The organism is Streptomyces atroolivaceus (assembly GCF_000717025.1).
Lineage (GTDB): Bacteria > Actinomycetota > Actinomycetes > Streptomycetales > Streptomycetaceae > Streptomyces > Streptomyces atroolivaceus.
On the sequence record NZ_JNXG01000016.1, the window covers coordinates 113,540 to 171,210 of the forward strand.

Annotated in this window: 48 protein-coding genes (2 of these 48 running past the window's edge); 33 read left to right on the forward strand and 15 right to left on the reverse strand. The window is 70.8% G+C overall.

The window, feature by feature from the left end:
* From OO67_RS26745 to OO67_RS26790, 10 genes are all read left to right on the forward strand, one after another.
* Positions 1-168, forward strand: the 3' portion of a protein-coding gene (locus tag OO67_RS26745; protein WP_033304121.1) for an acyl-CoA dehydrogenase family protein. Its footprint begins 1,779 nt before the window's first position; 168 of the gene's 1,947 nt are visible here — the last part of the coding sequence; its start codon lies beyond the left edge, outside the window; its stop codon occupies positions 166-168.
* 81 nt (positions 169-249) lie between these two features.
* Positions 250-1,494: a 3-phosphoshikimate 1-carboxyvinyltransferase gene (gene aroA / locus OO67_RS26750; RefSeq protein ID WP_033304123.1), complete on the forward strand. Its 1,245-nt coding sequence runs from the start codon at positions 250-252 to the stop codon at positions 1,492-1,494.
* 38 nt (positions 1,495-1,532) lie between these two features.
* On the forward strand, positions 1,533-1,709 hold the full coding sequence (locus OO67_RS26755; protein WP_157841743.1) for a hypothetical protein: 177 nt from the start codon (positions 1,533-1,535) through the stop codon (positions 1,707-1,709).
* 79 nt (positions 1,710-1,788) lie between these two features.
* The gene (locus OO67_RS38305) at positions 1,789-2,553 is read left to right on the forward strand and encodes a hypothetical protein (RefSeq protein ID WP_033304127.1); all 765 of its coding nucleotides are present in this window, start codon (positions 1,789-1,791) and stop codon (positions 2,551-2,553) included.
* Positions 2,554-2,605: 52 nt separating this feature from the next.
* The gene (dxr, locus tag OO67_RS26765) at positions 2,606-3,868 is read left to right on the forward strand and encodes a 1-deoxy-D-xylulose-5-phosphate reductoisomerase (protein WP_208861088.1); all 1,263 of its coding nucleotides are present in this window, start codon (positions 2,606-2,608) and stop codon (positions 3,866-3,868) included.
* A complete protein-coding gene (locus OO67_RS26770; protein WP_033304131.1) occupies positions 3,865-5,175 on the forward strand; it encodes a M50 family metallopeptidase in 1,311 nt (436 codons plus the stop codon). Before dxr ends, OO67_RS26770 begins: the two co-directional genes overlap by 4 nt.
* Positions 5,176-5,357: 182 nt before the next feature.
* Positions 5,358-6,515, forward strand: coding sequence for a flavodoxin-dependent (E)-4-hydroxy-3-methylbut-2-enyl-diphosphate synthase (gene ispG, locus OO67_RS26775; protein WP_033304132.1), 1,158 nt, complete (start codon positions 5,358-5,360; stop codon positions 6,513-6,515).
* Positions 6,516-6,665: 150 nt separating this feature from the next.
* Entirely contained in the window at positions 6,666-7,511 is an 846-nt protein-coding gene (locus tag OO67_RS26780) for a GNAT family N-acetyltransferase (protein WP_033304133.1), read from the forward strand.
* 29 nt (positions 7,512-7,540) lie between these two features.
* Positions 7,541-8,116 carry a GNAT family N-acetyltransferase gene (locus tag OO67_RS26785; RefSeq protein ID WP_033304135.1) on the forward strand — a complete coding sequence of 192 codons (576 nt, stop codon included), beginning with the start codon at positions 7,541-7,543 and terminating at the stop codon, positions 8,114-8,116.
* 106 nt (positions 8,117-8,222) lie between these two features.
* Positions 8,223-9,923 (forward strand): proline--tRNA ligase, encoded by a 1,701-nt coding sequence (locus OO67_RS26790; RefSeq protein WP_033304137.1) that lies wholly within the window; start codon positions 8,223-8,225, stop codon positions 9,921-9,923.
* A 56-nt stretch (positions 9,924-9,979) separates the two neighbouring features.
* Here OO67_RS26790 and OO67_RS26795 read toward each other — a convergent pair whose 3' ends face one another.
* The 3 genes from OO67_RS26795 to OO67_RS26805 are packed head-to-tail and all read right to left on the reverse strand — an operon-like array spanning position 9,980 to position 11,937.
* Positions 9,980-10,894, reverse strand: coding sequence for an aminoglycoside phosphotransferase family protein (locus OO67_RS26795; protein WP_033304139.1), 915 nt, complete (start codon positions 10,892-10,894; stop codon positions 9,980-9,982).
* A gap of 36 nt (positions 10,895-10,930) precedes the next feature.
* Positions 10,931-11,425 (reverse strand): ferritin-like domain-containing protein, encoded by a 495-nt coding sequence (locus OO67_RS26800; protein WP_033304141.1) that lies wholly within the window; start codon positions 11,423-11,425, stop codon positions 10,931-10,933.
* Complete coding sequence (locus OO67_RS26805) at positions 11,422-11,937, reverse strand: hypothetical protein (protein WP_033304142.1); 516 nt, start codon at positions 11,935-11,937, stop codon at positions 11,422-11,424. Before OO67_RS26805 ends, OO67_RS26800 begins: the two co-directional genes overlap by 4 nt.
* Positions 11,938-12,108: 171 nt before the next feature.
* Here OO67_RS26805 and rimP point away from each other — a divergent pair, with 171 nt between their 5' ends.
* The 10 genes from rimP to OO67_RS26855 all read left to right on the forward strand — a co-directional run bounded on the left by rimP (position 12,109) and on the right by OO67_RS26855 (position 25,196).
* Entirely contained in the window at positions 12,109-12,606 is a 498-nt protein-coding gene (gene rimP / locus OO67_RS26810) for a ribosome maturation factor RimP (protein WP_033304143.1), read from the forward strand.
* 2 nt (positions 12,607-12,608) lie between these two features.
* Positions 12,609-13,649, forward strand: coding sequence for a transcription termination factor NusA (nusA, locus tag OO67_RS26815; protein WP_033304144.1), 1,041 nt, complete (start codon positions 12,609-12,611; stop codon positions 13,647-13,649).
* A gap of 148 nt (positions 13,650-13,797) precedes the next feature.
* Positions 13,798-14,076 (forward strand): YlxR family protein, encoded by a 279-nt coding sequence (locus OO67_RS26820; RefSeq protein WP_078598304.1) that lies wholly within the window; start codon positions 13,798-13,800, stop codon positions 14,074-14,076.
* 148 nt (positions 14,077-14,224) lie between these two features.
* Positions 14,225-17,362, forward strand: a complete 3,138-nt coding sequence (gene infB, locus OO67_RS37225; protein WP_078598305.1) for a translation initiation factor IF-2 — start codon at positions 14,225-14,227, stop codon at positions 17,360-17,362.
* A gap of 167 nt (positions 17,363-17,529) precedes the next feature.
* The gene (locus OO67_RS26830; protein WP_033304206.1) at positions 17,530-17,826 is read left to right on the forward strand and encodes a DUF503 domain-containing protein; all 297 of its coding nucleotides are present in this window, start codon (positions 17,530-17,532) and stop codon (positions 17,824-17,826) included.
* A gap of 26 nt (positions 17,827-17,852) precedes the next feature.
* Entirely contained in the window at positions 17,853-18,314 is a 462-nt protein-coding gene (gene rbfA, locus OO67_RS26835) for a 30S ribosome-binding factor RbfA (RefSeq protein ID WP_033304149.1), read from the forward strand.
* Positions 18,311-19,216 (forward strand): tRNA pseudouridine(55) synthase TruB, encoded by a 906-nt coding sequence (truB, locus tag OO67_RS26840; protein ID WP_033304152.1) that lies wholly within the window; start codon positions 18,311-18,313, stop codon positions 19,214-19,216. The genes rbfA and truB overlap by 4 nt, the downstream gene beginning before the upstream one ends.
* A 209-nt stretch (positions 19,217-19,425) precedes the next feature.
* On the forward strand, positions 19,426-22,998 hold the full coding sequence (locus OO67_RS26845) for a hypothetical protein (protein WP_033304154.1): 3,573 nt from the start codon (positions 19,426-19,428) through the stop codon (positions 22,996-22,998).
* Between the two features lie 43 nt (positions 22,999-23,041).
* On the forward strand, positions 23,042-23,995 hold the full coding sequence (locus OO67_RS26850) for a bifunctional riboflavin kinase/FAD synthetase (protein WP_078598306.1): 954 nt from the start codon (positions 23,042-23,044) through the stop codon (positions 23,993-23,995).
* A gap of 76 nt (positions 23,996-24,071) precedes the next feature.
* The gene (locus OO67_RS26855; RefSeq protein WP_033304157.1) at positions 24,072-25,196 is read left to right on the forward strand and encodes an XdhC family protein; all 1,125 of its coding nucleotides are present in this window, start codon (positions 24,072-24,074) and stop codon (positions 25,194-25,196) included.
* A gap of 7 nt (positions 25,197-25,203) precedes the next feature.
* On the opposite strand, the gene OO67_RS26860 is transcribed toward OO67_RS26855, so the two are convergent.
* The 9 genes from OO67_RS26860 to eccE all read right to left on the reverse strand — a co-directional run bounded on the left by OO67_RS26860 (position 25,204) and on the right by eccE (position 36,988).
* Positions 25,204-26,199: an oligopeptide/dipeptide ABC transporter ATP-binding protein gene (locus OO67_RS26860; protein WP_033304158.1), complete on the reverse strand. Its 996-nt coding sequence runs from the start codon at positions 26,197-26,199 to the stop codon at positions 25,204-25,206.
* Positions 26,196-27,257: an ABC transporter ATP-binding protein gene (locus OO67_RS26865; protein ID WP_033304159.1), complete on the reverse strand. Its 1,062-nt coding sequence runs from the start codon at positions 27,255-27,257 to the stop codon at positions 26,196-26,198. Before OO67_RS26865 ends, OO67_RS26860 begins: the two co-directional genes overlap by 4 nt.
* A complete protein-coding gene (locus OO67_RS26870) occupies positions 27,254-28,174 on the reverse strand; it encodes an ABC transporter permease (protein ID WP_033304160.1) in 921 nt (306 codons plus the stop codon). The genes OO67_RS26865 and OO67_RS26870 overlap by 4 nt, the downstream gene beginning before the upstream one ends.
* Entirely contained in the window at positions 28,171-29,262 is a 1,092-nt protein-coding gene (locus tag OO67_RS26875; protein ID WP_033304162.1) for an ABC transporter permease, read from the reverse strand. The genes OO67_RS26870 and OO67_RS26875 overlap by 4 nt, the downstream gene beginning before the upstream one ends.
* Positions 29,263-29,265: 3 nt before the next feature.
* Entirely contained in the window at positions 29,266-31,140 is a 1,875-nt protein-coding gene (locus OO67_RS26880; protein ID WP_033304164.1) for an ABC transporter substrate-binding protein, read from the reverse strand.
* Between the two features lie 197 nt (positions 31,141-31,337).
* The gene (locus OO67_RS26885) at positions 31,338-34,292 is read right to left on the reverse strand and encodes an SCO5717 family growth-regulating ATPase (RefSeq protein ID WP_033304165.1); all 2,955 of its coding nucleotides are present in this window, start codon (positions 34,290-34,292) and stop codon (positions 31,338-31,340) included.
* Between the two features lie 330 nt (positions 34,293-34,622).
* The gene (locus tag OO67_RS26890; RefSeq protein ID WP_033304167.1) at positions 34,623-34,856 is read right to left on the reverse strand and encodes a DUF397 domain-containing protein; all 234 of its coding nucleotides are present in this window, start codon (positions 34,854-34,856) and stop codon (positions 34,623-34,625) included.
* An 84-nt stretch (positions 34,857-34,940) separates the two neighbouring features.
* Positions 34,941-35,651 carry a hypothetical protein gene (locus OO67_RS26895; protein WP_033304169.1) on the reverse strand — a complete coding sequence of 237 codons (711 nt, stop codon included), beginning with the start codon at positions 35,649-35,651 and terminating at the stop codon, positions 34,941-34,943.
* Positions 35,648-36,988, reverse strand: coding sequence for a type VII secretion protein EccE (gene eccE / locus OO67_RS26900; RefSeq protein ID WP_033304171.1), 1,341 nt, complete (start codon positions 36,986-36,988; stop codon positions 35,648-35,650). The genes OO67_RS26895 and eccE overlap by 4 nt, the downstream gene beginning before the upstream one ends.
* Before the next feature lie 183 nt (positions 36,989-37,171).
* On the opposite strand from eccE, the gene eccB reads away from it, so the two are divergent.
* From eccB to OO67_RS26935, 7 genes are all read left to right on the forward strand, one after another.
* Positions 37,172-38,704: a type VII secretion protein EccB gene (gene eccB, locus OO67_RS26905; protein WP_033304172.1), complete on the forward strand. Its 1,533-nt coding sequence runs from the start codon at positions 37,172-37,174 to the stop codon at positions 38,702-38,704.
* 10 nt (positions 38,705-38,714) lie between these two features.
* A complete protein-coding gene (gene mycP, locus OO67_RS26910; RefSeq protein WP_033304173.1) occupies positions 38,715-39,968 on the forward strand; it encodes a type VII secretion-associated serine protease mycosin in 1,254 nt (417 codons plus the stop codon).
* 163 nt (positions 39,969-40,131) lie between these two features.
* The gene (locus tag OO67_RS26915; protein WP_033304174.1) at positions 40,132-40,572 is read left to right on the forward strand and encodes a hypothetical protein; all 441 of its coding nucleotides are present in this window, start codon (positions 40,132-40,134) and stop codon (positions 40,570-40,572) included.
* Complete coding sequence (locus OO67_RS26920; protein WP_033304176.1) at positions 40,569-42,314, forward strand: hypothetical protein; 1,746 nt, start codon at positions 40,569-40,571, stop codon at positions 42,312-42,314. The genes OO67_RS26915 and OO67_RS26920 overlap by 4 nt, the downstream gene beginning before the upstream one ends.
* Before the next feature lie 25 nt (positions 42,315-42,339).
* A complete protein-coding gene (locus OO67_RS26925) occupies positions 42,340-43,593 on the forward strand; it encodes a S8 family serine peptidase (RefSeq protein ID WP_033304178.1) in 1,254 nt (417 codons plus the stop codon).
* 76 nt (positions 43,594-43,669) lie between these two features.
* Positions 43,670-44,044, forward strand: a complete 375-nt coding sequence (locus tag OO67_RS26930) for a WXG100 family type VII secretion target (protein ID WP_033304179.1) — start codon at positions 43,670-43,672, stop codon at positions 44,042-44,044.
* A 63-nt stretch (positions 44,045-44,107) separates the two neighbouring features.
* Positions 44,108-44,407 carry a WXG100 family type VII secretion target gene (locus OO67_RS26935; protein ID WP_033304180.1) on the forward strand — a complete coding sequence of 100 codons (300 nt, stop codon included), beginning with the start codon at positions 44,108-44,110 and terminating at the stop codon, positions 44,405-44,407.
* Positions 44,408-44,521: 114 nt separating this feature from the next.
* On the opposite strand, the gene OO67_RS26940 is transcribed toward OO67_RS26935, so the two are convergent.
* Together OO67_RS26940 and eccCa are read right to left on the reverse strand one after the other, a co-directional pair.
* Positions 44,522-45,595, reverse strand: coding sequence for a (+)-(1(10)E,4E,6S,7R)-germacradien-6-ol synthase (locus OO67_RS26940; RefSeq protein ID WP_033304182.1), 1,074 nt, complete (start codon positions 45,593-45,595; stop codon positions 44,522-44,524).
* A 721-nt stretch (positions 45,596-46,316) separates the two neighbouring features.
* A complete protein-coding gene (eccCa, locus tag OO67_RS26945) occupies positions 46,317-50,285 on the reverse strand; it encodes a type VII secretion protein EccCa (RefSeq protein ID WP_078598307.1) in 3,969 nt (1,322 codons plus the stop codon).
* Between the two features lie 246 nt (positions 50,286-50,531).
* On the opposite strand from eccCa, the gene eccD reads away from it, so the two are divergent.
* The 6 genes from eccD (at position 50,532) to OO67_RS26975 (ending at position 57,608) form a co-directional block, all read left to right on the forward strand.
* Complete coding sequence (eccD, locus tag OO67_RS26950) at positions 50,532-52,034, forward strand: type VII secretion integral membrane protein EccD (protein ID WP_033304184.1); 1,503 nt, start codon at positions 50,532-50,534, stop codon at positions 52,032-52,034.
* 176 nt (positions 52,035-52,210) lie between these two features.
* Entirely contained in the window at positions 52,211-52,501 is a 291-nt protein-coding gene (rpsO, locus tag OO67_RS26955) for a 30S ribosomal protein S15 (RefSeq protein WP_003965855.1), read from the forward strand.
* Positions 52,502-52,771: 270 nt separating this feature from the next.
* Positions 52,772-54,988: a polyribonucleotide nucleotidyltransferase gene (locus tag OO67_RS26960; protein WP_033304185.1), complete on the forward strand. Its 2,217-nt coding sequence runs from the start codon at positions 52,772-52,774 to the stop codon at positions 54,986-54,988.
* A complete protein-coding gene (locus OO67_RS26965; protein WP_033304186.1) occupies positions 54,985-56,376 on the forward strand; it encodes a M16 family metallopeptidase in 1,392 nt (463 codons plus the stop codon). Before OO67_RS26960 ends, OO67_RS26965 begins: the two co-directional genes overlap by 4 nt.
* A 12-nt stretch (positions 56,377-56,388) precedes the next feature.
* Positions 56,389-57,141 carry a 4-hydroxy-tetrahydrodipicolinate reductase gene (gene dapB / locus OO67_RS26970; RefSeq protein WP_033304188.1) on the forward strand — a complete coding sequence of 251 codons (753 nt, stop codon included), beginning with the start codon at positions 56,389-56,391 and terminating at the stop codon, positions 57,139-57,141.
* 14 nt (positions 57,142-57,155) lie between these two features.
* Positions 57,156-57,608: a tetratricopeptide repeat protein gene (locus OO67_RS26975; protein WP_033304190.1), complete on the forward strand. Its 453-nt coding sequence runs from the start codon at positions 57,156-57,158 to the stop codon at positions 57,606-57,608.
* A 55-nt stretch (positions 57,609-57,663) separates the two neighbouring features.
* On the opposite strand, the gene OO67_RS26980 is transcribed toward OO67_RS26975, so the two are convergent.
* Positions 57,664-57,671, reverse strand: partial view of a hypothetical protein gene (locus OO67_RS26980; protein WP_033304191.1) — the final stretch only. It continues 544 nt past the right edge of the window; 8 of the gene's 552 nt are visible here — the last part of the coding sequence; its start codon lies off the right edge, out of view — the gene reads right to left on this strand; its stop codon occupies positions 57,664-57,666.

Consider the following 57,671-nt stretch of genomic DNA (forward strand, 5'->3'; position numbering starts at 1 on the left):
TGGTCCAACACCGACGACATCGACAAGCGCGTCGTGGACGGGGTCCTCTCCGGGACCTACACCTGGCTGGAGGAGGGCGTCATCGACCCCAGTGGCGACGGCCCCTGGATCGCCGACGCCACCCCGGGCCCGGCCACCGGGGACGACGTCCACCGCCCCATCCGCTGAACCCGGCGGCACCCCGTGGGGCCCGTCCACTGCCTGGACGAGCCCCGCAGGGCTGCCCGCCGCACGGCAAAATGGGGGCCCGTGACCGTCATCGACATCCCCGGCTCCAAGTCCGTCACCGCCCGCGCCCTGTTCCTGGCGGCCGCGGCGGACGGCACCACCACCCTCTTGCGGCCCCTGCACTCGGACGACACCGAGGGGTTCACCGAAGGGCTGACCCGCCTCGGATACGAGGTCGGCCGCGAGCCGGACCGATGGCACATCGAGGGGCGGCCCTCGGGGCCGTCCGCCACGGACGCCGAGGTGCACTGCCGCGACGGAGCCACCACCGCGCGCTTCCTGCCGACACTCGCCGCGGCGGCGGCCTCCGGCACCTACCGGTTCGACGCCTCCGCGCAGATGCGCCGCCGCCCCCTCGCGCCCCTCACCGAGGCCCTCCGCTCCCTCGGCGTCGACCTGCGCCACGAAGGGGCGGAGGGGCATCACCCGCTCACCATCGAGGCGTCGGGCGTCAAGGGCGGCGAACTGACCCTGGACGCGGGGGAGTCGTCCCAGTACCTCACCGCTCTGCTGATGCTCGGCCCGCTCACCGCCGAAGGCCTCCGGATCGACGTCACGGAGCTCGTCTCGGCCCCGTACATCGAGATCACCCTCGCGATGATGCGCAGCTTCGGCGTCGAGGTCGTCCGGGACGGGAACACCTTCGGCGTCCCCCCGGGCGGCTACCGTGCCACCACCTACGCCGTCGAACCCGACGCCTCCACAGCGAGCTACTTCTTCGCCGCTGCCGCCCTCACGGGCGACGAGGTCACCGTCCCCGGCCTCGGCACGGGCGCACTCCAGGGCGACCTGCGCTTCACCGACGTGCTGCGCCGGATGGGCGCCGAGGTGCGTACGACCGCGGACTCCACGACGGTACGGTCCTCCGGCCGGCTCTCGGGCCTCACCGTCAACATGCGCGACATCTCCGACACGATGCCGACCCTCGCGGCGATCGCGCCCTTCGCCACCTCGCCGGTGCGGATCGAGGACGTCGCCAACACCCGGGTGAAGGAGTGCGACCGGCTGGAGGCCTGCGCGGAGAACCTGCGGGCCATGGGCATCACCGTCCGCACCGGACCCGACTGGATCGAGATCCACCCCGGCACCCCGCGTCCCACCGAGATCGTCACCCACGGCGACCACCGCATCGTGATGTCGTTCGCCGTCGCGGGTCTGCGCACGCCCGGTATGAGCTACGACGACCCCGGCTGCGTACGGAAGACGTTCCCGGGGTTCCACGAGGCGTTCGCGGACTTCGTGGCGAGGAGCGCCGGCCGGAAATGACCGTGCGGCCCGGGACGGGGCGCACCACGGTCGCGCGCATGACGTCCCGGAACGATGTCGTCTCCGTGCCGGCGCTGCTGCGCCACGCCGGCGCCGCCGTGGTGATCGCCGGGGGCCGGGGCACCGACGCCCTGCTCGGCGACGAACCTGCCGGACGCGACCTGGCGGTCATGCGCCGGCTGCGGGAGCAGTTCGGCATCGGTACGGCTTTCTGAGCCCCGGATGCCGCACAATCGAGCCTCGGCCGCGATGCGGGACACCGGTCCGGCGCGTCAACGGGAGACAGGGGCAGGGATGTTCGGGGTGTACGGGGAGGGCGGCCGACGGGGCGCCGTGGCGGCGGGATGCGTGGTGGCGGCCCTCGTGGGCCTCACCGGATGTGGCAGCGGCGACACCGGCAAGGGTGGGGCCGTGCAGAGCCCCGCCCCCTCGCACGCGGCAGCCACGGCGGCTCCGGCCGACGGGCTCACCGAGGCGCAGCTCACCGCCGTCGCCTTCACCGACGGGGAGCCGGCCGGCGCCCTCACGGCGTCCGAGTACACCCTGGACGGGCCGCTCGGAGACGCGTACACCGCCGACCCCGCCGTCTGCCAGCCGCTCGTCAGCCTCGCCGGTGACGTCAGCGACCACGACCCGGTCGCCCAGGTGCAGCGCAAGGCCGACAAGCCCGAGGAGATGCTCGGGGTCACCGTCGACGTGACCCTGCGCTCGTACGGGGACGGCGAGGCCGTGAAGGTCATGGCGTCACTGGACAGGGCCGGCCGGGAGTGCGCCGGAGGCCTCACCGAGGAGCGGGCCGTCGCGCGCGCCAGGTACGAGAAGGTCGAACCCGCCGCGCTGCCCGCCTTCGCGGACGAGGCCGACGAGGCGAAGGCCTACCGCTTCACCGTGCTCGACGTGAAGGGCAAGCTGAAGCTGTACGAGTACCTCACCGTCCTGCGGTCCGGTTCCACCACCCTCGCGTTCCGCGCGGACATCCTCGGCACCGAGGACATCGGCGGGGTTCCGGAGGACGTCATGGCCGCCCAGTGGAAGAAATTCCGTGCCGGGCAGGCCTGAGGCACGCGCGGACGGGGACGCCCTGTCATCGCGCACAGCGGATGCGGCGACAATGGGGGCCATGAGCGACAGCCCCTCACCCCTCGCCGACCCGCATCTCGTCTTCGACGCGGCGGAAGGCCGCCGGGATCTGGTGATCCTCGGCTCCACCGGGTCCATCGGCACCCAGGCCATCGACCTGGTCCTGCGCAACCCCGGGCGTTTCCGCGTCACCGCGCTCTCCGCCGCGGGGGGCAGGGTCCGGCTCCTCGCCGAGCAGGCCCGGCAGCTGCGTGTGCGTACGGTCGCGGTCGCCGACGGGGACAAGGTGCCGGCGCTCCGCGAGGCCCTGCGTGAGGTCTACGGGGCCGGGGAGCCGCTCCCGGAGATCCTGGCCGGTCCCGACGCCGCGACGGACCTCGCGGCGAGCGACTGCCACACCGTGCTGAACGGGATCACCGGCTCGATCGGTCTCGCCCCCACACTCGCCGCGCTGAGGGCGGGCCGCACCCTCGCCCTGGCGAACAAGGAGTCGCTGATCGTCGGCGGCCCGCTGGTGAAGGCGCTGGCGGCCCCCGGCCAGATCATCCCGGTCGACTCCGAGCACGCCGCGCTCTTCCAGGCCCTCGCCGCGGGCAAGCGTGCCGACGTGCGCAAGCTCGTCGTCACCGCGTCCGGCGGCCCGTTCCGCGGGCGTACGCGCAGTGAGCTGGACGACGTGACCCGGGAGCAGGCCCTGGCGCACCCCACCTGGGCCATGGGGCCGGTCATCACGGTCAACTCCGCGACCCTGGTCAACAAGGGCCTGGAGGTCATCGAGGCGCACCTCCTCTACGACATCCCGTTCGACCGGATCGAGGTCGTGGTCCACCCCCAGTCGTTCGTTCACTCGATGGTGGAGTTCACCGACGGTTCCACCCTCGCCCAGGCGACCCCGCCCGACATGAGGGGCCCCATCGCCATCGGGCTCGGCTGGCCCGAGCGGGTCCCGGACGCGGCCCCCGCCTTCGACTGGACGACGGCCTCCAGCTGGGAGTTCTTCCCGCTCGACACCGAGGCGTTCCCGTCCGTCGGGCTCGCCCGGCACGTCGGCACCCTGGGCGGCACGGCACCGGCGGTGTTCAACGCGGCCAACGAGGAGTGCGTGGACGCGTTCCTGGCGGGACGGCTGCCGTTCAACGGAATCATGGATACGGTCACATCGGTGGTGGCCGAACACGGCACCCCCGCCACGGGAACTTCACTGACGGTCGCGGACGTCCTCGAAGCGGAGACCTGGGCCCGGTCCAGGGCCCGCGAACTCTCGGCGGAAGCGACAGCGGAGGCGCACGCATGAGCATGACGACGATCCTGATGACGATCCTCGGTATCGCCATCTTCGCCGTGGGTCTGCTGTTCTCGATCGCCTGGCACGAACTGGGCCACCTGTCGACGGCCAAGCTCTTCGGCATCAGGGTGCCGCAGTACATGGTCGGCTTCGGGCCGACCATCTGGTCGCGCAGGAAGGGCGAGACCGAGTACGGCATCAAGGCGATCCCCGCGGGCGGCTACATCCGCATGATCGGCATGTTCCCCCCGGGGCCCGACGGCCGGATCGAAGCACGCTCCACCTCACCGTGGCGCGGGATGATCGAGGACGCCCGCTCCGCCGCCTTCGAAGAGCTCGAGCCGGGCGACGAGACACGCCTCTTCTACACGCGCAAGCCGTGGAAGCGCGTGATCGTGATGTTCGCCGGCCCCTTCATGAACCTGGTCCTGGCCGTCGCGATCTTCATGGGCGTGGCCATGACCTTCGGCTTCCAGACACAGACCACCGAGGTCGCGGGCGTCCAGCAGTGCGTGATCGCGCAGAGCGAGAACCGTGACACCTGCAAGGCGTCCGACCCGGTGTCGCCGGCCAAGGCCGCCGGACTGAGGGAGGGCGACACGATCGTCGCCTTCAACGGGCAGAAGATCGACGACTGGGCGACCCTCTCGGACAGGATCCGGCAGACCATCGGCCCCGCCACCATCACCGTGCAGCGCGACGGTCAGGAACAGACCCTCGACGCCGTCCTGAAGAAGAACGCCGTCGCCAAGAAGGACGCCGACGGCCAGGTCGTCCCCGACCAGTACATCAGCGCCGGTTACCTCGGCTTCGCCGCCAGGACGGAGATCCTGCCGCTCTCCTTCGGCGACTCGGTCGTCCGCATGGGCGACATGATCGAGAACGGTGTCGACTCGATCATCGCCCTGCCCTCCAAGATCCCCGACCTGTGGAACGCGGCGTTCAGCGACGGCGAGCGCGCCGACGACTCCCCGGTCGGCGTGGTCGGCGCCGCCCGGATCGGCGGCGAGGTGATGAACCTGGACATCCCGGCACAGAACCAGGTCGCGATGATGCTGTTCCTGCTGGCGGGCTTCAACCTCTCACTGTTCCTCTTCAACATGCTGCCCCTCCTCCCCCTGGACGGCGGGCACATCGCGGGCGCCCTCTGGGAATCCCTGCGCCGGAATGTGGCCAGGGTCTTCAAGCGACCCGACCCCGGCCCGTTCGACGTGGCGAAACTCATGCCCGTCGCCTATGTCGTCGCCGGGATCTTCATCTGCTTCACGCTGCTGGTGCTGGTCGCCGACATCGTGAACCCCGTGAAGATCACCTGACGTCCCACACGTCCCATGGGTGGCGGCCGGCCACACAGCTGGTGTCCGGCCGCCCACCAAAGAGCGGTTTGACCGGCATGGGTGCGCCCCGTTCTCCTGGGGTGCCGTAACCTCGGAGCCTGGAGCCCGCCGTTCTCGGGACCTCGATCCACACTGATCCACACCTTGGGGATGCTCAGCGCATGACTGCGATTTCTCTCGGAATGCCGGCCGTTCCGACCAAGCTCGCCGACCGTCGGGTCAGCCGCCAGATCCAGGTCGGCACGGTCGCGGTCGGCGGTGACGCACCGGTGTCGGTGCAGTCCATGACAACGACCCGTACGTCGGACATCGGTGCGACGCTGCAGCAGATCGCGGAGCTGACGGCCTCGGGCTGCCAGATCGTGCGGGTGGCGTGTCCGACACAGGACGACGCGGACGCGCTGGCGACGATCGCGAAGAAGTCGCAGATCCCGGTGATCGCGGACATCCACTTCCAGCCGAAGTACGTGTTCGCGGCGATCGACGCGGGCTGCGCCGCGGTCCGGGTGAACCCGGGCAACATCAAGCAGTTCGACGACAAGGTCAAGGAGATCGCGAAGGCGGCCGGGGACGCGGGCACCCCGATCCGCATCGGCGTGAACGCGGGCTCCCTGGACGCGCGGCTCCTGAAGAAGTACGGCAAGGCGACGCCCGAGGCGCTCGTGGAGTCGGCGCTGTGGGAGGCGTCGCTCTTCGAGGAGCACGGCTTCCGGGACATCAAGATCTCGGTCAAGCACAACGACCCGGTCGTCATGGTGAACGCCTACCGCCAGCTGGCCGCGGCGTCGGACTACCCGCTGCACCTGGGTGTGACGGAGGCCGGCCCGGCGTTCCAGGGGACGATCAAGTCCGCGGTGGCGTTCGGCGCGCTGCTGTCCGAGGGCATCGGGGACACGATCCGGGTGTCGCTGTCGGCTCCTCCCGCGGAGGAGGTCAAGGTCGGACTGCAGATCCTCGAGGCGCTGAACCTGAAGCAGCGGCGGCTGGAGATCGTGTCGTGCCCGTCGTGCGGTCGCGCACAGGTGGATGTGTACAAGCTCGCGGACCAGGTGAGCGCGGGCCTCGAGGGCATGGAGGTCCCGCTGCGGGTCGCCGTGATGGGCTGTGTCGTGAACGGCCCCGGTGAGGCCCGCGAGGCGGACCTGGGTGTGGCGTCCGGCAACGGCAAGGGCCAGATCTTCGTGAAGGGCGAGGTCATCAAGACCGTCCCGGAGTCGAAGATCGTGGAGACCCTCATCGAGGAAGCCATGAAGATCGCGGAGCAGATGGAGAAGGACGGCATCGCCTCGGGCGAGCCCCAGGTCTCCATCGCCGGCTGACCGCCCATCGCCTTTCCGTGCCCCGCAGGCCGTGTCCTGCGGGGCACAGCCGTGCTTCCCGGGCCGACGGCCATTCCCCGGGCGGGGCGGGCGCCCCGTAGCCTTGTCGGTTACAGTGCGGACATCAGCAGACCGTTCGGTGAGGCCCCAGTGTTGACGCAGACCACTACCCGGGTCCTCGACCCCGGCGAGCTCCCCGCCGCGCTCGCCATCCTCGAGAGCGAACCCGTGGCCAACGCGTTCGTCACCTCCCGCGTCCAGGTCGCCGGACTGGATCCCTGGCGCCTCGGCGGCGAGATGTGGGGCTGGTACGCCGACGGCCGGCTGCGCTCGCTCTGCTACTCCGGGGCCAACCTCGTGCCGATCTGCGCCACCCCCGAGGCCGTAACGGCGTTCGCCGACCGGGCCCGGAGGGCCGGCCGCCGCTGCTCCTCGATCGTCGGACCGGCCGGCCCCACGGCCCAGCTGTGGAGCCTCCTGGAACCCAGCTGGGGCCCCGCCCGTGAGGTCCGTCCCCACCAGCCGCTCATGGTGGCCGAGCGCCCCTCGTCCGAGGTGGCGCCGGACCCGCTCGTGCGCAGGGTCCGCAAGGAGGAGATGGACGTCCTCATGCCGGCCTGCGTGGCGATGTTCACCGAGGAGGTCGGTATCTCCCCGCTGGCCGGCGACGGCGGGCTCCTCTACCAGGCACGGGTCGCCGAACTGATCGCCGCCGGACGGTCGTTCGCCCGGATCGAGGACGGCAAGGTCGTGTTCAAGGCGGAGATCGGTGCGGCCACCCCCCAGGCCTGCCAGATCCAGGGTGTCTGGGTCGCCCCCGAGGTCCGTGGCCGGGGTCTCTCCGAGACGGGCATGGCGGCGGTCCTGGGCCACGCGCTCAGCGATGTGGCACCGGTCGTCAGCCTGTACGTGAACGACTACAACACCGCTGCGCGCAGGGCCTACAGCCGCGTCGGCTTCCGCGAGACGGGCGCTTTCATGAGCGTGCTGTTCTGACCGGACGGTACGGCCAGTAGGGTTCCCGCATGGCAGCAGCAATCCCCACGTCCCCGTGGGGCTCCGGGACCCCCGACATCGTGGTCGGACCGCTCGACCTCGCCGCCCGCGTCGACGAAGCACTCGCCGTGCAGGCCCAGGCCTTCGGCCTCACCCAGGACGAGATCGACGTACGCCGCCACATCGTCCTGCGGCACCTCGACCACCCGCAGGCCCGTGCCCTCGGCGCCACCGCCGCCGACGGACGGCTCGTCGGATTCGTCTACGGGCTGCCGAACAACCGCACGCACTGGTGGTCCACCGTCGTCGAACCGTATCTGCGCGACACCGGATCCGAGGGCTGGCTCGACGACTCGTTCGTGATCACCGAACTCCACGTCCACCCGGAGTTCCAGCAGCGCGGCATCGGCCGAAGCCTGATCACCACCATCACGGACGCCGTCGACCTGCCCCGTTCCATCCTCTCCGCGATCGACACCGAGAGCCCCGCCCGCGGTCTCTACCGCGCCCTGGGCTACCAGGACCTTGCCAGGCAGGTGCTCTTCCCGAGCGCGCCCAAGCCGTACGCGGTGATGGGCGCGCCCCTGCCGCTGCGCCGCGGCTGAGACCGGCCGCCCTCCCGTGCGCCGGCCGGTCCCGGGAATGGATTTCCGCCCGCGTGGGCCCCCCGGCTAACCTCGGGCTCACCACCCTTCCGAGCAGGAGTTCACCATGGCCCAGGTCCAGCGCATGTCCCGATTGATGATCAAGACACTGCGCGACGACCCGGCGGACGCCGAGACGCTCAACCACAAGCTCCTCGTCCGCGCCGGTTACGTTCGCCGTACCGCGGCCGGCATCTGGTCCTGGCTGCCGCTCGGCAAGAAGGTCCTGGAGAACGTCACCCGGGTCGTCCGCGAGGAGATGGACGCCATCGGCGGCCAGGAGGTCCTCCTCCCGGCGCTGCTGCCCAAGGAGGCGTACGAGGCGAGCGGCCGGTACGACGAGTACGGCGACCTGCTGTTCAGGCTCAAGGACCGCAAGGGCGCCGACTACCTCCTCGGCCCCACCCACGAGGAGATCTTCACCCAGGTCGTCAAGGACATGTGCTCGTCCTACAAGGACCTGCCCGTGATCCTCTACCAGATCCAGACCAAGTACCGCGACGAGGCCCGCCCCCGCGCCGGTGTGCTGCGCGGACGCGAGTTCCAGATGAAGGACTCGTACTCCTTCGACACCACCGACGAGGGCCTGGTCGAGGCGTACCAGCTGCACCGCGCCGCGTACATCCGGATCTTCGAGCGCCTCGGCCTCGACCACCGCGTCGTGTCCGCCGTCTCCGGCGCCATGGGCGGCTCCGCCTCCGAGGAGTTCCTCGCCCCCGCGCCCGCCGGCGAGGACACCTTCGTCGACTGCCCGAACTGCGACTACGCCGCCAACACCGAGGCCGTGACCTTCAAGGCCACTCCGGCCGAATCCTCTGCGACCGGCCCCGTCGAGGAGCTGGACACCCCCGACACCCCGACCATCGAGACCCTCGCCGCCCACCTCGGCGTACCGGCCTCCGCCACCCTGAAGAACCTCCTGGTCAAGGTCGACGGCGAGATCGTGGCCGTCGGCGTGCCCGGCGACCGCGAGGTCGACCTCGGCAAGCTCGGTGAGCACCTCTCTCCCGCCGTCGTCGAGCTCGTCACCGCCGAGGACTTCGTCGGCCGCCCCGACCTGGTGCGCGGCTACGTCGGCCCGCAGGGTCTGGAGAAGGTCCGCTACATCGCCGACCCCCGCGTCGCGGCGGGAACCGCATGGATCACGGGGGCCAACAAGGAGGGCAAGCACGCGAAGAACGTCGTCGCGGGCCGCGACTTCGACGTCGACGAGTACCTCGACGTCGTCGTCGTCGAGGCGGGCGACCCCTGCCCCAACTGCGGCACCGGCCTCCAGGTGGACCGTGCCATCGAGATCGGCCACATCTTCCAGCTCGGCCGCAAGTACGCCGACATCTTCTCCCTCGACGTCCTCGGCCAGCAGGGCAAGCCGGTCCGCGTCACGATGGGCTCCTACGGCATCGGCGTCTCCCGCGCGGTGGCAGCCCTCGCCGAGCAGACCGCCGACGACAAGGGCCTGTGCTGGCCCCGCGAGATCGCCCCGGCCGACGTGCACGTCGTCGCCGCCGGGAAGGCCCTCCAGACCGAGCTGGCCCTCGACGTCTCCGAGAAGCTCAACGCCGCCGGTCTGCGCGTCCTGGTGGACGACCGCGCGGGCGTCTCGCCCGGTGTGAAGTTCACCGACTCCGAGCTGATCGGCGTCCCGCAGATCCTCGTCGCCGGCCGCCGCTCGGCCGAGGGTGTCCTGGAGCTGAAGGACCGTCGCACGGGCGAGCGCGAGGAGCTCACCGTCGACGAGGCGATCGCCCGTCTGACCGACCGGGGCTGACCGCACCGCGCACGAGAGGGCCCCACGCACCGCGTGGGGCCCTCTCCGTGCGGTACCTACAGCCAGCCCGCGAACTCCAGCGACAGCTCGCCGTCCTGCGTGCGGCCCGCCGTCAGCGCACGCGTGCCGGACTCGACGGCCCGGAACAGCGTCCAGCCGCGCAGCCGCGCCTGGTCCACCTCCAGCGACTCGGCGAGCTTCTTGACCCGGCGACGGGCCGTCGCGGCACCGCCGGGCGAGGCGATCAGGTCCTCCACCCGGTCCCGCACCAGCCGCGCCAGGTCGTACGCCCGCTCGCCCGTCAATGGCTCCGGACCGACCGCCAGCCACGGGGCACGCTCCCCGGACAGGACCTTGCTCTGCCGGAAGTTGCCGTGCAGCAGGAAGAGTTCGGGGGACTCCCGGACCAGCTCCTCGCGGGCGGCGAGGGCCGCCGAGACGAGCGGTTCGAGCTCGGGGTCCCGGGCGGCGGCCAGCCGCATGGGCTCGACCTGCCGGGCGGTGCGCTCCGCGACGGTCTCGAAGGGGTGGCCCGCCGGCGGGTCGACCCACAGCCGCCGCACGGTCCCGGCAGCCTCCAGCAGGGCCTTCGCCTCGGGAAGGGAACGCAGGGACACCTCATGGTGCAGCCGTTCCAGCAACAGGGCCTCCTCGGGCACCGCGGCGTCTGGAGCAGCCAGGAGCTCTACGGCACCCCAGCCGTTCCAGTGCGCGAGCGCGGCCCGCTCGAGAGCGGGGGAGGCCCCGGGAGGCGCGATCTTCAGCACACCGGGCGTCCCGTCCGTCCGGTGCACCAGGAGGACGATGCTGCTGCGCCCGCCGGGGGCACACACCCGGTCGAGGGAGACCGAGTGCGCGGACAGCGCGCCGTCGGTGAGCTCGGGCAGCTGCCCGAGCCACTCGGCGGCGGCCGTGTCGCCGTACGTCTCGCCGAGCGCTCGCACCAGACGCTGCGGCGGTTCGAAACCCATACGTGCCTTGTTCCCTTTCGGAGCGTGCTCAGTTGCTCAGTGCGTGGCACCCGTGGCGCCCGCCTCCGCCGTGTCGTCCGGCGGGGCGGCCTTCTCGACGAGCCCAGGAAAGGCTACGCCGGTGCCGCGCCAGCGCACCGCACGTACGGCGGCCTCGCGCAGCGCGCCCGCGGCGTCCTTGCGCAGCGGCCCCACGGATGCCCGTACGAGATCGGCGTAGACGCCGGCCATCCGGTCCTCCAGCACGGCGGCGAGCCGCGTCGCGGTCGCCGGATCCCGCACCGCGAAGGGCAGAGAGTACGCCGCGTGCGCGGCCACCGGCGTACCGCCCAGGTCGCGCACGGTCCGCGCGAGCGCGTCGCGCCGGGCCCGGTGCGCGTCGAAGGCGGCCGTCGCGTCGCTGCGGCGGCCGCCCTCCAGCCGGCCGCCCAGGGCTCCGTATCCGTACACCGCGGCGTGTTCGGCGGCGAGCGCCGCCTGTGCCGCCCGCAGCGTCTCCTCCGTGCCGTCGCTTCCGGCCTCCTGTGTCATGCCGGGGTCTCCTTGGCCAACTCCGTCAGCAGATACGCGTGGGCCGCGCCGGCCGCGGCGATGGAGGCCAGCAGCCTGGCCAGTTCCGGTTCCGCGGTCAGCACGGCTGCCGCGCGGCGGTCCGCCACCCGGCGCTCCTCGGCCGCCAGTTCCCTCAGGGCGCCCCGCGCGTCGGCGGCGCCGGCCGGCGGTGCGGGAGAGCCGGTCGCGGCCTTCGCCGGGCGGCCCAGTGCGGCCAGGTGTTCCCGCACCGCGGCCCCCATCGGGGCCAGCCCGGCGTCGGTCACCGGGTGCGCGGCCGCGACCTGTTCGTAGCGGGAGAGCAGTGAGGTGCTGTCACGGGCGGCCGCCGCCCGCTGTGCCCCTGCCCGGAGCGAGGCGGCCCGGGCGTCCGCGCCCCCGGGGGCCGTTCGCGTATCGGGCCCGCCCCCGCAGCCCGTCAGTACCGCACCCAGGGCGAATGCTCCCGAAGCGGTGAGCGCACTCCTGCGCGTCGTCCCCGTGCGGCGCACTTGTCTCCTTCAGCCTGGTTTCTGACAGTTTTTGACCTGAAGTGATCACCGAAGGGGAGCGTACCCGCGCGCGGGCGGGAGGCGGACGGCAACACCCCCGCGGACCGGATACCCTTTGACCTGACACGCGACGATCCCCACAACAGCACACGCGGCCGAGGAGTCACCCGGATGAGCACCACCCAGAGCGACAGGCTGCGCGAACTGCTGGAGCCGCTCGTCGGCGCCAAGGAGCTGGACCTCGAGGAGATCGAGGTGTCCACGGCGGGCCGCCGCCGGGTGCTGAGGGTCATCGTGGATTCCGAGGACGGCGTGGAGCTCGACACCTGCGCGGAACTGAGCCGCAGCATCTCCGAGACGCTGGACGAGACCGACGCCATGGGTGAGGGCGAGTACGTCCTCGAAGTGAGCTCTCCGGGCGCCGACCGCCCGTTGACCGAGCACCGCCACTACGTGCGCGCCACCGGCCGGCTGGCCAGGCTCACCCTGAGCGAGGGCGGCGAGCTGGTGGCCCGCGTCCTCGCGGTGGACGACGAGGGACTCGATCTGGAAGTGCCCGGCGTCAAGGGCCGCAAGCCCACGTCGCGCCGTGTCGCCTTCGGCGAGATCGCCAAGGCGCGCGTGGAGATCGAATTCAACCGCAAGGACAAGAAGGAAGAGGAGGCGTAGCCGTGGACATCGATGTGAAGCTTCTGAAGGGCTTGGCGCAGGACAAGGAGATCCCCTTCGACGTGCTCGTCGGGGCGATCGAGTCGGCCCTCCTCATCGCGTACCACCGCACCGAGGGCAGCCACCGCCGTGCGCGCGTCGAGCTGGACGCCGGCGGCCATGTCACGGTGTGGGCGAAGGACGACCCGGCCGAGCTCGAGGAGGGCCAGGAGCCCAAGGAGTTCGACGACACGCCGTCCGGATTCGGCCGTATCGCCGCGACCACCGCCAAGCAGGTCATCCTGCAGCGGCTGCGCGACGCCGAGGACGACAGGACGTTCGGCGAGTACGCGGGTCACGAGGGTGACGTCGTCACGGGCCTGGTGCAGCAGGGCAAGGACCCGAAGAACGTCCTGGTCGACATCGGGAAGCTGGAAGCGATCCTGCCGGTGCAGGAGCAGGTGCCGGGCGAGGAGTACACCCACGGCCTGCGGCTGCGCACGTACGTCGTACGGGTGGCCAAGGGCGTGCGCGGTCCGTCCGTGACGCTCTCGCGCACCCACCCGAACCTCGTGAAGAAGCTCTTCGCGCTGGAGGTTCCGGAGATCGCGGACGGGTCGGTCGTCATCGAGGCCATCGCCCGCGAGGCGGGTCACCGCACCAAGATCGCCGTCCGCTCCACGCGGGCCGGTCTCAACCCGAAGGGCGCCTGCATCGGCCCGATGGGCAGTCGTGTGCGCAACGTCATGGCCGAGCTGCACGGCGAGAAGATCGACATCGTCGACTGGTCCGACGACCCTGCGGAGATGGTCGCCAACGCGCTGTCACCCGCACGGGTGAGCAAGGTGGAGGTCGTGGACCTCGGGACGCGCTCCGCACGGGTGACCGTGCCCGACTACCAGCTGTCGCTGGCGATCGGCAAGGAGGGGCAGAACGCCCGCCTGGCCGCCCGGCTCACGGGCTGGCGCATCGACATCCGCCCGGACACCGAGACCGAGGCCGAGCGGGACGTGGCCGACCGTGAGCGCGCCGAGCGCGCCCGGGAGCGTTCCGAGCGCGGCTGACCACCTGGCCGCGTCCGGGGCCGCTCCGGCGGCCCGGGACCGGGGCCGGAAGGAATAGATCGAGGCGCTTCGGCGCTGAGATCACGACAACATCCGTTCGATTTCTGCCCCCAGAGGGTGAGGTCGGTGCGGGGAGGTAGACTTAGCCGTGTCTGGCCGGACGCACGCCCGCGCTTGCCCCGAGCGAACCTGTGTGGGATGCCGGGAGCGAGCGGCCAAGAGCGAGCTGCTGCGCATCGTGGTGGACGAGGGAGACGTTGTCCCTGATCCACGCGGTACGCTGCCCGGCCGGGGTGCGTATGTTCACCCCGCCTCTGTCTGTCTGGACCTGGCGGTTCGCCGCCGGGCTTTCCCCCGGGCCTTCAAGGCCAAGGGGCCGTTCGACTCCGCGGCACTGCAGCGGTTCGTCGAGCGGGTGACACCGTAAGAAAGTGAACGGCACGGGTCCCCGTGCGGTCAGGTACCTCGCGAGTTGGAAGTAGGTCGAGATTGCGATGAGCACTCGATGAGTACGCGATGAGTACGCCCATGAAGTAGCGACGGTCCGGCGGTAACCCGGACCTAAAAGGAGCGAAGTGGCTAAGGTCCGGGTATACGAACTCGCCAAGGAGTTCGGCGTCGAGAGCAAGGTCGTCATGGCCAAGCTCCAAGAACTCGGTGAATTCGTCCGTTCGGCGTCCTCGACGATCGAGGCGCCGGTTGTACGCAAATTGACTGACGCACTGCAGGGTCCCGGCGGCAACGCCGGCAAGTCCGCTGCAAAGCCTGGCGCGCCTCGCAAGGCCGCCCCCGCGAAGCCCGCAGCGCCCTCCCCGGCCGCTGCGGCACGTCCCGCTGCCCCGAAGCCCGGCGCCCCGGCCCCCAAGCCGGCCGCCGCGGAGACCCCGGCGAGCAGCACCCCCGCGGCGCCCTCCGCGCCGTCGGCGCAGTCGGGTGGACCCCGCCCGGGTCCCAAGCCCGCGCCGAAGCCCGCCCCGGTCACCCCGGTGCCCGCCGCGGAGTTCTCGGCTCCGGCCCCGGCCCAGCAGCCGGCCGCGCCGCAGCAGCAGCCCCAGGCCCCGCGTCCCGCGGGTGCCACCCCCGGTCCGCGTCCCGCCCGTCCGGCTCCGGCCGGCGGTCAGCGTGACGGTGGCCGCGACGGTGGTCAGCGTGACGGCGGCCGTGGTGGCGAGCGTGGCGGCGACCGCCCCGCGCGTCCCGCAGGCCAGGGCGCCCCGCGCCCCGGCGGCGCCCGTCCGGCCGGTCCCCGTCCGGGCAACAACCCCTTCACCTCCGGCGGCTCCACCGGAATGGCGCGCCCCCAGGCGCCCCGTCCCGGCGGTGCCCCGCGCCCCGGCGGCGGTCAGGAGCGCCCCGGCGCTCCCCGCCCGCAGGGTGGCCCCGGTGGCGCCCCGCGCCCCCAGGGTCAGGGTGGCGCACGTCCGTCTCCGGGCGGCATGCCCCGTCCGCAGGCTCCCCGTCCGGGCGGTGCCCCCTCGGGTAACCGTCCGAACCCGGGCATGATGCCGCAGCGTCCCGCTGCCGGCCCGCGTCCCGGCGGTGGCCCCGGCGGCGGCCGTGGTCCCGGTGCCGGCGGCGGAGGCCGTCCCGGTGGCGGCGGCGGTCGCCCGGGTGGCGGCGGCTTCGCCGGCCGTCCGGCCGGTCCCGGTGGTGGCGGCGGCGGTTTCGCCGGCCGTCCCGGTGGTCCCGGTGGCGGTGGCGGCGCGGGCCGTCCCGGTGGTGGCGGCGGCTTCGGCGGTCGTCCCGGCTTCGGTGGACGTCCCGGCGGCCCGGGTGCCCGTGGTGGCACACAGGGTGCGTTCGGCCGTCCCGGTGGTCCCGCGCGTCGTGGCCGCAAGTCGAAGCGTCAGAGGCGCCAGGAGTACGAGGCCATGCAGGCCCCGTCGGTGGGCGGCGTCATGCTGCCTCGCGGCAACGGGCAGGCTGTCCGGCTGTCGCGCGGTGCCTCCCTCACGGACTTCGCGGAGAAGATCAACGCGAACCCGGCGTCGCTCGTCGGCGTGATGATGAACCTCGGCGAGATGGTCACTGCCACGCAGTCCGTCTCCGACGAGACGCTGAAGATGCTCGCGGACGAGATGAACTTCGTCCTCGAGATCGTCAGCCCCGAGGAGGAGGACCGCGAGCTGCTCGAGTCCTTCGACATCGAGTTCGGCGAGGACGAGGGCGGCGAAGAGGCCCTGGTCTCCCGTCCGCCGGTCGTGACCGTCATGGGTCACGTCGACCACGGTAAGACCCGACTGCTGGACGCGATCCGCAAGACGAACGTCATCGCGGGCGAGGCCGGCGGCATCACGCAGCACATCGGTGCGTACCAGGTCTCCTCCGAGGTCAACGGCGAGGACCGTCGGATCACCTTCATCGACACCCCGGGTCACGAGGCGTTCACCGCCATGCGTGCACGTGGTGCGAAGTCCACCGACATCGCGATCCTCGTGGTGGCGGCGAACGACGGTGTGATGCCCCAGACGATCGAGGCGTTGAACCACGCCAAGGCGGCCGAGGTGCCGATCGTGGTCGCGGTCAACAAGATCGACGTCGAGGGTGCCGACCCGACCAAGGTGCGCGGTCAGCTCACCGAGTTCGGTCTGGTGGCCGAGGAGTACGGCGGCGACACGATGTTCGTCGACATCTCCGCCAAGCAGGGCCTCAACATCGAGGCACTGCTGGAGGCCGTCGTCCTCACCGCCGACGCCTCGCTCGACCTGCGGGCCAACCCGGAGCAGGACGCGCAGGGTATTGCGATCGAGTCCCACCTCGACCGCGGCCGCGGTGCGGTCTCGACCGTCCTCGTCCAGCGAGGCACGCTGCGCATCGGTGACACGATGGTCGTCGGCGACGCGTACGGCCGGGTCCGGGCGATGCTCGACGACAACGGCAACAACGTGCAGGAAGCGGGTCCCTCGACCCCCGTCCTGGTCCTGGGTCTCACCAACGTCCCGGGTGCCGGCGACAACTTCCTGGTGGTGGACGAGGACCGTACGGCCCGTCAGATCGCCGAGAAGCGTGCCGCTCGTGAGCGCAACGCCAACTTCGCCCGCAAGGGTGTCCGGTTCTCCCTGGAGAACCTGGACGAGGCGCTCAAGGCCGGTCTGGTCCAGGAGCTCAACCTCATCATCAAGGGCGACGCGTCCGGTTCGGTGGAGGCTCTCGAGTCCTCGCTGCTCCAGCTCGACGTCGGTGAAGAGGTCGACATCCGGGTCCTGCACCGCGGTGTGGGTGCGGTCACCGAGTCGGACATCAACCTGGCGACAGGCTCCGACGCCATCGTGATCGGCTTCAACGTGCGCGCCGCAGGGCGTGCCGAGCAGATGGCCGAGCGCGAGGGCGTGGACGTCCGGTACTACTCGGTCATCTACCAGGCGATCGAAGAGATCGAAGCGGCCCTCAAGGGCATGCTCAAGCCGGAGTACGAAGAGGTCGAGCTCGGCACGGCGGAGATCCGCGAGATCTTCCGCTCGTCCAAGCTGGGCAACATCGCCGGTGTGCTGGTCCGCTCCGGCGAGGTCAAGCGCAACACCAAGGCGCGCCTGCTGCGCGATGGCAAGGTCATCGCGGAGAACCTCAACATCTCCGGTCTGCGTCGCTTCAAGGACGACGTCACCGAGATCCGCGAAGGCTTCGAGGGTGGTATCAACCTCGGAAACTTCAACGACATCAAGATCGACGACGTCATCGCGACGTACGAGATGCGCGAGAAGCCGCGAGGCTGATCAACGGGGATTCCCGGGGGGAGACCCCCGGGCTCCCTTCCACGGTCGGGGCCGGTCGACGGGTCGTATTTCCGTCGATCGGCCCCGGCCGTTCCGGTACGGTTCTGGGTGTCCCTGCCAAGCGATGGCGGGGCATGACCCCGAACCGGCGGGACATCCGGACACACATGTATGTGGGGACTCTGTCCTTCGATCTGCTCCTCGGCGACGTACGGTCGCTGAAGGAGAAGCGCTCCGTCGTCCGCCCGATCGTCGCCGAGCTCCACCGCAAGTTCGCGGTGAGTGTCGCGGAGACGGGCGACCAGGAGCTGTACCGCAGGGCCGAGATCGGTCTTGCCGTGGTCTCCGGGGACACCGGACACCTCACAGACGTACTCGACCGGTGCGAACGCATGATCGCGGGCCGGCCGGAAGTGGAGCTGCTGTCCGTACGACGACGGCTGCACAGCGACGAAGACGATTGAGCAAGGCTTAAGAAGGAGACGGACCAGTGGCCGACAACGCGCGGGCGAAGAAGCTGGCGGACCTCATCCAGGTGGTGGTCGCCGAGAAACTGCAGCGCGGTATCAAGGACCCGCGTCTGGGCACGCACGTGACCATTACGGACACCCGTGTCACCGGCGACCTGCGGGAGGCCACGGTCTTCTACACGGTCTACGGCGACGACGAGGAGCGGGCCAGCGCGGCAGCCGGGCTGGAGAGCGCCAAGGGCATCCTGCGTTCGGCGGTCGGTGCGGCGGCGGGGACGAAGTTCACCCCCACCCTGGCCTTCGTGGCCGACGCCCTGCCGGACAACGCCAAGGCGATCGAGGACCTGCTCGACCGGGCACGTGCCTCGGACGCCAAGGTCCGCGAGGCGTCGTCCGGCGCCACGTACGCCGGTGGCGCGGACCCGTACCGCAAGCCGGAGGACGAGTCCGCCGAGAACGACGAGGACTCGCCTTCCGCATGACGCAGAACAAGCAGGACAAAACGCCGGACGGCCTTGTCATCGTCGACAAGCCGTCCGGCTTCACTTCGCACGACGTCGTGGCCAAGATGCGCGGCATCGCCCGCACCCGGCGGGTAGGCCACGCCGGCACTCTGGACCCCATGGCCACCGGCGTCCTGGTGCTCGGCGTCGAGAGGGCGACGAAACTGCTCGGTCATCTCGCGCTGACCGAGAAGGAGTACCTGGGGACGATCCGGCTCGGCCAGGACACCGTCACCGACGACGCGGAGGGCGAGATCACCTCGTCCACCGACGCCTCGGGAGTGACACGCGAGGGCATCGACGCCGGGGTGGCCGCGCTGAGCGGCGCGATCATGCAGGTGCCGTCCAAGGTCAGCGCCATCAAGATCGACGGCAAGAGGTCCTACGCCCGGGTGCGCGGCGGTGAGGAGTTCGAGATCCCGGCCCGCCCGGTGACCATCTCGTCCTTCCGGGTCTACGACGTCCGCGAGGCGGTCGCGGAGGACGGTACCCCGGTCGTCGACCTGGTCGTCTCCGTCGTGTGCTCCTCGGGTACGTACGTCCGCGCGCTGGCCCGCGACCTCGGCGCCGGGCTCGGCGTCGGCGGGCACCTGACCGCGCTGCGGCGCACCCGCGTCGGTCCGTACGGCCTCGACGCGGCGCGCACCCTCGAACAGCATCAGCAGGAGCTGGCCGTGATGCCGGTGGCGGAGGCGGCAGCGGCGGCCTTCCCGCGCTGGGACGTGGACGAGAAGCGCGCCAAGCTGCTCCTCAACGGTGTACGGCTGGACATGCCGTCCTACCCGCCGGGGCCGGTAGGGGTCTTCGGGCCCGACGGGGCGTTCCTGGTGCTCGTCGAGGAGCAGAAGGGCAAGGCCAAGAGCCTCGCCGTCTTCGCCTGACGGGCCTCCACACGGTTGGGCCCGTCGTGGAGCGGGCAGCCCCCCGGTGCGTGCCCGCTCCACGATCCCCCTCCCACGGCCATCCCTGTCCACGTGAACCCTCCGATTCACCCCAACGGGCGGGCGCTCGGAGTGACTGAGGGGTGCGAGGGGGGCGCTTTCGCCTCGCGGGTTGCCGGTGTCCACCGCCGGGGATCTACCGTCGTGCCATGGGCAGCGGGGACCGGTCGAAACTTGTGAGGATCTGCGATCAGGCCGGTCGGCCTCGGGGGACCGGATTCGTCGCGGACGACCGGGGCACGGTCGTCACCGGTCATCAGGCCGTCGCACGCTCCGTACCCCTGACCCTGCATGCCGCCGGCGGCCGCAGCTGCCTCGTCGGCCCCGACGACATCACCGCGCTGCCGGCTCTCGGCCTCGCCCTGCTGCGCACCGGCGGCCCCGGGGCCCTGGGCGTGGAGCCGCTCCCCGTCGCCGTACGCGAGGAGATCGGCGCGGGCACCTACGTGCGGATCGCCGCCCACGGCTGGCGCGAGGCACGGGTGCTCGGTACGACTCCGGCGACCTACTCCGAGGGCGGACACGAACACCCCGTGAGCGAGGCGCTGGAACTCGCCCTCGGCACGGACGGGCGCGACGCCCTGCGATCAGGCGGAGCCGCGGTCGGGGGGCCCGTCACCGACCCGCGCACCGGGGCCGTCCTGGGGGTGCTCTCGACCGCGCTGAGCGCCGGGCGCGAGACCGCCGGGCTCGCGTTCGTGCTGAGCCCCCGTGACGCCCCGGGGCCGCTGGCCGAGGTGCTCCGGCGCAACGCGAGCGCCGTCCCGGGATACGGCTGCGACCTCAACCTCGCGGGGGCGCTGCAGCTGACCGCCACCTCGCTCGGTCACGTCGACGGCCGCCCCTGCGGCACGGAGGCCGTGGAACGCCCGGACACCAGCGCGGAGTTCGCCGCCTTCGAGGCCGGAACGGGCCCCGTCCTCGGCCTCGTCGGCGCCCCGGGGACCGGCCGCACCACGGAGCTCGCAGGCCTGGCCGCCCGCCGTGCCCGCGGGCCCGTGCCCGCCTGGACGCTCTGGCTGCGCGGAGCCGATCTCCTGGCCGACGACACCTCGGTCACCGACGCGATGGCCCGGGCGCTGCGGCGCTCCGGCAGGATCATCACCGCCGCCGGGGCCCGCGGCGACATGGAGGCCGCGACCCCTGAGCGGGTGGCGCGGCTCGCCGCGGCGTCGGGGAACCCGCTGCTCGTCGTCGTGGACGGCCCGGAGGAGATGCCGCCCCTGCTGGCCCACCGGCTCGCCGGGTGGGCCGGGGCCACGGCCGAGTGGCTCCTGACGCACGAGGTGCGGATGGTCGTCGCCTGCCGCCCCGAGCACTGGGAGACCGCCGGCGCGCTGTATCCGCCGGGCGCCCTGCACCGGCCGGAGGGGACGGCCGGGGGTTCGCCGCCCGCCGTCCGGCTCGGCGACCTCACGGCCGAACAGGCCGGGCGGGCGGGGGAGCGGTACGGCATTCCGCCCGGAACGATCGCACCGGGTCACGACCGGCACCCCCTCACCCTGCGCCTCCTCGCCGAGGTCCGGGAGGCCCTGCCCCCCGATGTGCCGGGCAACCCCGGCGCGGAGGAGGTCTTCGCCGCTCATCTGGACCTCACCTGTCTGCGGATCGCCGTCCGGATCTCGGCCCAGGCCGAGCCGCGGCTCCGGGGCGCGGCGGTCCGCAGACTGGCGGCGAAGGTGGCCGGCCAGGTCCACGAGGCGGCCAGGCGCTGCCTGGGACCGGGACAGGGGGAGCTGGACCGGGCGGCGTTCGAGGAGATCTTCCCCTGGCGCACGGGATGGGCCTCGGCGGTCCTCACCGAGGGGCTGCTGGTCCCGGCGGGCGCGGGATACCGCTTCGCCCACGAGGAACTGGGCGACTGGGTGCAGGGGGCGCACCTCGACCTGGACGCGGCCCTCCACTCGCTGGTCCACCGCTGGCACGCGGACGGGGCGCCCGCCGCCTTACCCGCCCCGCCGGACACGGCGGAACCCCGCAACCTCCCGGTGCCGCGCCATCGCATCGGTCCGGTGCTCCAGGCGATGCTCCTGCTGGAGCGGCGGCAGGGGCACGCGGCACTGGCCCACCGGATGGCGGACCTGATCGAGGCGATGGACCGCCTGCCGTCGGGGCCCGCCGCTCAGGACCGGCTCGCCGACGCGGCCTGGTGGGCGGCCCACCTGCTCCGGGAGAGCCTGCTCAGGGTGCCGGACGCCCGTCCCTGCCTCGGAGTGCTGCGGGTGCTCGCCGGACGGATCACCCGGCGTTCCCTGTCCGGCGGCCCGGCCGCGCTCGGCCCCTATGCCGAGTTCGGGCCGTGGTTCTGGTGCCGGATCCGGCTGCCCGAGGAGGACCGGATCGATCTGCTGCGCCGCCTGCTGCCCGCCGACGGCGCCCCCCGCACGGACGGAGGCGAACGGTACCTCGACGCCGTGTCCCGGCGCCTGGCCGCCAGGCCCAGGACCGTCCAGGCGCTGCTGTGCCGCTGGTTCACGGACGAGAGCCCCCTGCCCTCCCAGGAGGGCGTGCCGATGCGGCTCACTGTGGCCGCCGCCGCACAGGCCCTCCTGTACGCCCGCCGGGACCTCGCCGTCGACGACCTGACCGAGGCGCTGGCCGACACCACCCACCCCCGCGCCGCCGAACTCCTGGCCGCCCTCGCCGAGGAGGAGCCGACCGCCTTCTGCAGGGCCGTCGACCGGTGGGCGCGCGACGAGGAGAGGCCGGCCCGGCGGGCCGCCGCGGCCGCCCACGCCACACTCGCCGCCGCCCGCCCCCTCTCCGGCTCCGAGCGCGCCCTGCTGCGCGGCGCGGCGCTCACCCTGCTGGCCCGGCCGGACGACGCGGCCCTGCACGCCCAGGCGCTCACCGTGCTCGTACGGGATCCGGGGACAGGCGGCCGCCACCTGCCGCAGGCCCTGCGGCTCTTCGCCGCCGGCGACCCACGGCTGCCGGTGGCCCTGCTCGCGGAGGTGTTCCCCGAGCACCCCGAGCCGGTGCTCGCCGCGCTGCGCGCCCGCCTGTCCCTGCCCGGGGAGGCCGCCGACGACGCTCTGCGGGAGCTGGCCTCGCTGGACGCCCCGGCGCTGGCACTGCACGCGCCGGGTCTCGTACGCCATTACGTCGACAGCCGCAGCCGCAGCCGCAGCCGCAGCCGCTCCGGCGAGGAAGCCGGGGCGCAGGCCGCCGCCTACGTGGACCTCAGGCTGGAGCACAGCCCGGCGGCCCGGGCGCTGCTGCTGCCCCTGATGACCGGGCTGCTGCGGGACCGCCCCGCGCCGCCGCCCGTACGGGCCGCACTGGCGCAGATGCTCGCAGGTCCGGGAAGCGCCGCGTCGAGGCCGCTGCGGGCCGAGCTGCTGGAGGTGCTGCTGGAGTTCGAGCAGGACACCGGAGGGGACCCGGAGGTCCTCGACGCCCTGCTGCGGGCCGCCGCGGCCGGTTCCGGCAGCCGTCCCGAAGCCCGCACACGGGCTCTGGTGCACCGTACCGGGACGCTCCTCGTGCGGACGCCGGAGGGCGCGGCCCGCTTCGACTGCGGGCTGGCCGAACTCGCCCGCGACGCCCCCGGGTTCGCGGCCCTCGTCACCCGCTGGCTGGCGGACGGCCCGCAGGAGTGGGCCGCGGTCGTGGGCCCCGGTGCCCGGCGGACGCTGGAGGCACTGCACGGGGCACGTCCAGGGTTCCCGATGCCGATGCAGGCAGTGGGACGTGAGCATGGCAGTCTTAGACCTGCGTAATGGACACACACACGTACACAGGTTCGGGCGAGGAGCGGTCACAGTGCACTGCTGGCGTGGCTTGGAGGACATCCCTGAGGGCTGGGGACGCAGCGTCGTCACCATCGGCTCCTACGACGGGGTGCACCGCGGGCACCAGCTGATCATCGGCCGTGCCGTGGAGCGGGCGCGGGAGCTCGGTGTGCCGTCCGTCGTCGTCACCTTCGATCCTCATCCCAGCGAGGTCGTCCGCCCCGGCACGCACCCGCCGCTGCTCGCGCCCCACCACCGGCGCGCCGAGCTCATGGCCGGACTGGGGGTGGACGCGGTGCTGATCCTGCCGTTCACCGCCGAGTTCTCGCAGCTCTCGCCCGCCGACTTCATCGTGAAGGTGCTCGTCGACAAGCTGCGCGCGAAGCTGGTCATCGAAGGCCCCAACTTCCGCTTCGGGCACCGGGCCGCAGGCAACGTCACGTTCCTCGCCGAGCTGGGCCCGACGTACGACTACGGGGTCGAGGTGATCGACCTCTACGTGAGCGGTGACGCGGGCGGCGGCGAGCCGTTCTCCTCCACGCTCACCCGCCGTCTGATCGCCGGGGGTGACGTCGAAGGGGCCGCCGAGATCCTCGGCCGCCCGCACCGCGTCGAGGGCGTCGTGGTGCGCGGCGCCCAGCGAGGCCGCGAGCTCGGCTTCCCCACGGCGAACGTGGAGACGCTGCCGCACACCGCGATCCCCGCCGACGGCGTCTACGCCGGCTGGCTCACCGTGAACGGCGAGGCCATGCCCGCCGCGATCTCCGTGGGCACGAACCCGCAGTTCGACGGCACGGAGCGGACCGTCGAGGCGTACGCCATCGACCGCGTCGGCCTCGACCTGTACGGGCTGCACGTGGCGGTGGACTTCCTCGCCTATGTGCGCGGCATGCTGAAGTTCGAGTCGATCGACGACCTGCTCGTGGCGATGGCCGCCGACGTGAAGCGGTCCAGCGAGCTGATCGCGGCGTACGAACGCGCCTGACCCCTCCTGTGGTGCGCTCCACGGCACCGGGGCATGGTCGGGGGCAGGAGCTGTCGAGCCGGGAGGACGTCCGCACGTGCGTGAACTGCTGTCGGAACTGCGCGACTGGCTCGCTGCCGGTACGCCCTTCGCCCTGGCCACCGTCGTGGCGGTGCGCGGCAGCGCGCCCAGGGCCCCCGGCGCCGCGATGGCCGTGACCGCCACCGGCACGGTGGCGGGCAGCGTCTCCGGGGGGTGCGTGGAGAGCGATCTGTACGAGGTCGCCACCGAGACGCTCACCACGGGCCGGACACAGCTGCGGACGTACGGCATCAGCGACGACGAGGCCTTCGGCGCCGGGCTGACCTGCGGCGGCACGATCGACGTCCTGGTGCAGCCCTACGTCGAGGCCGGCGACCGGGACGCGCTGCGGGAGCTCGTCGACACCATCATCTCCGGGGAGCCCGTCGCGCTCGCCACCGTGGTGTCCGGAGCCGCGCAGCCGGGCGCCCGCCGGACGGTCCTGGCCGGCCGTGTCAGGGGTTCGCTCGGCGACGAAGGGCTCGACGCGGCGGTCACCGACGACGCTCGCGGGCTGCTCGCCCAGGGCGCCACCGGCAGCACGCGGTACGGCCCGCACGGTGAGCGCCGGATGCAGGACGTCACCGTCTTCGTCCAGACCTACGCCCCCGCGCCCCGCATGCTCGTCTTCGGCGCCATCGACCACGCGGCGGCCACCGCGAGCATCGGGGCCTTCCTCGGCTACCGGGTGACGGTGTGCGACGCCCGCCCGGCCTTCGCCACCCGGGAGCGCTTCCCGACGGCCGACGAGGTGGTCTGCGCCTGGCCGCACACCTATCTGGAATCGACGCAGGTGGACCGGCGCACGGTCGTCTGCGTCCTGACCCACGACCCGAAATTCGACGTGCCTCTGCTCGCAGCCGCGCTGCGCACCCCCGCCGCGTACATCGGTGTGATGGGCAGCCGTCGCACCCACGCCGACCGGGTCGCCCGGCTGCGCGAGGCCGGGGTCGACGAGGCGGGACTGGCCCGCCTCGCCTCACCCGTCGGCCTCGACCTCGGAGCCCGTACGCCGGAGGAGACGGCCGTCTCCATCGCGGCCGAGATCATCCAGCACCGCTGGGGCGGCACGGGCCGCCCGCTGGGTGAGCTGACGGGCACGATCCACCACCCACCGGAGCCCGGCACCCGACCTGCCTGACCACGGACTACGGGACGACCGGCACCGCTGCCCAGTGGCAGGCGACCTGCGTCCGGCCGTCCCCGTGCAGGACCGGCAGATCCTTCGTGCGGCACGCGTCCGCGACGCCCGCGCGCTCCGCCTCGCCCGAGGCGAGGATCTGGCAGCGGGCGTGGAAGCGGCAGCCGGACGGCACCTTCGAGGGGTCCGGCGGTTCGCCCGTCAGGATCACCGGCTCGCCGTCCGCCTCCGGCAGCACCGACAGCAGCGCCTGTGTGTAGGGGTGCCGTGGAGCCGTGAGAATCTGCTCGACGTCACCCGTCTCCACGATCCGGCCGAGATACATCACCGCCACCCGGTCGGCGATGTTCCACGCCAGCCCCAGATCGTGTGTCACCACCAGTGCCGACAGGCCCAGTTCGTCGCGCAGGCGCAGCAGCAGCGCCAGGATCTCGCCGCGTACGGAGGCGTCGAGCGAGGCCACGGGCTCGTCCGCGACGATGAGCTCCGGTTCCAGCACGAGGGCGCCCGCGATCACGACGCGCTGGCGCTGACCGCCGGACAGCTCGTGCGGATACCGCAGGAAGAACCGCTCCGCAGGCCGCAGTCCGGCCCGCGCCAGCGCCCCGGCCACGGCCGCCCGCTCGTCGCCCGCGTACCCGTGGATGCGCAGGCCCTCCGCCACCGCGTCGTACACCGTGTGGCGGGGGTTGAGGGAACCGCTGGGGTCCTGGAGCACCAGCTGCACCCGCTTGCGGTACGCCTTGAGCGCCCGGCCGGTGTAGTCGAGCGGCTCGCCGCCGAAGGTGACCCGCCCGGCGGTGGGCGGCACCAGGCCCAGCAGGGACCGGGCCAGCGTCGTCTTGCCGCACCCCGACTCGCCGACCAGGGCGACGATCTCACCGGGACGGATGTCGAGATCGACCCCGTCCACCGCCCGCGCGGTCGCGGCCCCGCGCCGGCCGGGGAACGCGACCTTCAGGGACTGGGCGCTGAGCAGGGGGGCCGGGGGAGTGGCCGTCATGAGGTGCTCCTTGCTTCCTCGGTACCGCCGTGCGGACCGGGCGTCACGGTGGCTTCCGGCTCCACCAGCACACAGGCCGCCCGCCGGGACGGGCCGGCCGGCCGGAGCTCCTGGTCCTCGGTGGCGCAGGAGTCCAGCGCCGCCGGGCAGCGCGGATGGAACGTACAGCCGGAAGGCAGCGCCGACGGGTCCGGCGGGTCACCCGGCAGGCCGCGTGGCGCGTGCCGGGAGGAGAGGTCGCCGATGCGCGGGAAGGCGGCCGACAGGGCGCTGCCGTAGGGGTGCCTGGCGTTCTCGTACACCTGCTTGGCGGGGCCCTCCTCGACGACCCGGCCGGCGTACATCACCGACAGCCGGTCGCAGGTGTCGGAGAGCACCGCCAGATCGTGGCTGATCATGATCAGACCGAGGTCCTGGTCGCTGACGAGCTGTTCGATCAGCCGCAGGATCTGCGCCTGGATCATCACGTCGAGGGCGGTGGTGGGTTCGTCGGCGATGATCAGCCGTGGATCGCAGGCCAGCGCCATGGCGATCATCACGCGCTGGCGCTGACCGCCGGACAGCTCGTGCGGATAGGCGTCCGCACGGGCGGCCGGGAGCCCCACCTGCTCCAGCAGCTCACCTGCGCGCCGGTGAGCCGCGGCCGGGGTCGCCCTGCCGTGCAGCAGGATCGGTTCGGCGATCTGGTCCCCGATGCGGTGCACGGCGTTCAGCGAGTGCATGGCGCCCTGGAAGACGATCGACGCCCCCGCCCAGCGCACGGCGCGCAGCCGCCCCCACTTCATGGTGAGGATGTCCTCGCCGTCCAGCAGGATCTCGCCGCTCAGGGTCGCGGAGGCGGGGAGCAGTCGCAGCAGCGCGAGAGCCAGAGTCGACTTCCCGCAGCCGGACTCACCGGCGATGCCGAGCTTCTGGCCGGCCTCGACCCGCAGGTCGACACCCCGCACGGCGGGGACGGACGAGGCACCGGATCCGTAGGTGACATGCAGATTCCGGACGTCGAGCAACGGCTGCCCGGTCTCCGGCTTCGGAGCGCTCTCGGTCTTCACGGCGGTCAACGGGACACCCCCAGCTTGGGGTTGAGCACGGTCTCGATGGTGCGGCCGCACAGCGTGAACGCGAGGGCGACGACCGCGATGGCGAGTCCGGGCGGGGCGAGGTACCACCAGTTGCCGGAGCTGACCGCTCCGGCCTCACGGGCGTCCTGGAGCAGCCCGCCCCAGGAGACGATCGTGGGATCGCCGAGCCCGAGGAAGGCGAGGGTCGCCTCGGTGAGGATGGCGGTGGAGATCACCAGCGTGGTCTGCGCGAGCACCAGTGGCATCACGTTGGGCAGGACATGGCGGGACATGATGTGGCCGTGCCCGCCGCCGAGCGCCTTGGAGCGCTCGATGTACGGGCGCGACTCCACGGACAGGGTCTGCGCGCGCACGAGCCGCGCGGTCGTCGGCCACGTCGTCACCCCGATGGCGAGGACCGTCGTCCAGAGGGACCGCGAGAGCACGGTGGCCAGCGCGATGGCGAGCACCAGTGTCGGCATCACCAGGAACCAGTCGGTGATCCGCATGATGATGTTGCCGTACCAGCCCTTGAAGTGACCGGCCGTGATGCCCACCAGGGTTCCGATGGCCACGGAGAGGAAGGCGGCGAGCAGGCCGACGGTCAGCGAGACCCGCGTCCCCCACACCAGCAGGGCGAGCAGACTGCGGCCGAACTGGTCGGTACCGAGGGGGAACTCGGCGCTCGGTGCCTCCAGCGGGCCACCCGGCGCGGCGGTGACGCTCAGCGAGCCCGCCCCCACCAGCAGCGGGGCGGCGAGTGCGGTCAGGGCGATCAGCGCGAGTACGGCGAGACCGGCCAGGCCGGCCCGGTGGCCGCGGTACTGCCGCCAGAAGCGGGCCACCGCGTGGCGTCGGCGGGTCCAGGTCAGCGCACGCGGGCTGACGGGCGGCGCTGCGTCTGTCGTGGTCGTCATCGGCCCACCCGGGGATCGAGGAGCGGATAGATCACATCGGCGAGCGTGTTCATCAGGATCACCGCGGCGGCGAAGATGAAGAACAGCGCCTGCACCAGTGGCAGGTCGGGCACGCTCAGCGCCTGGTAGAACAGCCCGCCCAGGCCGGGCCAGGAGAACACCGTCTCCACCAGGATGGCTCCGGCCACCGTGTTGCCCAGGTTGACGAAGAGAAGTGTCACCGTCGGCAGCATCGCGTTCGGGACTGCGTGCCGGCGGCGTACGAGGTCGTCGCGCAGGCCCTTCGCGCGCGCCGTCGTCAGGTAGTCGCTGCCCATCTCGTCGAGCAGCGAGGAGCGCATCACCAGCAGGGTGCGCGCGTACTCGACGGCGACGAGGGTGAGGACCGGCAGGACGAGGTGATGGGCGACGTCGAGGACGTAGGCGAAGCCGCTCTCGCTGCCGGACTCCATGCCGCCTGTCGGGAAGAGGCCGGGGATGGGGCCGATGCCGACCGACAGGGTGATGATCAGGAGCAGGCCGAGCCAGAACGAGGGCACCGAGTACAGCGTCAGCGCGAAGGCGGTGTGGAAGCGGTCACCGGCCGAGCCGTTGCGCCAGGCGGACCTGGCGCCCAGCCAGATGCCGATCGCCGTGTAGATCACGAACGCGGTGCCGGTGAGCAGCAGCGTCGCGGGCAGGGCCTCGGTGATCTTGTCCATGACGGGAGCACGGAACTGGTACGACGTGCCGAAGTCCCCGGTCAGGGCCTTGCCGCAGTACTCGGTGAACTGCTGCCAGAGCGGCAGGTCCAGGCCGAATTCCTTGCGCATCGCGGCGATCTGCTCGGTCGACACCTGCCGGCCGCCGGTCATCTGCTTGACCGGGTCGCCGGGGATCAGCCGGAACAGGAAGAAGCTGGTGACGAGCACGGCGAACAGCGAGACGGCCGCACCGGCCAGCTTGCCCGCCGCGTAACGGAGATACGCGGTCGTGCTGCGGGCGCGTGGACCGCGGGCCGACGGCCCGGCCGGAGCCGGGCCGTCGTTCCGTACGGCGTCCACGCCCGCCGCGCCCTTCAGGAGCGCGGGAGTGCTTTCTGTGCTCATGGACTATTCACGGTCTTCCGCGGTGGAACGACGACGCATGGCGAACAGAAGCCCGCCACCGGCGAGGACGACTACGGCGACACCGACGCCGATGAGGACTCCGGTGGAGCTGCCGCTGTCGCCGGACGAGTCGCCCGACGCACCGGCGGCCGGGACCGCCGACCACCAGCTCCAGTAACCGTCCTGACCGTAGATGTTGCCCGCGTCCGAGGGCATGGTCGTGATCGACTTGATCTGGTCGGTGCGGTAGGCCTCGACGGCATTCGGGTACGCCATGACATTCATGTACCCCGTGTCGTACAGCCGCGACTCCATCTGCTTCACGAGGTCGGCCCGTTTGGCGGGGTCGTACTCCGCCGTCTGCTTCGCGTAGAGCTCGTCGTACTGCTTGTCGCAGATGAAGTTGTCCGTCTGCGCGGTCTCCTTCGCCTTGGCCGGCAACGCGGCACAGGTGTGGATCGACATGACGAAGTCGGGGTCCGGGTTGACGGACCAGCCGTCGAAGGCCAGGTCGTACTCACCGGCGTACCAGGGGTCGGAGACGTTGTCCCGGCAGTCGACCTTCAGGCCGATGCCGAGGTCGCCCCACCACTCCTGGAGGTACTTGCCGATCGCCTTGTCGTTGGGATCCGTGGCGTGGCAGAGGATCCGGAAGTCGAGCGGCCTGCCGTCCTTGCCGGCCCGCTTGCCGGCGCTGTTCTTCCTGTAGCCCGCCTCGTCGAGGAGGGCGGCGGCCTTCGCCGGGTCGTAGGCGAGCTTCTGCTCGGCCGACGGCTTCCAGAAGTACGAGCCGTAGCGCGGCGGGATGTACCCCTCGCCCTCTATGGCGTAGCCCTGGAAGACCTTGTCGATGATGGTCGTGCGGTCCACGGCCATGAACAGTGCCTGGCGGACCTTCTGGTCCAGCAGCGCCGGGTGGCCGTCGCCGAACTTCGTGCCGTCCCTGGTCTGCGCGCCGGGGTTGGTGGCCAGCGCGTAGAAGCGCCGGCCGGGGGCGTCGTTCACCTTGATGTCGTCGGCGGTCTTCAGCGACGCGGCCTGCGCGGGGGTCAGGCTCGGGCTGCCCGCGACGAAGGAGACTTCACCCTTTCGGAGGGCGGCGACGGCTGCGTCCTGGTCCTTGTAGTACCGGAAGACGAGCTCGTCGAACTTGGGCGCGCCCCGCCAGAAGTCCTTGTTGGCCTTCAGCTTCACATAGCTGTCGACCTTGTAGTCCGTCAGGATGAACGGGCCGTTGCCGACGATCGGGAACTTCGTGTCGTTGTTGAACTTCGAGAAGTCGCCGACCTTCTCCCACACGTGCTTGGGGACGATGGGCACGTCCAGTGCCGTCATCGTGGCCTGGGGCTTCTTCAGCTCTATGACCAGCTTGTCCGGGCTGGGGGCGGTCACCTTCTTGAAGTTGCCGACGAAGCTGCCGTTCGAGGTGGCGGCCCCCTCGTCGGTCATCATCGTGTTGAAGGTCCACGCCGCGTCCTCGGCGGTGGCCTGCTCGCCGTCCGACCACTTCGAGTCCGGCCGGATGGTGTACGTCCACGTCAGCTTGTCCGCCGAGGTCTCCCACTTGGTGGCGAGCCCGGGGATCGTGTGGCTGTCCTTGGCGTCGTAGTTGGTGAGGTAGTCGTACATCAGCCGGTGGATGCTCGTGGAGAGCAGCCGCTGCGCGAGGAACGGGCTCAGGGAGTCGACGCTCTGCGCGACCGCGACCGTGAGGGTCGACTTCCCGTCGGCGGCCTGCGCCTCCTGAGGGGCGGGACCGAGCGGGTTTCCGGGTACGACCGTTCCGGCGGCGAGCGCCAGGGCGGCGGCTCCGGAGGCGAGAAGGATACGCAGGCGGCCGCGTGGGCGGGAGGAGCGTGGTGGGAGACTTGTGACCATGGACGTAGACCTCGCGTCATGACTCGCACGGTGAAGGCGGGCAGATCTCTGGTTCGCCAGCTGGTGAAGCGAAGGTCTATCAGCGGCGGTCGAGTCGCGTCAACGGTCCGCCAAACCGCGTGTGGTCTGCGGGAATGCGATGAGGGCCCGCACCGTGTGAACGGTGCGGGCCCTCATTGGTTTAGACCTCTATGGCCCTACTGCTGAGGCGGCGGCGGCTGCTGCGGGGGGTGCTGCTGCCAGCCCGCCGGCGGAACGGGGCCTTGCAGTTCGGGCTGTCCGGGCTGATGTGCCTGGCCATCGTGGTGCGCGGGCTGAGGAGGCGGCCCTGCCGGGCCCCCTCCGGGCTGCGCCGGGGAGGGCTGCTGCTGCCAGCCGTTGTTCTGCGTGCCCTGGGCGGGGTACGGCGGGTACGGCTGCTGGGGCGGAGCGGCCTGCTGCGGCAGGGCGCCCGGCTGGGACGGGGGCTGCTGTCCCCCGTACGGCTGCTGCCCCGCGTACGGCTGCTGTCCCCCGTACGGCGGCTGCCCCCCGTAGGGCTGCTGCCCGCCGTGGGGTTGCTGGGGCGGATACGGCTGTTGCGGCTGCGCGGGGTACGGCTGTCCGGGGTACTGCTGCCCCGGGTACGGCTGACCGGGCTGAGGCTGCGGGGCGTACTGCTGCTGGCCGGGCACCTGCTGACCGGGTACCTGCTGTCCGGGCATGGGCGGGGCGAACTGCGGCGGCGGGTTGCTGCCGTCCGTCGTCCACAGCCCCTGCTGCTGCTGGGCCCGCTGGAAGTCCTCCGCGACGAGGGCGGAGAGATTGAAGTACGCCTCGCGGGTCTTGGGGCGCATCATGTCGAGGTCGACCTCGGCGCCGGCCGCCAGGTGCTCGTCGAACGGCACGACCACCACGCCGCGGCAGCGGGTCTCGAAGTGCTGCACGATGTCGTCGACCTTGATCATCTTGCCGGTCTCGCGGACACCGGAGATGACGGTCAGGGAGCGCTGTACCAGTTCTGCGTAGCCGTGCGCAGACAGCCAGTCCAAGGTGGTGGACGCACTGGAGGCACCGTCGACGGACGGCGTCGAGATGATGATCAACTGGTCGGCGAGATCCAGCACACCGCGCATCGCGCTGTAGAGCAGGCCGGTGCCCGAGTCGGTGAGGATGATCGGGTACTGCTTGCCCAGGACGTCGATCGCCCGGCGGTAGTCCTCGTCGTTGAAGGTCGTGGAGACCGCGGGGTCCACGTCGTTGGCGAGGATCTCCAGGCCGGACGGCGCCTGCGAGGTGAAGCGGCGGATGTCCATGTACGAGTTGAGGTACGGGATCGCCTGGACCAGGTCGCGGATGGTGGCCCCCGTCTCGCGGCGCACCCGCCGGCCGAGCGTGCCGGCGTCCGGGTTGGCGTCGATGGCGAGGATCTTGTCCTGCCGCTCGGTGGCCAGGGTCGAGCCGAGCGCCGTGGTCGTCGTGGTCTTGCCGACCCCGCCCTTGAGGCTGATGACCGCGATGCGGTAGCACGACAGCACCGGCGTACGGATGAGGTCCAGCTTGCGCTGCCGCTCGGCCTCCTCCTTCTTCCCGCCCAGCTTGAAGCGGGAGGCGGCGGACGGGGTGCGGCTGCTCTTGGCCTTCTGCTTGCCACGGACCAGCCGGTCCGAGGACAGCTCCACCGCGGCCGTGTAGCCGAGCGGGGCGCCCGGGACGGACCGCTCACGCTGGTCATGGGTGACCGGGGTCGGCCAGGCGGAGCCGGTGCGCGGGTCCACGGGCGGAGCCTGGGGTGTGGGCGGCTGGGGCTCGTGCGCCTCGGGCTGCTGAGGCTGCTGCTGGGGCGCGGGCAGGTTCGGTGTGCCCTGGTGGGCGTTCTGCTGGGGGACCTGCGGCGGGAGCGGGGCCCCCTGCGCGGGGAACTGCGGCTGCTGGCCGGCCTGCGGAGCCGGGAATCCGTAACCCCCCTGCGGCTGTGCGGCCGGGGGGAGTTGGGGGGCGCCCTGGGCGGGGGGCTGCTGCTGCGGTGTCTGGGGGAACCCGTAACCGCCCTGCTGCGGTGTCTGGGGGAACCCGTAACCGCCCTGCGGCGCTGACGCGTTGGGCTGAACCGGCTGCTGTGGTGCCGGCAGGGGCTGTGCGGGCGGCGGGGTCTGGCCCTGCGGGAATCCGTGGCCACCCGGCGCTCCCGCAGCCGGCGCGGGGTGCTGCGCGGGCCACTGCTGCGCGGGCTGCGGTGTGCTCGGCTGCTGCGCGGCCGGCTGGAACGCGGGCGGCAGCGGCGGCAGGGCCCCTTGCGCGGGCGGCGTGGGGGACCAGGGGGCCGGTGCGTTCGACGGCACCGCGCCCTGGGGCACACCGGCGGCGGCCGTGTCGACGGACGGCACACCGGCCGGCGGTGCGCCCTGGGGCGGTGCGGCCGTCACCGGGGCCACAGGCCAGTCGTCCTGACCCTCGTCCTGCTGGTCGTCAGTCTCCGGCTCGTCGTCGGCTGCCCGTACGGGGGCCTGAGCCGCGTCCGCCTCCGGGGCCTCGGGCCCCTCGTCCTCCCCGGCGTTCTTCCCGCTCACCGGGCCGGTCGGGTCCGCGTCGCCCTCCTCGGATGCCGCCGCCGGAGGCGTGGGCTCGGCGGGGCGGCCGGAACCGGACGCTGCGGCGTCGGCGTCGGCGTCGGCGTCGGCCTTGGCCGCCTCGCGCTCGGCGATCTCCTGCTTCAGCGCGGCGGGTGAGAAGCGCATGGTGGCGCCGCTCTCCACATCGCCGCCGCCGAACGGGCCGGACGCGTCACTCACCACCTCGGACTCCTCGGAACCCGGCGCGGGGGGCACCGGAGCCGGTGCCGCGGGAGTGGGCGCGAAAGACGGCGAGGGCGGCTCGGAAGAGGCGGCCGACGCCGCTTCGGACGGTGCCGCCGGAGCCGGAGGCCAGCCGGGCTCGAAGCCGCCTGGTGCCGGCGGCCCCGGTACGGCCAGCGGAGCCCCCTGAGGCGGCGGTGGCGGTGCCAGGTGCGACCCCGCTCCTCCCGACGAGTCACCCGGCGCGTTCTGGGTGTACCAGGCGGGCGGGGTGTAGTCGATGGTGAACTCACCCGTCATCTCGGCGGGATCCGCGTCGGACGACTCGTCGACGGGCGTGTTCCATCCCCCGCTGATCTCGTCCCGATCGCCGTTCACTTTGCCTCCTGGTGTGGTCGAGCACCCTTGTGCCGTGGTGGGTGGGGGCGACCGTTCCCGATGTCCGGTCCGCCCGGCTCTCCCCCTTGCGACGCGCAGTGCCTGCCCGCAGGTTCCTCTGCCGCGCCCCCACCCACCCTAATCGCCATGGGGCGCACTGCGGCAGGCCGTACCGCCCAGCGAAAACCGTCCTTCACGTCACGCCAGGCCGCCGGGCGGAGCGCGTGCGGCGGAACACGGAGGAACGGGCTGCCGCCGCGCACCGTGACGCGGGCGGACACAAGGAGAGGGCGGCAGTCCCCGACAGCCGCCCCCGGACCGTGCGGACGCCTACTCGAGGTCGAATTCACCGTCCCGCGCGCCCAGTACGAACGCGCGCCACTCGGCCTCCGTGTAGCGCAGTACGGTCTCCGGATCCAGCGACGAGCGCATGGCGACCGCGCCCCCCGGGAGGTGGGCGATCTCGACCCGTTCCTCGACGTTCTCGGTCCCGGGTGCGCTCAGCCACTGCACATCCGAGATGTCGAGAGCGTAGAGCTCGTCCTTTTCCTGCTGGGTGCCCATGGACCCGTCCCTTCGGTCGAACTGTGTCGTTCCCACGCCATGATCCTGAAAAGCGGCGGATCCGGGGAGCGAACGAGACAGGATTCAGTCCATCCTGCGAGCGGTGCCCAGCAGTCCGGCCTCTACATCCGTCGCACTGGTCATCACCCAGTGGCGTTCGCGGCCCGACACCCAGAGGGTGACACCGTCCGCAAGGGTCGGCAGAGCCTCGCTCTCGGTCCTGGCGAGCCCCAGGATCCGGCCGATCTGCTCGGACTCGGCCGGAGACACCCGCTGAACACCCACGAGCGTCGCCGCCCGCATCAACCGAGGTGCCACCGGGCTCAGATAAGGCAGCAGCGTCAGTACCGACTGCCACGGCGAGGACACCACCCGGCCGCGAGGCGGGCGCATGCCGCAGTCGCGCACCACGACCACCGGACTGCCGACGGTCGCTCCGGTCGGCGGAACCCGGCCCACGTCGTGGAGCGAGACGCACTCGAGCCCCGCGCCCGCGGCCTGCGCCAGCGTGGTCCACGCCTGGGTGCGGCCCGTCTCGACCGCCACCCGCGCACCGGTACCGGCCGCGCGCAGCGCCAGCACCTGCGCCGTCCAGAGACCGCCGATCAGCAGGACGTCGTACGGTGCCGGACGGTGGAAGCCGATCAGCTGCGGGCGGCCTTCGGCGTCGTCACCGATGATCACCCCGTCGTCCCCCACCGGCAACGACAGGGCGCCCAGGTGGTCCGCCGCCAGGGTGTGGCCGGCGTGGCGCGGGCCCAGCAGCCCTCGCCTCGGAGCGATGTGCTTCGTCACTGTGCGCCTCCCAGGGGGAGCGTCGCCAGGACGCCCGGCAGCTGCTCTCGGTCCAGCCGTACGAGACCGACCTCGGCGTGCCGTGCGGCCTGCTCCAAAGTCCTTCGTACGCCGACCAGTTCGGTGTCGGAGCCGCCGGTGATCCGCACGTGGCCGCGCACCGACACGTGGCCCTGGTGCGCACCGCGGCGCACCGTCAGGCTGAACGTCGTCGCGTACGCCGGCACCGATGTCAGCAGCGAGACGAGCCGCGGAAGCGGAGTCGCCCCCCGCCCGAGCTCCGGCCAGCGGTCCACCGCGTAGGTGGTGTGCCAGCGGTCGTCGCAGCGCCAGACCCGCGGCGTCTCCGCCGTACGCCGCTGCGGCGCGGCATCCGGGCGTCCGGCACGGGCCGACAGGATGGGGTTGGCGCACGCGGACGTCGCCACCGCGGAGTTCAGCTCCTCCTGGTCCAGCACCGAGGCCCGGAACCCCGCACCGGTGATCCGGCTCGCCACATGGTCCGCGACCCGGACCAGGCAGCGCTGAGCCCCTCCGAGCCCGCCACCGCGGGCCTCCACGGCTTCCCGGCACAGCTCCGGATCCAGCTTCACCGCCACCCAGGTCATCCGCAGCGCGGGCGCCCCGGTCCGGTCCTGCAGCGGGGCGTACGAGAGCCGGGCCACCGACCGCTCCGGCAGATGCGGCGCAGGGGCGGGCCGTACCTGCTGCACGAGTTGCGCGGACTCGAGCACGATGTCGTCCACCGAGAGAGCGTCGCCCAGGAGGGACAGCGGGAGCGCCCGGGCACCCTGCGCCTGACGAAGCGATTCACCGCTCGCCTCGACCCGTACGACCGCGGTCAGGAACGTGCCGTCCCCGACCATGCCCACCGTGCGGCGGGCGCCGTCCACATAGATGTACGGAGCGAATCCCGGCACGCTCTCCGCCACAGGAGCCAGTTGCGGCTCCGTCTCGGCGGGGGCCGCCACCGCCGACCGGTTTCGACGGCGGAGGGAGGACACCGTCGAGAGCCAGTCCTGCACGGCCCGGCCCCGGCGGCGTACCACTGCGAGAAGGATGAACAGACAGGCGATCACTCCTGCGGGAATGAGCCACGCGCCGCCGAGCGCGGCACCCACCACGGCCACTGCCAGGGCTGCTTCGACGAGCACCATCTGCCGCAGCGCGGGACCGACGCGGCCGGTCCTGGAGATCGAATGGAGAGTGGTGGCCGCTGGGGCGTCCGCCGACCGGTGGGGGGCTGTGCCGTCCGACCCGTTGCTGCGTTGCCTCCGGGAAGGGCGGGGCGTTCGGTGGGTGGACCGCCTCGCGCGTTCCCCCGTCGCTGCACCCATCGCCGCGTTGCCCCCTCGTGTCCGTATTCACCGTTTTTTGCACGGGCGTTGATCGGGCGATCACCCTACCTGAGCGGTGAGAGCCAAGTGCCAACAGGCATAGTAGGGGTCCACGTCGGCGGCAGCGGTCCACGGCCGGTGTGGGAATCTGGTCGCCCACAGGGGAGAAGGGGCAGCGCGCACATGGCATCACGGCGGGACGAACTCAATGCCTACACCTTCGCGAAGCGGAGGTTGGTCGCACAGTTCCTGCAGCCCCACCCGTCCGGCTCGGAAGAGGGGGCGCCACGTCCGCTTCGCGCGGTGGTGCCCGGAGTGATCGTCGGCGTGGTCGTCCTCGCGGTGTTCGGAGCCTGGGGCATGTTCAAGCCCGTAGCGCCCCAGAAGTGGGACACCCCCTACGAGAACGTCATCATCGCCAGCAAGTCCACCACCAGGTACGTGGTGTTGACGACCGACGGCAAGACACAGCTCCACCCGGTGCTGAACATGTCCAGCGCCAAGCTCCTCCTCGCCCCGGACAAGGGCAAGGTCGTCAACGTCGACGAGTCGGTCCTCGACAGCGGCAAGATCCCGCACGGGGCGACCCTCGGCATCCCGTACGCCCCCGACCGCCTGCCGGACAAGGGCGAAGCCGGTTCCACGAAGCGCTGGGCGGTCTGCGAGCGGCCCGGCGAGGGCGGCAGGGCCATCCAGAAGGCGGCGTTCGTCTTCGCGGAGCGCGAGCAGAAGAAGACCGAAGGCGCGAACAAGCTGCACGGCGGCGAGGTGATGTACGTCGAGGGCCCGGGACCGGACAGGACCCGCTACATCGTGGACGCCACGGGCAAGGCGTACCCGGTGGAGAACAACGAGCTGCTGCTGCGCACCCTGGTCGACCAGGACCGTGTCCCCCAGCGGGTGTCGGCCGAGTGGCTCGCCACGCTGCACATGGGCGACGAGGTCACCTTCCCGGCCATCGAGGGAACTCCCGGTACCGACGCGGGTGTTCCGGGGGAGCTGCAGCCCGACGACAACAAGGTGGGGATGATCCTCGCGGCGACCTCGGGTACGAGGACCCAGCAGTACGTGGTCCTCAAGGGGAGGGTCGCCCCGGTGTCCGACTTCGTCGCCAAGCTCCTGCTCAGCAGCCGCGACCTGGTCGACCTCGAGCAGGACGGCAAGGCGAAGTCCGTCAGCGCCGGAGCGTTCGAGCCCGGTGAGGCCTTCGGGCAGGAAGCGGACTGGCCGACGAACGAGGCGACACCCGTCAACTCCGCGAGCGCGGCGGACGGAAGCCGTAACACCGTGTGCAACGTCCTGCGCGGCGTATCGGAGAAGAACGGCACCAGCACGCTCAGCACCTGGGCGGGCAAGGGCTTCCCCGCCACCCTCCCTACCGGCTCCAGCAGTGCCTACGTCACCCCCGGATCCGGGCAGCTCTTCCGGCAGTTCAAGGGTTCCAGCCCTGAGTCGGGGCCTCTCTTCCTGGTGACCGACACGGGCCTGCGCTATGCCATGCAGTCCAACGGCGACAGCGCGCAGGACGACTCCGGCATCGGTGAGTCCGGCACGAAGGAGGAAAGGAAGCAGAGGCAGCAGGAGGCGCAGCAGGCGCAGATCAAGCTGGGTTACAAGGACGTCGACCCCGCACCCGTCCCCGCCGACTGGTCCGCCTTCCTGCCGACGGGCCCCCGACTGTCGACCGGCGCCGCGCGCCAGCCGCAGGGTTCGTGAGGAGCGACACGTGACCACGCAGAGCACGTCCACTCGTTCCCGTCGGCTGCTGACAGCCGCGGCCGCCACCGGGGTCCTCCTCGTCACCCTGCCGGTGCCCATGGCAGCCGCGGACGACGCCACCCAGTGCACCTTTCCCTCGAAGAAGTACGCGGGCCGCCCCTGGGCACTGCAACGCGTGCTGATGGACGAGCTGTGGGAGCAGTCCACCGGCAAGGGCGTACGGGTGGCCGTCATCGACACCGGCGTCGACGTCAAGAACCCTCAGCTCACGAAGGCCGTGGACACCGGGAGCGGACGCAACTACCTGGACAAGAACCTGAAGGACGAGAACGGCAACAAGGTCGAGCGCGGCAACGAGAACGGCACCACCGACCTGGTCGGCCACGGCACCAAGGTCGCCGGCATCATCGCCGCGCGCGAGGCGAAGGGCACCGGGTTCACCGGCCTGGCCCCGGACGCGACGATCATCCCGATCCAGCAGAACGACGCCGAGGGTCACGGGACAGCGGAAACGCTGGCGCAGGCCATCCGTTACGCCGCCGGGGAGGGAGGCGCGGACGTCATCAACATCTCCCAGGACACGGCCAACGCGGTGGAGCCCGCACCCGCCCTGAAGGAGGCGGTGGACGCGGCTCTGGCCCAGGACATCGTGATCGTCGCCTCGGCGGGCAACGACGGGCTGGGCGGAAACGTCAAGGAGACCTACCCGGCCTCGTTCGCCGGAGTCCTGGCCGTCGCCGCCTCGGACCGCAACAACGAGCGTGCGGCCTTCTCGCAGTCCGGCGACTTCGTGGGTGTCGCGGCACCGGGGGTGGACATGGTGTCCACGGTTCCCGGCGGGGGACACTGCTCCGACAACGGCACCAGCTTCTCGGCCCCTTACGTCGCGGGGGTCGCGGCGCTCATCAAGGCCAAGCACAAGGACTGGACGCAGGAGCAAATCGTCGCCCAGATCCAGCAGACGGCGGAGCGCTCGACCGCGGGCCACGACCGACTGGTCGGATGGGGGGTCGTCGACCCGGTGCGCGCCTTGACGGAGGACGACAAACCCATCGAGAAACCGGTGGCACACGAGGGCGTGAGCAAGGGCGAAGCGCCGGTCCCCGCCGCGTTCCACCTGGGTGAGACCGCCGACGAGCGCAACGCGCGGCTAGCGACCTACGTCGTGGTGGGCGGGGGAGTGCTGGTCGCCGCCATCGCGGGAACGGCCGTGGCCGTGCGCGACAGGCAGAGGCGGCAGGGGCGTCCTGGCGGTGCGTGACGGCCGGGGCGCTTGACGCCGGGGAAGTTACGTGATGGACAAGACAGTTGGTCATGTCAGTGCCATTGGCTAGAGTGATGCTATGGGGCCAGGGCTGTTCACGCGAGTGCGATAGCAACGCGAGACAGACTGTGCAAACGGGGAAACGGGGAAGGACAGCAACGTGGCCGAAGGCAAAGGCAATCTCCGGCGCGGGGTAGGCGCCCTGGAGAAGTTCCAGAAGAGCGTGAACGCGTTGCTGGCGGAGCTCGAGAGTTCACCGGCCGGCAAGTCGAAGGTCGCGGCACAGACGGTGTCGCGTACCGCCTTGAGTGGCCAGAACACATGCTTCGCGGAAGCGGACGGGCTCTACACCCAGTACAACCGGGTCCACGAGTCGCTCGTCACGCTCTCGAAGTCCCTGAGCGACCAGATCGAGTACCTGAACCTCGGCGTGCACGCGGCGGCTGTCGGCTTCGACAACGTGGACGACGACACGCGACGACGGTTCCACGAGATCCGGACGCGCCTCGACAAGGAGCACGAGCAGGCGCAGGGCGAGAAGACGGTCAAGCCCGAGCAGAACGCCGACAAGAAGAGCGACGCGGGGTGGGCAGCCGAATGAGTGAACCGAAGACGCCGGCACCGGGTGCTGAGGCGGAGCCGGAGCTGAGCCCCGCGGAACAGCTGAAGCAGGACGAGGGCCGCGTCCAGGGCCAGTTGATCGTCACGGACGTCAACCGTGTGGTGCAGGGCGTGATGGAGGTGTTCGGGGGCTCCGGCCCCGCGGGACGGACCTCCTTCGAAGGCCATGAGCTCAACGCGATGATCGACCTGATCGAGAACTCCAAGCCGGAGGATCTCGAAGCGGCGGGCAAGGCGCTCTGGAACGCCAGGGGAGCGATCAAGGACGCGGCGGGCGAACTGGGACGGTTCATCGAGGGCGTCGACTGGGAGGGCGAATCCGGGACCGCCTTCCGCGACTGGGGTATGGCCCTGGTCGCCCATGCCGACAAGCTGGCCGTCTTCGCGGAAGTGGCCGGCACCCAGATCACCGTCGCAGGCACGGGTCTCGCTTCGGTGCGTAACTCCCTCCCGCCCCGGGACAACCGCCTCGTCCGCAAGTCCCCCGACGAGATCGAGGCCCCGAAGCGGATCGAGGGCAACGCGGAGTACGAGGCGGCGGTGAAGGTCGAGAAGGACCGCCAGGAGGCCATCAACCAGGCGAACCGGCTGGCTTCGTACTACGCGGTTTCGGAGGAGACGCTGGCGGCGCAGCAGCCGCCGCGGTTCGAGAAGAAGCTTGATGTGGAGGTGCCGCGGCCGACAAACGACAACACCTTCCCCAGGGGCCCCGAATCAGGTTCCGGAATCCAGAGCGGTGAGGGAGGGCGCGGCTCCTATTCCGAGCGGGCGGTTGTCAGCAGCCCTGGTGCAGAGGGTGACCATCGAGCATCCTCTGTGGCACCCCCTGGGCTGGTCACACCTGTTCTGGACGAGAGCACCTCGACAGAGATCAACAGCATCGCCACCCCGACGGCCCCGGTGAATACCCCAACCGCCCCTTCTCCGGTACCCACCACAAGCCCTGCACCCAGTGGGGGTCCTCTTCCGGTGGCGAACGGCTTTGTGAACCCCGTGACAAGCAGCTCCCGGGCCCACGGAGCACCAGTGCCCAGGGCTGCCGGCCAGCCAGGCTTCAGTGGTGCCAGACCGAATGGGCCCACGGGAAGCGGTCCCGCGGCGAACGGCCGGGCGGGATCCCCGGTGGGACGCCCCGCGCCCACCGGGGGCTCGGCCTCCGGTAACCCCGGGCGGCCAGTTGCCGGACCGCAGTCCCCGACTGCCGGCCGGCCCGCTGTCACCGGCGGCAGGCCGACGGCGGCAGGCCACACAGGTACGTCCGGGGCCACCGGCCCCCGTGCCGGACGGCAAAACGGCATCATGGGCGGCACCCCGCAGCGCGCCACTCCGGGAGCGAGCACGCCAGGGGGTGCCCGTGGCGTCCCGCGCGGCACTGTTATCGGGGCCGGTGGCGCGGCACGGACGGGTGGACCGGCCGGCGGTATCGGCCAGCGGGGCGTCCTCGGGGCCGGAGGTACGAACGGTGCGTCGCGCCCTGGCGGTCGAGGCACTCCCAGTACCAAGGGTGTTGTCGGCACGCCTCGAGGTGGGGCTGCGGGACCTGGAGCCAATGCGAAGGGCTTCACGGCCGGGGGCGCTGGTCTGGTGCGTGGCCCGGTGGGCCGGAGGGACTCCAGAGACGAGGACCAGGACGAGGGCACGCCCCGTCCGGACTACCTGACGGAAGACAGAGAGACGTGGGAGGCCGGCCGACGTGGATCCGCACCGCCGGTGATCGAGTAGGTACACGGAAGGTTCGGAAGTCAGGATGACAGCAGGAATGAGCCAGACCCGGAAGCGCCGTACGCCTCTCGAATTGAGAGGGCGCCTGCTCGGCACGGTGGCCATGGCCGCTGCTTGGACTGTGGGACTTACTGCAGCTGCTCCCTCGGCATTTTCCGCAGACGTGCAGTCCAAGCAGTGGTATCTCGAAGCGATGCAGGCCGAAGAGATGTGGAAGGTCACCAGGGGGGAAGGCATCACGGTCGCTGTCATCGACACCGGCGTCAATCCATCGACGCCGTCCCTGAAGGGGCAAGTCTTGAAAGGGCTTGACGCTACGGAGGCCGACGGTGACGAATTCGACGACTACAACGGCCACGGCACCACCATGGCTGAGCTGATCGCCGGGACGGGCAGGGGCGAAGGCCTGAAGGGCCTTGCACCCAGCGCAAAGATCATTCCCTTCCGGATTTCCAATACTGAATTTCAGAACGCACATTCGGTTAATGCGCGGGACTCGGAAGATGCAATTCGTGCCGCGGCAGACAGTGACGCACAGGTCATCAGCATGTCGTTCGGTAGCGAGTTCCCGACCTCTGGAGAGCGAGAGGCCGTCCAGTACGCACAGGGCAAGGGAAAGCTGTTTTTTGCTTCCGTTGGAAACAACGCGCAGGGCGGAAACAGGGAAGAGTATCCGGCGGCCTACCCTGAGGTTGTCGGAGTGTCGGCTGCAGACAAGAGAGGAAAAGTCGGCGAATTTTCCCAGCACGGCCAGATCACAGACCTCGCAGCTCCTGGACTCGATGTGCCGCACTGGTGTGACGAAACATTTCAGGAATACTGCGACGGGGACGGTACCAGCCAGGCGACCGCCATCGCGTCCGCCTCCGCAGCCTTGGTGTGGTCAGCCCACCCGGACTGGACTGCCAATCAGGTACTCAACGTCCTCTTCGACACCGCGAGCCGCGACTGGGAAAAGGGAACGCTCAGCAAGTACCTCGGCCACGGCCTGATCCGCCCTTCCATGAACATCTTGAAGGGAAAGGGCACGCCCGGTGCAGCGGACATCAGCCCGCTCACCAAGGAGAAGACGCCCGGTTCCGCAGGCTCAGCCGCCCCGTCTGCATCAGCCTCGTCACAGCCTGAGAAGAGCGAGAAGGCTGACGACGCTGCCATGGCAGGCTCCAGCACGGAGAAGAACGACGGCAGCCAACTGGGCCTGATCCTCGGCGGAGTGGCCGTGGTTCTCGTACTCGGCGTCGGTGGTTTCCTGTTCGCGCGCAGGCGCCGTACCGCCTGACGGGCCGTAGTTCCTCATATGTACCCCCGGCGGGAATGCCGGACCGAAGAAGAGCATCAGGAAGGAAGCCAGCACCATGGCAGATCAGAAGCTTTCAGATGACGCGCTCATCAAGATCGAGGGCGAGCTCTCCACGCGATTCGAATCCGTGAGGGGCCAGATCAAGACGCTGCAGGGGACGATCGACAGCCTGGAAGGCGCGTGGAAGGGCATCGGCGCCACCGCCTTCAACAGCAAGCAGGATGAGATCAACCGGAGGATGGGCAACATCGCCGTCCGGATGGCCAACTTCCAGGAAGCCATCAAGGCGGCCCGCGTGATCTCGGGCAACACCGAAGACGAGATCAAGGCGGCCCTCCAGGGCGTCGACGTGGTCGACGGTTACTCGGCCGGCGCGGAGGCCAAGACCGCGGCCATCACCCCTCCGCCCTCGGCGCTCAACTCCCTCTGAGCTTCGCCGCATCCGTACTGCGTACGGACCATCACATAGAACTAGATTGAACTGGAGGACCGTATGCCGACCAACGACGGCACGATGGTTGTCACTTATGCAAGCCTCGAGCAGGCCGCTGGTGACATCGACCGGCAGAGCAGGCAGCTTCAGGAGGACCTCGCGGCGATCAAGCGAGTGGTTGCCAGTGCGTCCGAACTCTGGGTGGGCGAGGCCAAGACGGCGTACGACGCGGCGCAGGCCGGCTGGGACCGTGACGCCACGGCGATTCAGACGGCCCTGACCGAGATCTCCCGCAAGGTGCGCGAGGCCGGCACGGCCTACCAGGGCGGCGACAAGCGGGCGAGGGCCAACTTCGAGTAGGACTCGCTGAAGAGCAAACAGGTCAGGGTGGACACGCACGGGAGGTGCCCACCCTGACCTGTGTCGTGAGGCCGGAGTGCTCGCGCTCTGCCGGCCGCACGTCTTCGGTTCAGGTCACTGGTCCTTCAACAGGGTCCACCACCAGGCGACGCTGGGGATGGGCAGGGGGTGGTCCGCCTCTCGTTCGCGAAAGGGAGAGGCGGCGCTGCCGGCGGGGAGGTCGGCGGGGTCCTCCGGATTGACGTAGCGACTGGTGGTGAGGGACCAGTCGTAGTCGGCACGGATCCAGGAGTCGCAGTCCGTGATCCACCGGCGGAGTTCGGAGCCGGCGTCCCGCAGAATCTGGTCGCGGAGGCGGAGGTAGAGGGTCATGGCGCGGGTGTGCATCATGGCGGTCTCGCTCACCGCCTCGTCGAGGGAGCATTTCCGCTCGTACGCGATCAGGTCGATGATGTTTCCGAAGCTGTCTTGGCTGCGTTGCCGCTCCTTGTGGTAGGAGATCAGGTCGTTGGACCAGCCGATGATCGAGGCGAAGACTTCGACGAACCCGCGGATGTCGTGGCGCTCGTAGTCGGCCGCGGGGAGGTCGTATCCGTGGATGATCTCGCTGAGCGTCGAGAAGATCTTGACCCCGGAGGAGTCGAGCCGGACCGCCAGATGATCCGAAAGGCTGGGAATCCGGCCGTGGGCGCTGTTGGCGGCCATCCATATCTGGCCCTGGAGGTAGGCCCGGAAGCTGGCGGCCCAGCGAGCGGTCTGCACGGGCGTGGTCAAGTGGTCGAGTCTCAGGCGCAACTCGCGTAGAGCGGCGCTGTAGCTGTCGTCGGCGGGAGCCGCCCAGGGGACTTCGACGATGCGCTGAAGCTTGGTGATGATGAGCAGGGTGGCGTCCGGGGACGCTGCGACAGGCCCCTCGTCGCAGAACTCGTCGTCGAACGCGAAGAGCCACATCAGGAAGTCCGACGTCCACTGCAAGGCGGCAGGACGCCCGGCGGGGGCGCCGCGGCTGGTTATCTCTCCCACGGAGATCCGCATCAGCCGTTCGCGTTGCGCTCGGTCGGAGTAGAGGCCGAATCGATCGAGCCAGACGGCGGAGCGCTCGTCGATCTCACGCCAGCCCGGATGGATCCCCGAGGGGAGCGGAACCCACAGCTGAGGGATCTTCGGCGCTGGAGCTGGGGAGGTCATGTACCGCCCTTTCACGGGTGCTTCTCAATGCCTCTGGGCCCCGGAAGTTAGCAAGGGTCACAGCAGGCGTGTACAACCCTTTCAAGCCTGCTTGGCCTACGGGCCACTGTCCTTCCCCCACGGGACCGGGGCGTCCGGGCCTGTCTTCGACACCTGTGAAAGGCGAGAAAGCGGTTGATCGCGCCTCGATTCAGGTTGATCGCGCGCAGCGCGGCGTTGGCCCGAAAGTGACTCTTGTCAGGTGGGGATTCACCGAATCGGGGGAGGAGCCCCGGGCATTGCGAGCGGCACCAGCCTCTCCGGGCAGCGCTGAAGCCGACGGTGTGACGGGAGACGCTCAGCACGTGCCCTCGCGGCTCGCCACCGCACAGTCGTAGTTCGGGACGGTCACAGAGCCGACGCCGCCTGCGACGCCCGGCGGCCGGGAGTCCCCGTTCTTCGTGCCTGTCACGTGTACGCAGAAGGCTGCGTCCGCGTCCGAGCTTCACGAGTATTCACACTGCGTTGGTGAATCGCCTCTGCTGCGGTCCCCACGGAGGCGACTGGGTGCGGAGAAGGGTTGCCGGGCCGCCGCTCCCCGGCTGTCTCGGCTGCTTCTGCCGACGATCATGTGGGTTGATTTCTTCGAGGCCCGGCCCACACGCAGCGACGGGCGGTGACAGAGGCGTCTCGCCCACTGTCACCGCCCTACCCGTCACTGCCGCGTGTCCTGCCGTGCGCCCTACGCTTCCCCGCCCATGAGCCCGGTCTGCACCAACGGATTTCCGCGGCGCCGGGTGACGAAGACCCCGCGCCCCGGGGGCATCGGGCGCGGCCGGACGTTGCCGAGCACGTCCCCCTCGACGGGGTCGCCCGACAGCATCACACCCTGCGCCCCCAGCTCCAGGATGCGCTGCATGAAGGGCTCGTACAGCGCACGGCCCGCACCCGCCGTGCTGCGGGCGATGATGAACCGCACGCCGACATCGCGGGAGAACGGCAGCATCTCCGTCAGCTTGGCCAGCGGGTTCCCGCTGGACGTCGACACCAGGTCGTAGTCGTCGACGACCACGTACACCGTCGGACCGCTCCACCAGCTGCGGTCACGGAGCTCCTGGGCCGTGACTTCGGGCGAGGGCGTACGACGCTTCATCAGGTCGTACAGCGCGTCGGCGTGGTGTTCCATGTTGTTGGACATGGGCACGTACTCCGCCAGGTGCGTGGCGGGGGTGACGTCGAGCAGCGCTCGCCGGTTGTCGATGACGAAGAACTTCGCGGCGTTCCCGTCGTACCTCTCGGTCAGCTGCTTGATGAGCAGGCGCAGGAGGTTGGACTTGCCGGACTCGCTCTCGCCGAACACCAGGAAGAACGGGTCCCGCTCGAAGTCGAGGAAGACCGGCTCGAGGTTGTTCTCGTCGATACCGAACGCGATGCCCCGTTCCGGCTGCGCGTAGCCCGCGGGCAGCTCGTGGACCGGGAGTTCGCGGGGCAGCAGCCTGACCGCCGGGGCGGGAGCCGCGGTCCAGTGCCGGGCGACCTCCGCGTTCATCGCCGCCGTGGCCTCGGAGAGGTCGCTGTCGGAGTTGATGCCGTCGATCCGCGGGACCGCGGCCATGAAGTGCAGCTTCTCCGGCGTGAGACCGCGTCCGGGTACGCCGGGGGGCACGTTGACCGCGGCCTTGCGGTCCAGCTCGGAGTCCATGACGTCTCCGAGCCGCAGCTCCAGCCGGTTCATCAGGTGGTCCTTCAGATTGGCCCGGACCTCCATCGAACGCGACGCCGTGACGATCAGGTGGATGCCGTAGCCGAGGCCTCGTTGGGCGATGTCGACGGCCGCCGATTCCAGGCCCTCGTAGTCCGACCGGAAGTTGCCCCAGCCGTCGATGATCAGGAAGACGTCGCCCCACGGCTGGTCCGCCACCGAGATCTCGCCACGGGCGCGCAGCCTTCGGAAGGTGGCGATGGAGTCGATGCCGGCGCTGCGGAAGTACTCCTCACGCCGCGCCATGATCCCGTACACCTCGGAGACCGTACGGCGCACCCGTTCCGGGTCGAGCCGGGACGCGACCCCTCCGACATGGGGCAGACCGGAGACCGAGGCCAGGCCGCCGCCGCCGAAGTCGAGTGCGTAGAACTGGACCTCGTGGGGCGTGTGGGTGAGGGCGAAGCCCGCGATGAGCGAGCGCAGGAGCGTGGACTTGCCGGACTGCGGGCCGCCGGTGATCTGCATGTGGCCCGCCGCACCGGAGAAGTCCCGGTAGAGCGTGTCGCGGCGCTGCTCGTACGGCTTGTCGACCACACCCAGCGGTGCGACGAGGCGTCCCGATCCCTCGAACCCGGGCTGGGTCAGCCCACGGCCCTCGACCGCGGAGAGCCCCGGAAGGAGCTCGTCGAACGACGGCGGGTTGTCCAGCGGAGGAAGCCACACCTGGTGGGCGGAAGCACCCCGGCCCTCCAGCCGGCGCACGATCACATCGAGCACCGTGTCCGCCAGGGCGTCGTCCTCGGACGTACGCGGCTCGGGTACACCGGTCTGCGCCGCGGGCTGTACGTAGCGCACCGGCACCGGAGCCGCGGTGAACACCACCGGCATGCGGTCCACGGGCAGGGGGCCGGAGGACGCGGCCGGCCGTGCGCCCGAGCGGTACACCCCGGAGACGTACGCCGCCTTGAAGCGGACCATCTCGTCCGTGCCGTACTTCAGGTAGCCCGAACCGGGGACGTTGGGCAGGTGGTACGCGTCGGGCACGCCGAGCGCGGCCCGGGACTCGCCCGCGGAGAACGTACGCAGACCGATCCGGTACGACAGATAGGTCTCCAGGCCGCGCAGCCGCCCCTCTTCGAGGCGCTGCGAGGCCAGCAGCAGATGGACGCCCAGCGAACGGCCGATGCGCCCGATCTGCACGAACATCTCGATGAAGTCCGGCTTGGCGGTGAGCAGCTCGCTGAACTCGTCGATGACCAGGACGAGCGAGGGGATGGGCTGCAACGGGGCACCCGCCGCTCGCGCCTTCTCGTAGTCGTGGATGTTGGCGTAGTTGCCCGCGTCGCGCAGCATCTCCTGGCGGCGGTTGAGTTCGCCGCTGATGGAGTCGCCCATGCGGTCCACCAGCGTCAGGTCGTCCGCGAGGTTGGTGATCACCGCTGCGACGTGGGGCATCTGCGCCATACCGGCGAAGGTGGCACCACCCTTGAAGTCCGCGAGGACGAAGTTGAGCGTCTCCGAGGTGTGGGTGACGGCGAGGCCCAGCACGAGCGTGCGGAGCAGCTCGGACTTGCCGGAACCGGTGGCGCCGACACACAGGCCGTGCGGTCCCATGCCCTCCTGCGCCGCCTCCTTGAGGTCCAGCATCACCGGCGCGCCGTCCTCACCCACGCCGATCGGGACCCGCAGCCGTTCGGCCTGCGAGCGGGCCCGCCAGGTGCGGCTCACATCGACGGAGGCCGCGTCACCGAGATTCAGCAGATCGGTGAACTCCAGATTGGCGAGCAGAGGTTCGTCGTCGTCCCCGCCCGTGGCGACGTGGAGCGGGGCCAGTTGCCGCGCCAGTGCCTCGGCGGCCTCGTGGCTCAGCAGGTCGGGGAGACCGTCGTAGACCAGGCCGTGCCCCGACTCCAGCTGCAGCGAGTGGGGGTCGACCACGATGGAGAGGCCGCCGCGCGCCCCGTTGACCTGGCCCGTGACGATCTCGACCACCGTCACGCCCTGGAGGCCCTCGGTCGACGCGAGCGCGGACGTCGCGGGGACGGACTCGCCGTCGAGCACGACGACGACGTGCGGCTGGTCGAGGAGGGGCTGGCCGCCCGGCTGGAAACGGGGCCTGCCGTCGAGGTGTCCCGCGAGCATCTCCTCCAGTTCCGCGACGCTCGTGCTGATCAGGCGGCGGCTGCCGGCGCCGTCGGTGGAGCCCCGCGCCTGGACGTGCGGGAGCCACTTCGTCCAGTCCCAGCGCGGAGCGGCGTCGCGGCCGGTCGCGACGGCGATGATCAGGTCCTCGGGGGAGTGCAGCGAGGCGAGCGACCCGATCATCGCGCGGGCGGTGGCGCGCGCGGACTCCCCCTCGCCGCTGATCGTCAGGTGGTAGAAGGCACGGAGGGAGACCGCCATCGGCAGACCGTCCAGCGTGCTGTGGGTCGTCAGGAACTGCTGCATCGCCCCGGCGGTCAGAGGCTCCAGCTCATCGACCGGCGCGGTGTCGGGTGCGACGAGCGGAGTCGCGAGCTCCTGGCTGCCCAGACCGATGCGTACGTGGGCGAAGTCCGCGTCACCGACACGGCGCTCCCACAGCCGGCTGCCCTCGGCGACGAGCGCCCACAGCTGCTCCGGGGACGGGTGGAGGTAGAACTGCGCGTCGCGCTGCTGCCGGGCGGTCCGGAGTACGGCGCGTCTGGTCTGCGTCAGGTACTTCAGATAGTCGCGCCGCATGTCCGCGAGCTGACCCTGGGTGCCGCGCCGGAAGCGGATGATCATCGCGATGGCCATCGCGATCGTCGACGCGATCATGATCATGCCCATGATCCGCATGATCGGGTTCGGCGTCATGAAGAAGAAGACGACGGAACCACCCATACCGAGCATCGGCAGCAGCTGCATCATCACCCCCTCCTGCTGCCCGCGAGGCAACTCGGGCGGAGGTTGCAACTGCACCTGCTCGCCCGGAACTTCGGAGGGGAGGGCCCGCGGTGGGCGCTTGACGACGATCTGGCTCACAGCTCACCAATTCCCTTGCCGGACGGAACTGTTCCTATCGGCGCCCCCGTGGCGACGGGTTCCGTCCGCGGGAGGATCCTACTGGCGTACCCCGTGACCCGAGGGCGGTAGGGTGTCGCGACGCGTGTACGCATCCGCTAACTACCGCAAAAAAATGGGTCATTCGGGACGCAGGAAGAGCCCGTGGCCCAGGGGTGCGTTTCCAGGAGATCGCAGCAGAAGCATGAGGGGGAGCAGCACGTGACTATGACGGCCCAAACGGCGGCTACCGGATCGGGGCGGCCGGGTCCCGGAGTTCCGGCCGGCAACGGAACCGGCTTCTGCCGGGTCACGGTCGTCGCGCCGGACAGCCGCGTCGACGTGGCGCTGCCCGAGGACATCCCCGTCGCCGACCTCTATCCGGAGATCCTCCGGCTGTCGGGGCAGAGCCCGGCCCCTGGTGCTCCGGTCGGCTATCACCTCGTACGCCGTGACGGCACCGTCCTCGACAGCGGGCGCACGCTGGCCGGCCTGCGCATCCTCGACGGTGAGCTGCTGTCCCTGCGCCCCTTCTCGGAGTCGCTGCCCCCCGCGGTCTTCGACGACGTCTCCGACGCCGTCGCCACCGCCGTCGCCCGGGACCGCACCCTCTGGGGCGACAGCCTCATGCGCTCGGCCGGTCTCTTCGGCGGCTCGGTCCTGCTGGTCCTGCTCGGCTTCGTGCTGTGGACCTCCGACGTGCGGCACGACATGCACGGCCTCCCGGGCATCCTCGCCGCCGTCAGCGCCCTGCTCCTCCTCGCTCTGGCATGCGTACGCGCGCGCGTCTACGCGGACCGCGGCTCGTCCATCGCGCTGGGGACCGGCGCACTCGCCAACGCCGCAGTCGCCGGAGCCGGGCTCCTCCCGCTCGGCGCGGGCCAGGGCGTCGGCAGGCTCCAGTTCCTGCTCGCCTGCGCCGCCGTGCTGGTGGCGTCGGTGATCCTCATGATCGCCGCACCCGAAGGTGACGGGACGTTCGTCGCGTTCGTGTTCGCCTCGGTCATCGGCGCACTGGTCACCTTCGTCGCGATCATGACGCGCATGGAGCCGGCCGAGACCGCGGCCGTGTGTGCCCCCCTCTCCGTGGGGCTCCTCGCCTTCCTGCCCGGGCTGTCCACCCGCTTCGCGCGCCTCCCGATCGGCTTCGAGCCGCCCCGCACCACCGTCGGTGACTACGGGACGTCCGACCCCGCGCCCCAGGGCCCGGTCGATGCCGAACGCATCACCGCCCAGGCGCGGCGCGGCCACGAACTGCTCGTCGGCCTCGTCGGCGGATGCGCGCTGGTCGCGGTGGGAGCCGCGGCGGTGCTCGGCTTCTCGGACAGCGTCTGGGGCCAGCTGCTGGCCCTCGCCACCGGGATCGCGATGCTGATGCGCGCCCACCTGTTCCGCTACACGGCCCAGGTCGGCTGCGCCCTGGGGGCAGGGCTCGCCGCACTCGTGCTTCTCGGCCTCGGGCTGTCGCTCAACCCACCGGTCGCCCTCGTGAAGGAGGCGTTCGCCGGGGAGACCGCAGGTCTCGACATCCGTACGATCTGGCTGACCGCGGCGGTCGCCGGGGTCGCGGCCCTGATCACAGCCATAGGGCTGATCGTGCCGCGCAAGGGCGTCACTCCCTTCTGGGGGCGCTTCCTGGAGATCGCCGAGGCCTGCGTGCTCCTGACGCTGCTGCCGCTGTGCCTCGCTGTTTTCGACGTCTACCACTCGATCCGGGCACTCACCAGCTGACACCCGTCGGGGGCGCTCCGAACGGCTGGTACTCTGACCAGTGGCCGTTTGTGTACGCGTTCCCGGATCGTCCTGGGGGCTGCGCTCATCGGACCTTCGCCTCCGAGTCATGGAAGCTCCCCTGAGATCAAGACCAGGGGCACTCGTGGGTGCATCGAACATCAAGAGGAGTACGCGTGCCGCTCGACGCCGCTACGAAGAAGCAGATCATGTCCGAGTTCGCCCAGAAGGAGGGTGACACCGGATCCCCCGAGGTCCAGGTCGCCATGCTCTCCCGCCGGATCTCGGACCTGACGGAGCACCTCAAGACGCACAAGCACGACCACCACTCCCGTCGTGGTCTGCTGATCCTGGTCGGCCAGCGTCGCCGCCTCCTTCAGTACCTGGCCAAGAAGGACATCCAGCGCTTCCGTGCGCTCGTCGACCGCCTCGGCATCCGCCGCGGTGCGGCCGGCGGCGCCAAGTAAGGACGCTGTGGGAGGGAGCGGTACCCCGGTTCCAGGGGGCCGCTCCCTTTGCTGTACGTGCGTGAACCGGGTCCGGCTCAGTAACCTGGACGCACAACACCAGACGAGGAGAGGCGCCCCACGGCCGCCGCCGGTCCTCGGTAGTGGCCCCCGGGACAACGCCCGGGAGCTTCGATCGAAGACCGGCCCGCACACACGGTGCGCTTCTCCGCACCGTCCTCCGCCACACGGGCGGCAGGACGAAAGACGACGAGTATGGAGAAATCACTAGTGGAGAACGAGACCCACTACGCCGAAGCCGTGATCGACAACGGTACTTTCGGCACCCGCACCATCCGCTTCGAGACGGGCCGCCTGGCCAAGCAGGCCGCCGGCTCCGCCGTCGCGTACCTGGACGACGACACCATGGTGCTGTCGGCCACCACCGCTTCCAAGCGGCCCAAGGACCAGCTCGACTTCTTCCCCCTCACGGTGGACGTCGAGGAGCGGCAGTACGCGGCCGGCAAGATCCCCGGCTCCTTCTTCCGCCGTGAGGGCCGGCCCTCCGAGGACGCGATCCTCACCTGCCGCCTGATCGACCGCCCCCTGCGCCCCTCCTTCAAGAAGGGCCTGCGCAACGAGATCCAGATCGTCGAGACGATCATGGCGCTCAACCCCGACCACCTGTACGACGTGGTCGCGATCAACGCCGCCTCCGCCTCCACGATCCTGGCGGGCCTGCCCTTCTCCGGCCCGATCGGCGCCACCCGCGTCGCCCTGATCAAGGGCCAGTGGGTCGCCTTCCCGACGCACACCGAGCTCGAGGACGCCGTCTTCGACATGGTCGTCGCCGGCCGCGTCCTGGAGGACGGCGACGTCGCGATCATGATGGTCGAGGCCGAGGCCACCGAGAAGACCATCCAGCTCGTCAAGGACGGCGCCGAGGCCCCGACCGAAGAGGTCGTCGCCGCCGGTCTCGAGGCCGCGAAGCCCTTCATCAAGGCGCTCTGCAAGGCCCAGTCCGACCTCGCCTCCAAGGCCGCCAAGCCCACCGGCGAGTTCCCGGTCTTCCTCGACTACCAGGACGACGTCCTGGAGGCGCTCAGCAAGGCCGTCAGCACCGAGCTCGCCAAGGCGCTCACCATCGCCGGCAAGCAGGAGCGCGAGGCCGAGCTGGACCGCATCAAGGAGATCGCGGGCGAGAAGCTCCTCCCGGCCTTCGAGGGCCGCGAGAAGGAGATCTCCGGTGCCTACCGCGCGCTGACCAAGAAGCTGGTCCGCGAGCGCGTCATCAAGGACAAGGTCCGCATCGACGGCCGCGGCGTCACGGACATCCGTACGCTCGCCGCCGAGGTCGAGGCCATCCCGCGCGTGCACGGCTCGGCGCTGTTCGAGCGTGGCGAGACCCAGATCCTGGGCGTCACCACCCTCAACATGCTCCGCATGGAGCAGCAGCTGGACACCCTCTCCCCGGTGACCCGCAAGCGCTACATGCACAACTACAACTTCCCGCCGTACTCCGTCGGTGAGACCGGCCGCGTGGGCTCGCCCAAGCGCCGCGAGATCGGCCACGGAGCGCTCGCCGAGCGCGCCATCGTGCCGGTGCTGCCGTCGCGCGAGGAGTTCCCCTACGCGATCCGCCAGGTCTCCGAGGCGCTGGGCTCCAACGGTTCGACGTCCATGGGCTCGGTCTGCGCCTCCACCATGTCGCTGCTGAACGCGGGTGTGCCCCTCAAGGCCGCCGTCGCCGGTATCGCCATGGGTCTGATCTCCGAGGAGATCGACGGCAAGACCCACTACGTCGCCCTCACCGACATCCTCGGTGCGGAGGACGCCTTCGGCGACATGGACTTCAAGGTCGCCGGTACGAAGCAGTTCGTGACCGCGCTCCAGCTCGACACCAAGCTCGACGGCATCCCCGCCTCGGTCCTGGCCGCCGCGCTGAAGCAGGCCCGTGACGCGCGTCTGCACATCCTGGACGTCATGAACGAGGCCATCGACGTCCCGGACGAGATGTCCCCGAACGCCCCGCGGATCATCACCGTCAAGATCCCGGTGGACAAGATCGGTGAGGTCATCGGCCCCAAGGGCAAGATGATCAACCAGATCCAGGAGGACACCGGCGCCGACATCACGATCGAGGACGACGGCACCATCTACATCGGTGCCCAGCAGGGCTCGCAGGCCGAGGCCGCCCGCGCCACGATCAACGCGATCGCCAACCCGACCATGCCGGAGGTCGGCGAGCGCTACCTGGGTACGGTCGTCAAGACCACGACCTTCGGTGCGTTCGTCTCCCTGATGCCCGGCAAGGACGGCCTGCTGCACATCTCGCAGATCCGCAAGCTCGCCGGTGGCAAGCGCGTGGAGAACGTCGAGGACGTGCTCGCGGTCGGCGCGAAGGTCCAGGTCGAGATCGCCGAGATCGACTCCCGCGGCAAGCTCTCCCTGATCCCCGTGATCGAGGGCGAAGAGGCCGACGAGAAGAAGGACGACACCGACAAGTGACGTCCCGTAGTTCCGTGACGACGGCCCGCCCCTCCTCGGAGGGGCGGGCCGTCGCCCGTACCCAAACGCTTCTCAAGGGCAGCAACGGCATCGGCACGGTCCGCCGTACCGTCCTCCCGGGCGGTCTCCGGGTCGTCACCGAGACGCTGCCCTCCGTACGCTCCGCCACCTTCGGGATCTGGGCCAACGTCGGTTCACGCGACGAGACGCCCACCCTGAACGGCGCGACGCACTACCTGGAACACCTCCTCTTCAAGGGCACGGCCAAGCGCAGTGCCCTCGACATCTCGTCCGCGATCGACGCGGTCGGCGGCGAGATGAACGCCTTCACGGCGAAGGAGTACACCTGCTACTACGCGCGGGTCCTGGACACCGACCTGCCGCTGGCCATCGATGTCGTGTGCGACATGCTGACCGGATCCCTGATCGCCCCCGAGGACGTCGACGCCGAGCGCGGCGTCATCCTCGAGGAGATCGCGATGACGGAGGACGACCCGGGCGACTGCGTGCACGATCTGTTCGCGCACACCATGCTCGGCGACACCCCGCTGGGCCGCCCGGTCCTCGGCACCGTCGACACGATCAACGCGCTGAACCGCGGCCAGATCGCCCGCTTCTACAAGAAGCACTACGACCCCACGCACCTGGTCGTCGCCGCCGCCGGCAACGTCGACCACGCCACGGTCGTGCGGCAGGTCCGCAAGGCGTTCGACCGCGCCGGTGCCCTGAGCCGCACCGACGCCGTTCCCACGGCGCCACGTGCGGGCTCCCGCACCCTGCGTGCCACGGGCCGCGTCGAAGTGCTGAACCGCAAGACCGAGCAGGCCCACGTCGTCCTCGGCATGCCGGGCCTGGCCAGGACCGACGAGCGCCGCTGGGCACTCGGCGTCCTGAACACGGCGCTCGGCGGCGGCATGAGCTCCCGCCTCTTCCAGGAGGTCAGGGAGAAGCGCGGCCTCGCCTACAGCGTGTACTCCTACACCTCGGGCTTCGCCGACTGCGGGCTCTTCGGTGTGTACGCGGGCTGCCGTCCCAGTCAGGTGCACGACGTCCTCAAGATCTGCCGCGACGAGCTCGACCGGGTGGCGACGGACGGCCTGGGCGACGAGGAGATCGGCCGGGCCGTCGGCCAGCTCGCCGGTTCCACCGTCCTCGGCCTGGAGGACACGGGCGCGCTCATGAACCGCATCGGCAAGAGCGAACTCTGCTGGGGCGAACAGATGTCGGTCGATGACATGCTGGCGAAGATCGCGGCGGTCACCCCCGACGAGGTCCGGGCCGTGGCGGCCGACGTCCTCGGACAGCGGCCCTCGCTCTCGGTCATCGGCCCGCTGAAGGACAAGCAGGCCGACCGCCTCCAGGAAGCGGTCTCTCTCACCACCCCGTAAGGAAAAGAACACATGAGCAAGCTGCGCGTGGCCGTTCTCGGCGCCAAGGGACGCATCGGGTCCGAGGCCGTACGAGCCGTGGAGGCCGCCGACGACATGGAGCTGGTGGCCGCGCTGGGACGCGGCGACAAGCTGGAGACCCTCACGGACAGCGGCGCCCAGGCCGTCGTCGAGCTCACCACACCCGCGTCGGTGATGGAGAACCTCGACTTCTGCGTCCGGCACGGTATCCACGCCGTCGTCGGCACCACGGGCTGGACCGACGAACGGCTCGCGCAGCTGAACACCTGGCTCTCCGCTTCCCCGGAGACCGGTGTGCTCATCGCGCCGAACTTCTCCATCGGCGCGGTCCTCACGATGAGGTTCGCGGAGCAGGCCGCCCGCTACTTCGAGTCCGTCGAGGTCATCGAGCTCCACCACCCGAACAAGGCGGACGCCCCCTCCGGCACCGCCACCCGTACCGCCCAGCTCATCGCGGCGGCCCGCGAGAGGGCCGGGGCGGCGCCCCAGCCCGACGCCACCTCCACCGCACTGGACGGAGCCCGCGGTGCGGACGTCGACGGTGTCCCGGTCCACTCGGTCCGGCTCCGCGGACTCCTCGCCCACCAGGAGGTACTGCTGGGCGGTGAGGGCGAGACCCTCACCCTGCGCCACGACTCGCTGCACCACAGCAGCTTCATGCCGGGCATCCTGCTCGGCACGCGCCGCGTGGTGACCACTCCCGGCCTCACCTTCGGCCTGGAACACTTCCTCGACCTGAACTGACTGGGCCCAACCCCATGCGCGCAAAGCTCACCTACGTCGTCACCGCTGCCGTCCTGGTCTTCTACTTCGTCCTGGCCGGCAGCCGGGGCGTCCTGCTCATCAGGCACGGCACACTGCTCACGGTCACCTTCGGCGTGGCCGTGCTGATCCTGCCGGTGATCGGCGTCTGGTTCCTCTGGAAGAACACCCAGTTCGTACGGCGGGCCAACGCCCTGGCAGCCGAGCTGGACGCAGAGGGCGGCCTCCCCGTGGACGAGCTGGTGCGCACCCCCTCCGGGCGTATCGACCGCGACTCGGCCGACGCCGTGTTCGCGCGGCGCCGGGAGGAGACCGAGGACAGCCCGGACGACTGGCGCTGCTGGTTCCGGCTGGCGGTCGCCTACCAGGACGCGAGAGACACCCCACGCGCCCGTAAGGCGATGCAGCGTGCCATCGCCCTTCACATGGACAGGCCGGTACGCGCCTGAGCGGCGCCCACCGGCCTGTCCATGTGTTTATCCGGCCCCTGGGGGCCTCGAACCGTCAGCTGC

What these genes read in the sequence shown, in the direction of transcription:
- OO67_RS26860 (WP_033304158.1), bottom strand. Translation starts at nt 26,199, where the DNA reads ATGACGGCCACTCCCCCGGCCCCCCTGCTCAGCGCCCAGTCCCTGAAG.
- eccB (WP_033304172.1), top strand. Translation starts at nt 37,172, where the DNA reads ATGGCATCACGGCGGGACGAACTCAATGCCTACACCTTCGCGAAGCGG.
- OO67_RS26785 (WP_033304135.1), top strand. Translation starts at nt 7,541, where the DNA reads ATGGCAGCAGCAATCCCCACGTCCCCGTGGGGCTCCGGGACCCCCGAC.
- ispG (WP_033304132.1), top strand. Translation starts at nt 5,358, where the DNA reads ATGACTGCGATTTCTCTCGGAATGCCGGCCGTTCCGACCAAGCTCGCC.
- OO67_RS26875 (WP_033304162.1), bottom strand. Translation starts at nt 29,262, where the DNA reads ATGAGCACAGAAAGCACTCCCGCGCTCCTGAAGGGCGCGGCGGGCGTG.
- OO67_RS26830 (WP_033304206.1), top strand. Translation starts at nt 17,530, where the DNA reads ATGTATGTGGGGACTCTGTCCTTCGATCTGCTCCTCGGCGACGTACGG.
- OO67_RS26870 (WP_033304160.1), bottom strand. Translation starts at nt 28,174, where the DNA reads ATGACGACCACGACAGACGCAGCGCCGCCCGTCAGCCCGCGTGCGCTG.
- OO67_RS38305 (WP_033304127.1), top strand. Translation starts at nt 1,789, where the DNA reads ATGTTCGGGGTGTACGGGGAGGGCGGCCGACGGGGCGCCGTGGCGGCG.
- OO67_RS26800 (WP_033304141.1), bottom strand. Translation starts at nt 11,425, where the DNA reads ATGACACAGGAGGCCGGAAGCGACGGCACGGAGGAGACGCTGCGGGCG.
- OO67_RS26880 (WP_033304164.1), bottom strand. Translation starts at nt 31,140, where the DNA reads ATGGTCACAAGTCTCCCACCACGCTCCTCCCGCCCACGCGGCCGCCTG.
- eccD (WP_033304184.1), top strand. Translation starts at nt 50,532, where the DNA reads ATGACGGCCCAAACGGCGGCTACCGGATCGGGGCGGCCGGGTCCCGGA.
- OO67_RS26770 (WP_033304131.1), top strand. Translation starts at nt 3,865, where the DNA reads ATGAGCATGACGACGATCCTGATGACGATCCTCGGTATCGCCATCTTC.
- OO67_RS26920 (WP_033304176.1), top strand. Translation starts at nt 40,569, where the DNA reads ATGAGTGAACCGAAGACGCCGGCACCGGGTGCTGAGGCGGAGCCGGAG.
- OO67_RS26795 (WP_033304139.1), bottom strand. Translation starts at nt 10,894, where the DNA reads ATGGGTTTCGAACCGCCGCAGCGTCTGGTGCGAGCGCTCGGCGAGACG.
- truB (WP_033304152.1), top strand. Translation starts at nt 18,311, where the DNA reads ATGACGCAGAACAAGCAGGACAAAACGCCGGACGGCCTTGTCATCGTC.
- OO67_RS26790 (WP_033304137.1), top strand. Translation starts at nt 8,223, where the DNA reads ATGGCCCAGGTCCAGCGCATGTCCCGATTGATGATCAAGACACTGCGC.
- OO67_RS26935 (WP_033304180.1), top strand. Translation starts at nt 44,108, where the DNA reads ATGCCGACCAACGACGGCACGATGGTTGTCACTTATGCAAGCCTCGAG.
- OO67_RS26930 (WP_033304179.1), top strand. Translation starts at nt 43,670, where the DNA reads ATGGCAGATCAGAAGCTTTCAGATGACGCGCTCATCAAGATCGAGGGC.
- OO67_RS26755 (WP_157841743.1), top strand. Translation starts at nt 1,533, where the DNA reads ATGACGTCCCGGAACGATGTCGTCTCCGTGCCGGCGCTGCTGCGCCAC.
- OO67_RS26975 (WP_033304190.1), top strand. Translation starts at nt 57,156, where the DNA reads ATGCGCGCAAAGCTCACCTACGTCGTCACCGCTGCCGTCCTGGTCTTC.
- rimP (WP_033304143.1), top strand. Translation starts at nt 12,109, where the DNA reads ATGAGCACCACCCAGAGCGACAGGCTGCGCGAACTGCTGGAGCCGCTC.
- eccE (WP_033304171.1), bottom strand. Translation starts at nt 36,988, where the DNA reads ATGGGTGCAGCGACGGGGGAACGCGCGAGGCGGTCCACCCACCGAACG.
- OO67_RS26845 (WP_033304154.1), top strand. Translation starts at nt 19,426, where the DNA reads ATGGGCAGCGGGGACCGGTCGAAACTTGTGAGGATCTGCGATCAGGCC.
- OO67_RS26925 (WP_033304178.1), top strand. Translation starts at nt 42,340, where the DNA reads ATGACAGCAGGAATGAGCCAGACCCGGAAGCGCCGTACGCCTCTCGAA.
- OO67_RS26940 (WP_033304182.1), bottom strand. Translation starts at nt 45,595, where the DNA reads ATGACCTCCCCAGCTCCAGCGCCGAAGATCCCTCAGCTGTGGGTTCCG.
- OO67_RS26890 (WP_033304167.1), bottom strand. Translation starts at nt 34,856, where the DNA reads ATGGGCACCCAGCAGGAAAAGGACGAGCTCTACGCTCTCGACATCTCG.
- dxr (WP_208861088.1), top strand. Translation starts at nt 2,606, where the DNA reads ATGGGGGCCATGAGCGACAGCCCCTCACCCCTCGCCGACCCGCATCTC.
- dapB (WP_033304188.1), top strand. Translation starts at nt 56,389, where the DNA reads ATGAGCAAGCTGCGCGTGGCCGTTCTCGGCGCCAAGGGACGCATCGGG.